Here is a 57,671-nt window from a genome sequence, read left to right as displayed (position 1 = left end):
CACACTTTTTAGTTGCGTTTGACGCCGGCAAAACAACATTTAGACATTCAAAATTTAGTGAATACAAAGGCGGAAGACAGAGTACCCCACCTGAGTTAAGCGAACAGTTCCCATACATTCGACAATTATTAGATACTTACCATATAAAGCACTATGAGTTAGAAAATTATGAGGCTGATGATATTATAGGCACATTAAGTAAAGAAGCTAACGAGCAAGGGTTTGAAACGATTATTGTTACTGGTGATCGAGATTTGACACAGTTAGCAACTGATAATGTTACAATTTATTACACTAAGAAAGGTGTAACAGATGTTGATCATTATACTCCAGAATTCATTAATGAAAAATATGATGGACTTAACCCAAGTCAAATTATAGATATGAAAGGACTTATGGGTGACACATCTGATAACATCCCTGGCGTTGCTGGTGTAGGTGAAAAGACGGCTATCAAATTATTGAAACAATTCAATACTGTTGAAGGTGTTTATGACAATATAGAATCTGTTTCAGGAAAAAAATTAAAGGAAAAACTTGAAAACAGTCGTGAAGATGTATTTATGAGTAAAGAATTAGCAACAATTAATAAAGATAGCCCAATTGAAGTTGCATTACAAGATACTAAGTTAGAAAATCAAGATGATAATAAAGATAAAATTGAATTATTCAAAAATTTAGAATTCAAACAATTATTATCTGATATAGATAGTAATAATACTGAAGAGAATCACGAGGATAAAGTCATTGAAGTGAGTAATGATTTTAACAACATAAATTTTAAAGAATTAAAAGAAGCTGTGATTCACATCGAAGTAGATGGTACCAATTACTTACAGGATACAATTTTAAAATTTGGATTTTATGATGGAGTGGACCATGTTGTAATAGCTTCCGATCAACTAAAGGAATATCCTGAATTGATTAAATGGCTAGAGAATGATACTACAGAAAAAATTGTTTATGATGCTAAAAAAACATACGTTGTTGCGCATAGATTAGATATAGATATAAAAAATATTGTATTTGATGTTATGTTAGCAAGTTATATTATTGATCCATCGAGAACGATAGATGATGTAAATTCTGTAGTAAGTAATTATAATCAAAATTTTGTTCAAGATGATATTTCAATTTATGGCAAAGGGAAAAAGCGACATGTTCCAGAAGACGCAATTTTAAATAAGCATATTGCTACAATCACAGAGGCAATTTATGCCTGCAAACCTGAAATGGTTGCTGAATTAGAATCGCACCAACAAATTGATCTATTGTTAAATTTAGAACTTCCACTTGCACGTATTTTAAGTGAAATGGAAGAAACAGGAATTTATACGGATATTAATGATTTAAAACAAATGCAGTCTGAAATTCAAGAAAAATTAGATTTACTAATAAGTAATATTCACGAAGCGGCTGGGGAAGAATTTAACATTAACTCTCCTAAACAATTAGGTGTAGTATTATTTGAAACACTAGAACTACCTGTCATTAAAAAAACAAAAACTGGATATTCTACTGCAGTTGATGTGTTGGAGCAGTTACAAGGTCAGCACCCAATCATTGACTATATACTTGAATATCGTCAATTATCAAAATTACAATCCACTTATGTAGAGGGATTACAAAAAGTCATAAGTAAAGATAACAGAATTCATACTCGCTTCAATCAAACATTAGCACAAACTGGTCGTTTATCAAGTGTAGATCCTAATTTACAAAATATACCTGTCCGTCTTGAAGAAGGACGTAAGATTAGAAAAGCTTTTAAGCCTACTTCAAATGATAGCGTGATATTATCAGCTGATTACTCTCAAATTGAATTACGTGTACTTGCTCATATTACCCAAGATGAAAGTATGAAAGAAGCATTTATCAATGAAAGAGATGTTCATACTGCTACTGCGATGAAAGTATTTGATGTAGAAGCGAATGAAGTTAACGCTTTAATGAGAAGACAAGCTAAAGCTGTTAACTTTGGAATAGTATATGGTATTAGTGATTATGGTTTGAGCCAGAGCTTAAACATTACTCGAAATAAAGCAAAATCATTTATAGGTGATTATTTGGAAAGTTTCCCAGGTGTAAAACAATACATGTCTGATATTGTTAAAGATGCGAAAGCAGATGGATTTGTTGAAACATTATTGCACCGCCGTAGATATATACCAGATATTAATAGTAGAAACTTTAATTTGAGAGGTTTTGCTGAACGTACGGCAATGAATACTCCAATACAGGGTAGTGCAGCAGATATTATTAAATTAGCAATGGTAGAATTTGATAGACAAATTAAACGAACGTCATATCATGCTCAATTATTACTACAAGTACATGATGAATTAATTTTCGAAGTACTTGCAAATGAAGTTGAAGATTTTAGTTTATTTGTTGAGGAAATTATGGAACACGCATTACAATTAGATGTGCCGTTAAAAGTAGATTCCAACTATGGATCTACATGGTATGATGCAAAATAGAAAGAGGAATTAGAAATGCCAGAATTACCAGAGGTTGAACACGTTAAAAGAGGTATAGAGCCTTATATATTGAATGCAACTATTAAAAGTGTGACATTTTCAAACAAAGTTATTGAGGGTAAACAACAAGGAAAAGAGACAATTATTAAAGGAATTAATTTGGATGGTTTCAGATTGAATAGTGAAAGTTTTAAAATAAAATCCGTTGATAGAAGAAGTAAATATATTGTTTTCACTATTGAAAAAAATAACAACCAGCGTATTATATTAAGTCATTTAGGTATGGCAGGCGGATTTTTTATTGTCGATAAATTATCAGATATTAGTACACCTAACTATCGAAAACATTGGCATGTTGTGTTTCATTTAGATAATGGTAAACAACTTGTTTATTCTGATATTAGACGATTTGGTGAATTAAGAAATCTGGCTACTTATAATGATTATCCAGCTTTTCTTGAAATTGCGCCTGAACCTTTTGATGACAATGCATTAAACTATTTTTTAGACCGGATTAAACTTAAGAAATACCAAAACAAACCTATTAAACAAATGTTGCTTGATCATAAAATGATAGCAGGTTGTGGAAATATTTATGCATGTGAAGCGTTATTTAGAGCAGGCGTTTTACCTGAGAGAAAAGTAAAAGATGTATCTAATCAAGAACGACAAATGTTATTTTATTATGTTCAAGAAGTATTAAATGAGGGTATAAATAATGGCGGTACTAGCATTTCTGATTATCGTCATGCTGATGGCAAAACAGGAGAAATGCAATTACACTTAAATGTATATAAACAAAAGACATGTAAAATATGTGGTCATGATATTGAGCAAAAAGTCATTGCATCGCGAAATAGTCATTTTTGTCCACATTGTCAGAAATAAAGGTGAGTGAATATTTATGCCAAAAGTTATTGGATTAACAGGTGGTATTGCCACTGGAAAGTCAACGGTTTCTGAGTTATTAACAGCATTTGGTTTTAAAGTTGTTGATGCTGATATAGCTGCAAGAAAAGCTGTTGCAAAAGGAACCAAAGGTTTAGAACAAGTTAGAGCAGCTTTTGGTGATAGTGCTATCACTGAGGAAGGTGAAATGGATCGCAAATATATAGGTGAAATTGTTTTTAATCACCCAGAGAAACGTTTAGAGTTAAATGATATTGTGCATCCTATAGTTAGAGAAATAATGGAAGAAGAAAAGCAATCATATCTTAATCAAGGTTATGATGTCATTATGGATATCCCGCTTCTTTTTGAAAATGAATTACAAAATACAGTTGAAGAAGTATGGTTAGTATACACGTCTGAAAGTATTCAAATTGAGAGATTGATGGAGCGAAATCAATTGTCGCTAGAGGATGCGAAAGCGCGCGTTTATAGTCAAATATCAATAGATAAAAAGAGTAGAATGGCAGACCATGTTATTGATAACCTAGGGGATAAGTTGGAACTGAAACAAAACTTAGAACAGCTATTGACTGATAAAGGTTTTATTAACAAAGATATATAAAATTTGCTTAAGCAATTATTTATGCTTCGGCTCTAGTAGATGAATGATGTAAATGTCAAATTTTTACATAGAGAAGTCTATTAGAGCTTTTTGTTAATCAAATATTGTCGATTAAAAAATTTTTTAAAATTAATAGAAAACGCTTTCAAAATCAAATTATTATGTTACACTATTTTTATAAAGTATAACATATAAACAAACGATCAAGGGGTGCTTTAAATGTCAACAAATATTGCAATTAATGGTATGGGTAGAATAGGTAGAATGGTGTTAAGAATCGCATTACATAAAGAAGATTTAAACGTTGTAGCGATTAACGCAAGCTATCCACCTGAAACAATTGCACATCTAATAAATTATGATACTACTCATGGTAGATTTGATAAAAAAGTAGAACCAATTGAGAACGGTATCCGTGTCGATGGACAAGATATTAAACTTGTTTCTGACCGTAACCCTGAAAATTTACCTTGGAAAGACTTAGACATTGATATTGTAATTGAAGCTACAGGTAAATTTAACCATGGCGATAAAGCAATAGGTCATATTAATGCAGGTGCTAAAAAAGTATTATTAACTGGTCCTTCTAAGGGTGGCCATGTACAAATGGTGGTTAAAGGGGTAAATGATAACCAATTAGATGTAGATACATATGACATTTTTAGTAATGCATCTTGTACAACTAACTGCATTGGTCCGGTAGCAAAAGTGCTTAATGATAAATTTGGCATCGTTAACGGTCTTATGACAACAGTACATGCGATTACTAACGATCAAAATAATATTGATAATCCGCATAAAGATTTACGTCGTGCACGTTCATGTAATGAAAGTATTATTCCAACTTCAACTGGCGCAGCTAAAGCTTTAAAAGAAGTACTTCCAGAATTAGAAGGTAAATTGCATGGCTTAGCTTTACGTGTGCCAACTAAAAACGTGTCACTTGTAGACTTAGTTGTAGATTTAAAAGAAGATGTTACAGCTGAACAAGTCAATGATGCATTCAGAAATGCTGGCCTAGATGGTATTCTAGATGTAGAAGACGCGCCACTAGTATCAATGGACTTCAATACAAATCCTAATTCAGCAGTTATTGACGCTCAAAACACAATTGTGATGGATGATAATAAAGTAAAAGTGATTGCATGGTATGATAATGAGTGGGGCTACTCAAATAGAGTAGTTGAAGTTGCTCAACAAATTGCTAAATTAATTGCCTCTGAAAATGTTGCAACGGTTAACTAAGAAGATATCACTATAAATTAAAACGAGACTGTTAAATCTTTTGACTAAGATTTGATAGTCTCGTATTTTATTTTTATGTGATTTTGTATTTAAACTTTCACACATTCTTGTCATTTAAGAAATATATTATGCATATAACTAGATTCTTATTAAGATACTTTTGTTTTAGTCTAATTTAAATGAGAATTAGACTTCTTTTGTCAAGAATGCTTTTATAGTATAATAAATCATAATCTATTCAAGAGGGTGAAGATATGAAATGCCCAAAATGTAGTTCAACACATTCGCGTGTAGTTGATTCTAGACATGCCGATGATGCAAATGCAATTAGAAGAAGAAGAGAATGCGAAAATTGTGGTACTCGATTTACGACGTTCGAACATATAGAAGTAAGTCCATTAATTGTAGTAAAAAAAGATGGAACTCGAGAACAATTTTTAAGAGAGAAAATTTTAAATGGTCTTGTTAGATCTTGTGAAAAGAGACCAGTACGTTATCAACAATTAGAAGATATTACTAATAAAGTTGAATGGCAGCTACGTGATAGCGGACAAACTGAAATATCTTCACGAGATATTGGTGAACATGTTATGAACCTGTTGATGCATGTCGATCAAGTTTCTTATGTGAGATTTGCTTCAGTTTATAAAGAGTTTAAAGATGTTGATCAATTGTTAGCATCAATGCAAGGTATCTTGAACGATAATAAACGGAGTGATATATAAATGAGTTTACAATCGTATGAGTATGGTTTGAGTCCACATGACGGTTTTAAAGTGTATCGTCAGTTCCAAATAAATCATAATCATTTGGAAATACTTAATAGATTGTATATGCCATTAATTGGCGCGCAAGCGATAGGTACATATCACTTTATGAACCAATTCGTGAATAGTGATGACACATTAACGCATTACACAATAATGAATGAATTGAAAATGAATTTATCAGAATTTAGACAGTATATGGATTTATTGGAAGCAATCGGTTTATTTAAAACATATGTAAAGCATGATGAACAACAATCATTTTTTATTTACGAATTGATACAGCCACCAACTGCCTATCAATTTTTTAATGATCCTATGTTATCAATTTATCTATATAACCAAGTCGATAAACAACGTTTTAAAAGCTTAAAAAATTATTTTAAAAAGCATGATTTTGATTTAAGTGGGTTTCAACAAGTAACTCGCAAGTTTACTGATGTTTTTAAAATTCCACACTCAAGCGTTACTATTGATGCTTCATCAATAAAAAAAGAAAAACCATATCATGGTATAGATTTATCCAATGTATCATTTGATTTTGAGATTTTAAAAGAAATGCTACGTCATCATTTTATTAGCGATGAAATTATAACTAAAGAAGCTAGAGATTTAATTGTTCAATTGGCTACATTGTATGGTTTAACAGAAGATGCTATGAAACGAATTATATTAAATTCTATTACAAGTAATCAACAATTATCATACGAAGAAATGAGAAAGCATGCGCGTTCGTATTATTTAATTGAACATAATCAACAATTACCTGAACTAGAGACTAAGGCTAGTAATCAAAATGAAGTGAATAGTAACAATCAATCTGTGTCTTCAAGTCAACCCACTTCAAATGATGATTGGTTTCAATTGTTAGAGGAAACAAGTCCAATAGATATGTTGGCGTCATGGTCAGAATCAGAACCAACATTTCAACAAAAGAAAATGATTGAAGAGTTAGTTGAAAGAGAAAAATTAAACTTTGGTGTAATTAATATTCTTTTACAATTTGTAATGCTAAAAAATGAGATGAAACTACCTAAAACATATATTTTAGAAATCGCATCTAATTGGAAAAAATTAAGTATTAAGACTGCAAAAGAAGCATATAACTATGCGTTAAAAGCAAATGAATCAAAATCAGAAAATAAAGGTAATGACCAACGTCAATCAAGAAAACGTTATTCAAAATCACGTGAGATTGTATCTAGAGAAAAAACACCTAAATGGTTAAAAAATAGAGGTCAAGAAAATACTGATAAAGAAACGACTAAAGAAGAACAAGAACAGTTTGAAAAGGAAAGAGCTGCGTTTCGTGAACAATTAAAACGCGATTGGGAGGAGGATTAAATGAAATCATTCAATAGTATTATCAAATCAAATGGCGATTTAGAAAAAAGAATTGCTAAAATAAAAAAACAAGTCGTCAACGATCCTGATGTTAAATCATTCTTAAATGAACATCAATCTGAATTAACCAATGAAATCATTGATAATGACTTAAATGTGTTACAAGAGTATAAAGATCAACAAAAAAATTATGATGGGCATGATTATGAAAATTGTCCAAACTTTGTTAAAGGTCATGTACCTGAATTATATATCGACAATAATAGAATTAAAATACGTTATAATATGTGCCCTTGCAAAATTAAACACGATGAAGAAAGGTTTAATTCTCACTTAATCACATCACACCATATGCAACGTGATACATTAAACGCTAAGATGAAAGATATTTATGACACTGATTTGAACCGATTAGTTATTGCTAAAAATGTAAATGATATCTGTAAAAAATTAGTTAATGGAGAAAATGTAAAAGGAATGTATATTCACGGTCCATTTGGAACTGGGAAATCATTTATTCTAGGTGCAATTGCCAATCAACTTAAAGCTAAAAGTGTTGCTTCTACGATTGTTTATTTACCTGAATATATTCGCACGCTAAAAAGTGGTTTCAGAGATGGTAGTTATGAAACAAAGTTACAACGAATACGAGAGGCAAATATATTAATGATAGATGATATAGGTGCGGAAGAAGTAACACCTTGGGTTAGAGATGAAGTAATTGGACCATTACTACACTATCGCATGGTTCAAGAACTACCAACGTTTTTCTCATCCAATTTAAATTTTGATGAGCTAGAACATCATTTATCTATCACACGTGAAGGTGCGGAAGAAACAAAAGCTGCTAGAATTATTGAAAGAATTAAATCTTTATCAACGCCATATTATTTGGATGGTAAAAATTTAAGAAACAATTGAAATTTAAAATAACTATTGTATAATTAAGATAAATCTTAATCGTTGAAATAATTGAAGATATGATAATTTAATCCATGTTATACAGCGAGCTAATAAATGATGAGAGATTAGCTAACAAATTAAATTATTACTCCTTCATCATTAGGTGTTGGTAATCAATGCCCGGCTCAAGACCGTTATCTTAAGTAGAGATATTTAGCTATTGCTAAATAACTAGGGTGGTACCACGACGAACTCGTCCCTTTTTTAGGGGCGAGTTTTTTTATTTCAACGAAATTAGAATTTATTTATGGAGGTTTTATAATGGATCAAATAAATGTTCAATTCCCAGATGGTAATTCGAAAGCGTTTGATAAAGGCGTAACAACTGAAGAAATTGCACAATCAATTAGCCCTGGATTAAGAAAAAAAGCGGTTGCTGGTAAATATAATAATCAAATGGTTGATTTAACTAGACCATTAGAAGAAGATGGTTCAATTGAAATTGTGACTCCAGGTAGTGATGAAGCGCTTGAAGTTTTACGTCATTCTACTGCCCATTTAATGGCCCAAGCTTTAAAACGTTTATATGGGGATGTTAAGTTTGGAGTTGGCCCTGTTATAGACGGTGGGTTCTATTATGATTTTGATATGGATGAAAAGGTTTCGTCAGATGACTTTGAAAAAATTGAAAAAACGATGAAACAAATTGTTGATGAAAATCATAAAATTGAACGTAAAGTTGTATCAAGAGAAGAAGCTAAATCATTCTTCAAAGATGATCCTTATAAATTGGAATTAATTGACGCTATACCTGAAGATGAAAGTGTTACTTTATATTCACAAGGTGAATTTACTGATTTATGCCGTGGTGTACACGTTCCTTCAACTTCAAAAATCAAAGAATTTAAATTACTTTCAACTGCCGGTGCATATTGGCGCGGGGATAGCAATAACAAAATGTTACAGCGTATTTATGGTACAGCATTCTTTGATAAAAAAGATTTGAAAGCACATTTAGAGATGCTTGAAGAACGTCGTGAGCGTGATCATCGTCGAATTGGTAAAGATTTAGAGCTTTTCACTAACAATCAATTAGTAGGTGCAGGTCTTCCATTATGGTTGCCTAATGGTGCTACAATCCGTAGAGAAATTGAACGTTATATAGTTGATAAAGAGGTAAGTATGGGTTATGACCACGTATATACTCCAGTGTTAGCAAATGTAGAGTTATACAAAACTTCTGGACACTGGGATCATTATAGAGATGATATGTTCCCACCAATGAAATTAGACGAAACAGAAGAAATGGTATTACGACCTATGAATTGTCCACATCATATGATGGTCTATAATAATCGTCCTCATTCTTATCGTGAACTACCTATCCGTATTGCAGAATTAGGAACTATGCACAGATATGAAGCCAGTGGTGCTGTATCAGGATTACAACGTGTACGTGGAATGACATTAAACGATTCACACATATTCGTTAGACCTGATCAAATTAAAGATGAATTTAAACGTGTTGTTAACATGATTCAAGAAGTATATAGTGACTTTGGCTTTGAAGATTACACATTCAGATTAAGTTACAGAGATCCAGAAGATAAAGAGAAGTATATGGATGATGATGAAATGTGGAACAAAGCTGAGACTATGTTAAAAGAAGCAGTCGATGAAATGGGATTACCATATGTTGAAGCAATTGGTGAAGCAGCATTCTATGGTCCAAAACTGGATGTTCAAGTTAAGACTGCTATGGGTAAAGAAGAAACTTTATCAACTGCTCAAATTGATTTCTTATTGCCAGAACGTTTTGAACTAACATACATCGGTAGCGATGGTGAAAATCATCGTCCAGTAGTTATTCATCGTGGCGTAGTTTCAACTATGGAACGATTTGTAGCGTTCTTAACTGAAGAAACTAAGGGTGCATTCCCAACTTGGTTAGCACCTAAACAAGTTGAAATAATACCTGTTAATGTTGACTTACATTATGACTATGCTAGAAATTTACAAGATGAATTAAAATCACAAGGTGTACGTGTAGAAATTGATGACCGTAATGAAAAAATGGGATACAAAATTCGTGAAGCACAAATGCAAAAAATACCTTATCAAATAGTTGTTGGTGATAAAGAAGTTGAAAACAATCAAGTCAATGTACGTAAATACGGTTCTCAAGATCAAGAAACAGTTGAAAAAGATGAATTTATTTGGAGTTTAGTAGATGAAATTCGTTTGAAAAAACATAGATAGTCTTGATAAAAATGATAGCTTAATGTATATTACTATATAGTTAATTAAAAAAGAGTTAGAGGTTGCGTCTTTAATTAGTAACACTTCAGAAGTTATTAAGGAACGTATGTTGAAAGTGTGGAAGGTAAAGATGCCGAAATGAATGATAACCTTAATTATCATTTGTTGGGACAGTTATCGAATAGAAACTGTACTGTCACAATTTGTGATGTGCTACCGACATAGATTAAGCAGATGGTTGCATATCAAAAGGTATGCAACCATTTTTTTATGCTTTAAAGAATTATAAACTATTTGGAAGTATAATTTGAATGCGTTCATAATCATCGCATAACACAACAAAACTATTTTAGTTAGCCTCTACTGTAAGAAAGGGAGCTTCTATGAAAAAAGTCGAAAATCAAGATGATGGAATCAAAAGAGGACTGAAGGACCGCCATATTTCTATGATAGCAATGGGTGGTTGTATCGGTACCGGATTATTTATGACCTCTGGGGGAGCAATACACGATGCAGGGGCACTAGGTGCTTTAATTGCATATGCGATTATTGGAGCTATGGTATTCTTCCTCATGACATCTTTAGGTGAAATGGCAACGTATTTACCAGTGTCTGGTTCATTTAGTACTTACGCAACACGTTTTGTAGATCCATCATTAGGATTTGCGTTAGGTTGGAACTATTGGTTTAACTGGGTTATTACAGTTGCAGCAGATGTAACCATTGCTGCACAAGTCATTCAATATTGGACACCTATGGCTGGTATTCCAGCATGGGTTTGGAGTTGTATATTCTTAGTTATTATATTCGCACTAAACTCTTTATCTGTTAGAGTTTATGGTGAAAGTGAATATTGGTTCGCTTTAATCAAAGTTGTAACAGTCATTATCTTTATCATTATTGGTCTTTTAACGATACTAGGTATTATGGGTGGAGAATTTGTAGGTTTCGAGACATTTACGAAAGGTGACGGACCAATACTAGGTGGTAACTTAGGTGGGAGTTTATTATCAATACTAGGCGTCTTCCTAGTTGCTGGATTCTCATTCCAAGGTACAGAATTAATTGGTATTACAGCTGGAGAATCTGAAAATCCAGAACGCGCTGTACCTAAAGCTATTAAACAAGTATTCTGGAGAATATTATTATTCTACATATTAGCAATATTTGTTATAGGTATGTTAATCCCTTACGATAGTAATGCATTGATGGGTGGCGATGATAATATTGCGACTTCTCCATTTACACTCGTGTTTAAAAATGCAGGGTTAGCTTTTGCGGCATCATTTATGAATGCAGTTATTTTAACATCAGTATTATCAGCAGGTAATTCAGGTATGTATGCCTCAACACGAATGCTTTATTCGATGAGTAAAGATAAATTAGCTTTTCGTTCGTTTGGTAAAACGAATAAATATGGTGTTCCTTATCTATCACTAGTTGGAACAGCGATTTTAGTAGTTATTATTTTCTTAGTGCAAAAACTAAGTGGTGATGCATATGAGTATATAGTTGCTGCTAGTGGTATGACTGGCTTTATCGCATGGGTAGGTATTGCAATTAGTCATTACAGATTTAGAAGAGCTTTCGAAAAACAACATCATAGTAAAAGGGAATTGAAGTATAAAGCTAAATGGTTCCCATTCGGTCCTATATTCGCAGGCTTGCTCTGTGTTATTGTCATAATTGGGCAAGATGTTGATTTTATTAAAACAGGTCATTTCGATTTAAATCGCTTCATTATCACATATATGGGAATCCCAGTTTTCTTAGTATTCTTTATTTATCATAAATTGAGATATAAAACGAAGATAATTCCATTAGATAATGTAGATTTAAGACAAGATGTTTCAATGGATGAAGTAAAACATCACTAATATTAAAATAATTGTTGACTTATATGATATACACTGATATGATTATTAACGTTGAATACGAAACGTACCAAGTAGAAACACCCGTTTCTCACCTGTAGCGACGCTTAAAGCAGTTGGCAGGTCAATCATGTCACACATAAATGTGTATGAGAGAAGAGCGGGCATAATTTGTCCGCTCTTTTTGCTTGGAAAATTTCGTAAAATTTTGGGAGGTGTCAACCATAGCAAAAGATCAAACGCAAGTTAACGAAAAGATTCGCGCTAAAGAATTACGTTTAATTGGCCAAAATGGTGACCAAATTGGTGTTAAATCAAAACGAGAAGCATTAGAAATGGCTGAACGTGTTGAATTAGATTTAGTAGTTGTAGCACCAAATGCTAAACCACCTGTTGCAAGAATTATGGATTATGGTAAGTACAAATTCGAACAGCAGAAAAAAGAAAAAGAAATGAAAAAGAAACAAAAAGTTATCAATGTTAAAGAAATACGCCTAAGTCCAACTATTGAGGAACATGATTTCCAAACTAAGTTGAAAAATGGTCGTAAATTCTTATCTAAAGGCGATAAATGTAAAGTTTCTATTCGTTTCAGAGGTCGTGCAATCACTCATAAGGAAATTGGTCAGCGCGTATTAGAAAAATTCGCTGACGAATGTAAAGATATTGCCACTGTTGAACAGAAACCTAAAATGGAAGGGCGTCAAATGTTTATCATGTTAGCGCCTATAAACGAAAAATAATTCACTATTATTAGGAGGAAATGAATCATGCCAAAAATGAAAACTCACCGCGGAGCAGCTAAACGTGTTAAAAGAACTGGTTCAGGCCAATTAAAACGTTCAAGAGCTTTCACATCACACTTATTTGCAAATAAAAATACTAAACAAAAACGTAAATTACGTAAAGCTAAATTAGTTTCTAAAAGCGATATGAAACGAGTAAAACAATTATTAGCTTATAAAAAATAATTGTAATTGATAAATGAACGATAATTAATTGTTATATCTAAGGAGGAATTTAATATGCCACGAGTTAAAGGTGGAACAGTAACAAGAGCACGTCGTAAAAAAACGATTAAATTAGCTAAAGGTTACTTCGGTGCTAAACACACACTATATAAAGTAGCAAAACAACAAGTAATGAAATCAGGTCAATACGCTTTCCGTGACCGTCGTCAACGTAAACGTGATTTCCGTAAATTATGGATTACACGTATTAACGCAGCTGCACGTCAACATGACATGAGCTATTCAAGATTAATGAATGGCTTGAAAAAAGCTGACATCAATATTAACCGTAAAATGCTTTCTGAAGTTGCTATTTCAGATGAAAAAGCTTTCGCAGAGTTAGTATCAAAAGCTAAAGAAGCTTTAAAATAATTAACTTTTCCGAGCCTGTGACATAATCTAATGTCTCAGGCTATAATTATATATTGGCAACAGTTGCTTGAATTAAATTTTCATTTGTAACAAGTTTTTAATTCTAAACAACTTTGTCGGGGGGGGGATGATGAAATGAATTTTTAAAAATATTATTTCTGTTCCACTCCTTTTTTATTTTAACCATCAGGTGAATAGGACATTATTAATTTATGCACCTTTATTTGTTGTTTAATGATTTAGTTTGATAAAATGCTAATTAAGAAACTAATGTAAGGAGAACATTATGTCTAAATATGATGAACAAATAATAGTAGTATCAAGAGATATCCTTTTTGAACAAGAGTCAAATGCTTTTAACGGCTTTTTAACTAAAAATGATCCACAAGGTAAAGCGATATTTAATACTTTTTCTAATTATGAAGTTAAAAGACGTGGAGATATGGAAGAAGATCCTTCGTATAAACAATTAATATCATATTGTCTTTTAGAAAATGAGAAAAATGAAATATTAGTATACAAAAGATTAAGTGGTGGTGGAGAGTCACGTTTACATGGTCAATCTTCTATCGGTGTAGGTGGACACATGAATGATGTGATTGGCGCAAGTTCTGTAAATGAAGTTTTAAGGGTAAATGCTCAAAGAGAGCTAGAAGAAGAAGTCGGTTTATTAGAAGCTAATTCTCAGAATTTGGAATATATAGGTTTTATAAATGATGATACAAACGATGTGGGTAAAGTACATATAGGTGTAGTCTTTAAAATTAAAGTTAACTCAAATGATATTGAAGTACGTGAAACAGATACATTAAAAATTCAATGGTTAGAAAAAGAGCGTATTGGTAATTATGATGAATTTGAAACATGGAGTGCATTAATTTTAAAAGATTTATAGGAGGGATACAACATGTCAGACATCATCCCTTTTCCAAAACTACAGCAAAAATTGTATAAAGATATTAAATCATCTCATAACAGTCAACATTACGAAACGGTATATCAATTAATTGAAGATTATGAAGCACAATTTGAACTAGATGAGACATTAGCCTTAATTAAATGTGATATGTTATATCATTTGAATTCGTTTTTGGAGTTAAGAGAAGAAGCTATTGTACTTTTAAAAAGAGGTATTCAAGCGTATGATGAGTTAATGTTATATTATATCAAGGCGTTAAATGGCTTAGGTCAGTATTATGAGTCTGTAAATGTTATCAATCAAATTATAGACGAAGTTCAAAGTCACAAAACAAGAATGGCGTTATTTCCATTAAAAGAATATGCTCAATCTCAACTCAATGAAGATAAACATATCACAAGCCAATCATTGGCTAAATTTAATACACTCAATTTGAATGAACAAATACAATTAGTTCTTAAATTAATTGATAATGGGCATTATGAATTTAAAGAAACTATAGCCTTTTTATTATCTAATGAGGTTGAGGCAGATAATTTAAAAAGTTTAATGCTAGAATTTTTAAGATTTGCTGGCTACAATATACCAATTAATATTAACAAGATGAATTATACAGTTAACGTTATTCCTAATGAGCTTAATGGTTTGGAACATACTGAACTTAAAACTCAAGTAATTCCTCGAGTAATTGATAAACTAGAAAATGGAGCACTCAATATCATTGATGAAGCAATACATACCATGAATAATCATGCTATATTACTATATCCACTCAATATATTCGATTTATACACCTGTGATGATTGGATTACTGGTTATGATGTTTACTTTAAATCAATGATTGGTATACAAACTAATAAAGGAAATGTAAAAATATTAAATTTTATTAATAGTCTTGATGGTCAACTTTGAGCAAATTATTTTATATTGTTAAATTAATTCGTTAAAGTTAGATTATTGAATTTTAAAAGTGTTTTAAGCCCTATAAAAGACTGTTTGTGTCCGTATAGGACGTGTGCTATAATAGGGAAGTTGAAAAAATAAAAATGTAATCATGGAGGTATTTATACATGACAGCAACTTGGGAAAAAAAGGAAGGTAACGAAGGATTATTAAAAGTTACAGTTCCAGCAGAAAAAGTAGACAAAGCATTAGATCAAGCATTTAAAAAAGTAGTTAAACAAATTAACGTGCCTGGTTTCCGTAAAGGTAAAGTGCCTCGTCCTATCTTTGAACAACGTTTCGGTGTAGAAGCATTATATCAAGATGCAGTAGATATTCTATTACCTGAAGCATATGGTGAAGCTATTGATGAAACTGGAATCAATCCAGTAGCTCAACCAGAAATTAATGTTACACAAATTGAAAAAGGTAAAGATTTTGAATTTGAAGCTACTGTAACTGTTGAACCTGAAGTTCAATTAGGTGATTACAAAGGTTTAGAAATAGAAAAACAAGATTCAGAATTAACTGATGAAGATTTACAAGAAGCAATTGACCACAGCCTTGGACACTTAGCTGATATGGTAGTTAAAGAAGATGGTGCTGTTGAAAATGGAGATACAGTAAACATTGACTTTGATGGCTATGTTGATGGTGAGCAATTTGAAGGTGGACAAGCAGATGGTTATGATCTTGAAATTGGCTCAGGCTCATTTATTCCTGGATTTGAAGATCAATTAGTAGGCGTTAAAACAGGTGAAGAAAAAGATGTAGTTGTAACTTTCCCTGAAGAATATCATGCTGAAGAATTAGCTGGCAAAGAAGCTACTTTCAAAACTAAAGTAAATGAAATTAAATATAAAGAAGTACCTGAATTAGATGATGAAATTGCAAATGAATTAGACTCAGATGCTAACAGTGTTGATGAGTACAAAGAAAACTTACGCAAACGTTTATCAGAACAAAAAGCTGAGGAAGCTGAAAATGTTGAAAAAGAAGAAGCAATTAATAAAGCAACTGATAATGCTACAATCGATATTCCTCAAGCAATGATTGACACTGAATTAGATCGTATGGTTCAAGAATTTGGTCAAAGAATCCAACAACAAGGATTAGATTTACAAACTTACTTCCAAATTTCAGGTCAAGATGAATCTCAATTAAGAGAACAAATGAAAGATGATGCAGAACAACGCATTAAAACAAACTTAACACTTTCAGCTATTGCCGATAAAGAAAATATTGAAGCAAATGATGAAGATATCGAAAAAGAATTAGAAAAAATGAGTAAACAATTTAATATCTCAGTTGAAGATATTAAAAATACTTTAGGTAATACTGACATTATTAAAAATGATGTACGTATCCAAAAAGTAATTGACTTACTTAGAGACAATGCTAAATACGTTGAATCTACTAAAGAAGATAAATAATAATTCATTGTTAAATTAATAATTAAAATTTAAAGTAGCAGGTGCATCAATATATGTAACCTGCTACTCTATATTTTAAGCATTTTAGTTGTTAACCATGAATTTGCATTGTAGAATGCTATCTAGTATAGTCGTTTAAGAATAGAGGTGTAAATGAATGTTTAAATTCAATGAAGATGAAGAAAATTTAAAATGTTCTTTCTGTGGTAAAGACCAAGACCAAGTTAAGAAATTAGTCGCAGGAAGTGGCGTATATATCTGTAATGAGTGTATCGAACTATGTTCAGAAATTGTAGAAGAAGAATTAGCTCAAACGACTTCTGAAGAGTTTACTGAACTGCCTACACCGAAAGAAATTATGGATCATTTAAATGAATATGTTATTGGTCAAGAAAAAGCTAAAAAATCTTTAGCAGTTGCCGTATATAATCACTATAAACGTATCCAACAATTAGGACCTAATGAAGATGAAGTTGAATTACAAAAAAGTAATATTGCTTTAATAGGACCAACTGGTAGCGGTAAAACATTATTAGCACAAACATTAGCTAAAACTTTAAACGTTCCATTTGCTATTGCAGATGCTACAAGTTTAACTGAAGCAGGTTACGTTGGTGACGATGTAGAAAATATTTTACTACGATTAATTCAAGCAGCTGACTTCGATATTGATAAAGCTGAAAAAGGGATTATCTATGTTGATGAAATTGATAAGATTGCCAGAAAATCTGAAAACACATCAATTACGCGTGATGTATCTGGTGAAGGTGTTCAACAAGCCTTACTTAAAATTTTAGAGGGTACGACTGCAAGTGTGCCCCCACAAGGTGGACGTAAACATCCCAACCAAGAATTAATACAAATTGATACAACAAATATCTTATTCATTCTAGGTGGTGCTTTTGATGGCATCGATGAAGTAATTAAACGTCGCTTAGGAGAAAAAGTGATTGGATTTGCAAGTAATGAAGCGGATAAATACGATGAGGAAGCATTGTTAGAACAAATTCGCCCAGAAGATTTACAATCATATGGTTTAATTCCTGAGTTTATTGGTCGTGTGCCAATAGTTGCTAACTTAGAAACATTAGATGTAGAAGCGCTTAAAAACATTTTAACGCAACCTAAGAACGCTTTAGTAAAACAATATACTAAAATGTTAGAACTTGATAATGTTGAGTTAGAATTTACCGAAGAAGCATTAGCTGCGGTAAGTGAGAAAGCTATTGAGCGTAAAACAGGAGCACGTGGATTACGTTCTATTATTGAAGAAGCATTAATCGATATTATGTATGATGTTCCTTCATCAGAAGACGTAACTAAAGTTGTTATTACTGATAAAACAATTAATGATGAAGTTGACCCAGAATTATACGATTCTGAAGGTAACTTATTGAATGATAGTAAAACATCAGCATAATATAAGTTATTTAAGTTTGAGTACGCTCTGTAAAGATTGCGCCGAACAAGTGAAATGTTTTTTAGATCCTATAAACAATTAAAGTTGGAGTGGAACATCGAATTCTATTTGAATTCTGTTCTGCTCCTTTTTTAATTAAAAAATTGCTTATTTAGATATAATGAAATATATATTATAATGAAACAGTTAAATTTAATTACAAAAGAGAGGATAATTTATGAATATTAATCCTAATAACATTGATTTGATTATAAGTGCTGTACAAGAGGCTCAATATCCTGATACAGGTTTATCTGAAGTGGCATTAAGTGGACGTTCAAACGTTGGTAAATCTTCTTTCATTAATAGTATGATTGGCAGAAAAAATATGGCTCGCACGTCGCAACAACCAGGTAAAACACAAACATTAAATTTCTTTAATATTGATGATCAATTAATATTTGTCGACGTCCCTGGATATGGCTATGCAAAAGTGAGTAAATCACAACGCGAGAAATTTGGTAAAATGATTGAAGAATATTTGACTAAGAGAGAGAGTTTAAAGCTAGTCATTCAACTAGTTGACTTACGACACAATCCAACTGAAGATGATGTTTTAATGTATAATTACTTAAAACATTTTGATATACCTACACTAGTTATTTGTACTAAAGAGGACAAGATTGCAAAGGGTAAGATTCAAAAGCATATTAAAAATATTAAAGAGAAATTAGATTTAGATCCAGATGATACGATTATTAGTTACTCATCAATTCAAAATACAAAGCAGCAACAAATATGGGATTTAATTGCTGATTATTTATAATTATTTTAATCTAAGCAGGGGTCAAACTTCTGTTTAGATTTTTTAATGGGATAAGTGTCAAAATTTTGACTTCAAATTAGAATCTTTCTAATTTGTTTGAGCAATCAACTTAAAATCATTAAATAATGTGTTATAATATCAGTATTGTTAGTATTTGGAGGGCGTTATAAATGCATTTTATTGCTATAAGTATAAATCATCGCACTGCTGATGTAGCACTTAGAGAGCAAGTAGCTTTTAGAGATGATGCCTTGCGATTAGCCCATGAAGATTTGTTCGAAACTAAATCTATTTTAGAGAACGTCATTTTATCTACATGTAATCGTACTGAAGTATATGCTATTGTTGATCAAATTCACACAGGTCGTTACTATATTCAAAGATTTTTAGCGCGTTCATTTGGATTTGATGTAGATGATATAAAAAATATGTCAGAAGTTAAAGTGGGGGACGAAGCAGTTGAACATTTACTGCGAGTCACTTCTGGCTTAGATTCAATTGTATTAGGTGAAACTCAAATTCTTGGACAAATGAGAGATGCATTCTTTTTAGCTCAAGACATTCAAACAACTGGTACAATTTTTAATCATTTATTTAAACAGGCTATTACTTTCGCTAAAAAAGCTCATAATGAGACTGACATAGCAGATAATGCTGTGAGTGTTTCATATGCAGCAGTTGAATTAGCTAAAAAGGTATTTGGTAAACTAAAAGGTAAACGAGCTATTATTATAGGTGCAGGGGAAATGAGTGAATTATCACTCTTAAATTTATTAGGTTGTGGCATTGATGATATTACTGTCGTTAATAGAACTGAAACTAATGCGTATAAATTAGCAACGAAGCACGACGTAAATTATAATAAACTTGAGTCATTACCAACTCTTTTGACTAATGCTGATATTGTTATCAGTTCAACAAGTTCGCCAGATTTTATTGTTACAAAATCTATGATTGAGTCGGTCAATCTTAATAGAAAAGCTTCTTCATTATTGTTAATAGACATTGCGGTTCCTAGAGATATCGAACCAAATGTTAATATCAGCGAAAATATTTTCAGCTATGACGTGGATGATCTTAAAGGTTTAGTTGATGCTAACTTGCGAGAACGTCAGATGGCAGCTGACTTTATAGCAAGTCAGATTCCTGATGAAGTCCAGGCTCATAATGATTGGGTAAATATGTTAGGTGTTGTACCTGTAATTAGAGCATTGCGTGAAAAAGCAATGACAATCCAGTCAGAAACAATGGATAGTATTGATAGAAAGCTACCTGATCTTAGTGATAGAGAACGTACAATCATTTCGAAACATACTAAAAGTATTATTAATCAAATGTTGAAAGATCCAATAAAACAGGCCAAAGAATTGAGTAATGATAAGAGAAGTAATGAAAAATTAGAGCTATTTCAAAACATATTTGATATTGATGCTGCAGACCCTTACGAGGATATTAAAGCTCGTAAAGCACAAAAAGAAGTTTCTATCCGTCACATCTTTAGTTTTGAATAAGCATATTAATATGGTGATAATATGCAAGAGACCCTGTTTATTAGATTTCATGAAATAATATTAATTATATATTTAATTAGTATTCTCTGTTATTTTATAGATTTCGTTAAAAAGAGTCATAAAATTAGAGAATTAGGAATTTATACATTAGGGATTGTTTGGATATTGCAAACAATCTCTTTGTCTGTTTATATCACTTCGCATAATCAAATTCCGGTGAGTTCATTATTTGATGTATTTTTCTTTTTATCATGGATAATTATATGTATAGCACTGGTTTTAAATGTAGTTAAAGTATTAAGTTTTTCAGTATTCTTTCTCAATGTTATTGGATTTATATTATTGATGATGAATACTTTTCAACCTGAACATTACTCAACAAATGTGCAACGTATTACAGTTATAAATGAATTGTTATTAGTGCATATAGGCTTAGCGGTATTAAGTTATGCTCTTTTTGCATTAGCTTTTGTAAATTCATTACTTTATATTATTCAATACCGCAATTTAAGGGAAAAGAATTTTGATCAAAAATACTTTAGAATTGGTAGCGTAGCCACACTTGAAACGGTTGTGTTTTATTCATCTTTAAGTGGTTTCATTATTTTAATTTTGAGTATTATTTTAGGCGCACAGTGGGGTGTCTATGCAATTGGACATAGTATTTTTGCTGACCCTAAAGTAGTACTATCTTCTATTATTACAATTTTTTACGCTATTTATCTACTAAGTCGTATTAATCGATGGTTTAAAACAATTTATTTAATTTACTTTAATATTATGTTATTTTGCTTATGCATGATTAATCTATTTTTCACAACACATTTCACTTAAAATTTCAAATGTCATTAGGAGGCAACAATTATGCGCAAATTGGTTGTAGGCTCACGTAGAAGTAAGCTTGCCTTAACTCAGAGTCAACAATTTATAGATAAGTTAAAAGCGGTGGATCCAACCCTTGAAATAGAAATTAAGGAGATTGTCACTAAAGGTGACCGCATCGTAAATAAACAATTATCTAAAGTGGGCGGTAAAGGACTATTTGTTAAAGAAATCCAACAAGAACTTTTTGACAAAGAAATTGACATGGCAATACACTCACTTAAAGATGTACCAAGTATCATTCCTGAAGGTTTAACAATAGGTTGCATACCTGATAGAGAAGTTCCATTTGATGCTTATATTTCTAATAATCATATACCTTTAAATGAATTACCGGATGGTAGTATTATTGGTACGAGTTCATTAAGACGTGGTGCTCAAATTTTATCTAAATATCCAAACTTAGAAATTAAATGGATAAGAGGAAATATTGACACTCGACTTAAAAAATTAGAAACAGAAGATTATGATGCAATTATTTTAGCTGCTGCAGGACTTAGACGTATGGGTTGGTCAGATGATATTGTAACGACATATCTGGACAAAGATATTTTATTACCAGCTATTGGACAAGGTGCATTAGGTATAGAGTGTCGTAGTGATGATGTCGAACTATTGGAATTATTAAGTAAAGTTCATAATCAAGCAGTAGCGAATTGTGTTATAGCTGAAAGAACATTCCTTTCAGCTATGGATGGTAGTTGTCAAGTACCTATTGGAGGGTATGCAACTAATAAGGAGAATGGTGAAATTGAATTTACTGGGTTAATTATGACTCCAGACGGTACAAAGAGATATGAGCACACAGAAGTTGGTAAAAATCCTGTTGATTTAGGTGAAACAGTCAGCCGTGTTTTAAAAGAGCAGGGTGCCTATGAAATAATCAAAAAACTAAATGAAGAACAAGCGCATTAAACCATATTGTTGAGGTGTAATGAAATATGAAACCAGTTGTAGCTATGACGCAATCGAGTGAATTTAATAGTGATTTAGTGGAAATAATGCATAAGCCATTTATAGAAATTCAATCACTTGAATTTGATACTCAAGTTTTGCATCATAAATATGACTGGATTATTTTTTCTTCTAAAAATGCGGTTCGCATATTTTATAAATATTTAAATCAATTAGATGTTAAATATGTAGCTGTCATTGGAAAGAAAACTGCCGAACTTTGTGAAGCGCTTAAAATTAATGTTGATTTTATACCTAATGACTACTCTCAAGAAGGATTTTTGAATCAGTTTAAAAAGAATCAACAAAGCATTCTCATACCAAGTAGTGCTGAAGCGCGTCCAAAACTCCAACATACATTAGCACAAAATAATATAGTGACTAAAATCGATTTATATAAACCTAATCCTAATGATAGGAATATTAGAGAAGTCATTCAATTGATAGAACATCATAAAGTTCATGCGGTAACATTTTCAAGTTCTTCTGCAGTAAAAGCGTATATAAGGCATGACGTTCCTTGTGGTTTTGATAAGTATGTTGCTATTGGGGCCCAAACTGCAAACACATTACGAAAGAACGGTCTCAACCCATTAATAGCTAATAAACAAACTTCGGAATCACTTATAAATAAAATTATTGAAAGTTGGTATAATAATGAAATTTGATAGACATAGACGATTACGCTCATCAGAGTCAATGCGTAATTTAGTTAGAGAAAACCATGTTAGAAAAGAAGATTTAATTTATCCAATATTCGTAGTTGAAAAAGATAATGTAAAAAGTGAGATTAAATCACTTCCAGGCGTTTACCAAATTAGCTTGAATTTATTAGATGATGAAATAAATGAGGCTTATGAACTAGGAATTAGAGCAATCATGTTCTTTGGTGTACCAAATTCTAAAGATGACGTAGGTTCTGGTGCATATGATCATAATGGTATTATCCAAGAAGCAACAAGAAAGGCTAAAGAATTGCATAAAGATTTATTAATTGTAGCAGACACATGTTTATGTGAATATACAGATCATGGACATTGTGGTGTTATTGATGATCATACTCATGATGTAGATAATGATAAATCATTACCTTTACTTGTGAAAACAGCTATCTCACAAGTTGAAGCGGGTGCAGACATTATAGCACCAAGTAATATGATGGACGGTTTTGTTACTGAAATTCGTAAAGGTCTAGATGATGCCGGTTATTACAATATTCCAATTATGAGTTATGGTATCAAATATGCATCAAGTTTCTTTGGTCCATTTAGAGATGCGGCTGATTCTGCACCTTCTTTTGGTGACAGAAAGACTTACCAAATGGACCCAGCGAATCGTTTGGAAGCATTTCGCGAACTTGAAAGTGACTTAAAAGAGGGCGCAGATATGATGATAGTAAAACCTGCGCTAAGTTATTTAGATATTGTAAGAGATGTTAAAAACAATACAAATATTCCTGTTATTGTTTATAACGTAAGTGGTGAGTATGCAATGACAAAAGCAGCAGCACAAAATGGTTGGATAGATGAAGAACGTGTTGTTATGGAACAAATGGTTTCAATGAAACGTGCAGGTGCAGATATGATTATTACTTACTTTGCGAAAGATATTTGTCATTACTTAGATAAATAATTAATTTTAGGAGGATTTTGATATGGGTTACGAGAAATCGATTGAAGCGATGAAAATAGCTGAAAATTTAATGCCAGGTGGCGTTAATAGTCCTGTAAGAGCATTTAAATCTGTTGATACACCAGCAATTTTTATGGATCAAGCAAAAGGATCAAGAATTTATGATATCGATGGTAACGAGTATATTGACTATGTATTAAGCTGGGGACCTTTAATTCTAGGACATAAAAACGAACAAGTTATAAAAAAACTACATGAGGCTGTTGATAGAGGAACAAGCTTCGGAGCATCTACATTAGAAGAAAACAAACTTGCAGAATTAGTAATCGAACGCGTACCATCAATTGAAAAAGTGCGTATGGTTTCATCAGGAACTGAGGCAACGTTAGCAGCGTTAAGATTGGCTCGTGGTTATACTGGAAGAAATAAGATTATAAAATTTGAAGGCTGTTATCACGGTCATAGTGATTCCTTATTAATTAAAGCGGGTTCTGGTGTTGCAACACTAGGATTACCAGACTCACCTGGTGTCCCAGAAGGTACTGCTAAGAATACGATTACAGTTCCGTATAATGATTTAGAAGCAATTAAAATTGCTTTTGAAAATTATGGAGATGATATCGCTGGAATTATCGTAGAACCAGTTGCTGGTAATATGGGCGTTGTACCTCCTAAAGATGGCTTCCTACAAGGGTTACGTGAGATTACAAATGACTATGGTGCGCTATTAATATTCGATGAGGTAATGACAGGTTTCCGAGTAGGGTACAATTGTGCGCAAGGTTACTTTGGTGTTACACCAGATCTTACATGTTTAGGTAAAGTTATTGGTGGTGGATTACCAGTAGGTGCGTTTGGTGGTAGAAAAGAGATTATGGACAAAGTTGCTCCAGTTGGAAATATTTATCAAGCTGGAACATTATCCGGGAATCCATTAGCAATGACGAGTGGTTACGAAACTCTAAGTCAATTAACGCCTGAATCTTATGAGTATTTCCAAGAATTAGGTGATATCTTAGAAGAAGGACTTAAAAAAGTATTTAGCAAACATAATGTCCCAATTACTATTAATCGAGCTGGATCTATGATTGGATACTTCTTAAATGAAGGACCAGTAACTAACTTTGAAGAAGCAAATAAAAGTAATTTAGAATTGTTCAGTCAAATGTATCGTGAAATGGCTAAAGAAGGCGTATTCCTACCACCTTCTCAATTTGAAGGAACATTCTTATCTACAGCACATAGTAAAGAAGACATTGAAAAAACAATCCAAGCATTTGATACTGCTTTAAGTCGTATTGTATAATGTTATGAAATAGAATGAGGTTAGGACTTTCAACTCGATGACGTCTTAACCTCATTTTTAATGAAAGAAGTGGCCGCATAATGAAAAATGTATGGATCAATAACTTTATTCTATTAGTGACTGCTGTTGTTATTAGTTTGTTATTACATGTTGCGCATGTTTTTTTACCATTTATGTTTGGTCCTATTATTGCATCGATAATTGTCATTAAAGTATTTAAATTAGAGGTCAAATGGCCATTCTGGCTTAGTCAAATTGGATTGATTCTCTTAGGGGTACAAATTGGATCAACATTTACGTCTGAAGTGTTGCATGATATTAAAAATGATTGGTTGATAATTGTTGTTATTACACTATTGCTATTAGTTTTATCTCTATTGATCGCCTTCTTTTTCAAAAAAATAGCAAGAGTAAACACTGAGACAGCAATATTAAGTGTCATTCCAGGTGCTTTAAGTCAAATGCTAATTATGGCAGAGGAAAATAAAAAGGCAAATATTCTCGTAGTGAGTTTAACTCAAACGTCTCGCGTTTTATTTGTCGTGATATTAGTACCCTTAATTTCTTATTTCTTTAGTAGTGATAGTGGAAATGAAACAACTTCTATTAAATCACCTCCATTAACGGAAGTACTAAACTTATCGCAAGTAATACTATTAATTTGTTGTATTGCAATCATTTATAGTCTTATGGCTAAAATCAATTTTCCTACCAAGCAATTATTGGCTCCTATTGTCGTGTTAGTAATATGGAATTTAACTACACATCACATATTTACATTAGATAATTATATTCTTGCTTCTGCACAAGTGATTTATATGATTAGAATTGGATTGCAGATTGCCAATTTACTTTCCGATTTAAAAGGTCGAATTGCCGTTGCAATCATTTATCAAAATATCTTTCTAATCATTGGATCATTTATCATGGTATATATTGTGCACATATTTACAAATAATAATATTAATGAGTTGTTTTTGGGCGGAGCGCCAGGAGGTATGAGTCAAATTGTTTTAGTTGCTATGGCAACGGGGGCGGATGTAGCAATGATTTCTAGTTTCCACATATTTAGAATCTTTTTTATTTTATTTGTAGTAGCCCCTATCATTGGCTTTTTCTTACGTGGCGGTATTTTAAAATTTCATCAAAAAAGATAGATTGTGTCATGCAAAGTTTAAGCGTTAGTAATTTTAATATTAAAGAGGGTTGATAAAACCTTTACCTACAATTACTTTTCGACTTATTTCTTAAATTGCACTCTATGGTACAACCTATATAAATTATTATGAAGGTTTAGATGGACATCCTTTCAAATGGGCATCATATAAACCTGCCGCTTCTAAAAATGAAAAAACAGTTACTGGTCCTAAAAATTTAAAACCATATTTTTTTAAGTCTTTAGATAATTGTTTAGCACGATCATCAACAGTAATTCTTTCTGAGGCAGTTGTATAGTTCAAATCTATAGGTTGATGATTAACATATGACCAAAGGAAATTACTAAAACTACCAAAATCCTTTTCTATTTCAAAATAACCTTGTGCTTGTGATACAATCGCTTCTAACTTTTTACGATTATGAACAATGTTAGGAAATTCCATTAAATTATCTATATCTTTCGTAGATAGCTGAGCAATTTTGCTTGGCTCAAAGTTGTAAAATGCTTGTTCATAAGATTGTTTCTTTTTTAAAATGGTTAGCCAAGATAACCCAGCATGTTGAGATTCTAAAGCCATTAGCTTAAATAAGGCTTTGCTATCATATATGGGTTGTCCCCATACATTGTCATGATAATCTAAGTAAGTCGGGTCTTTTGTACTAAATGCACATTCATTCATAAATATACCTCCAAGAGATTGACTTATCACGATTTCCATTATACTATAATTAAGTAATGAAATATATTATTGGGAAGAGTAAGTTTGAATGATAGCACAGAGAGCATATGGTTGGTGTAAATATGTATAACATTCAATCTGAAGGTAGCCCACTTGAACTTTTATTGAATCATTTATTAGTAGATAAAAGCGTGTTTGAGCGTTAATCAAATTAAGTGCAGGTATATTAATTTATACTTGAATTTAGGTGGTACCACGGAACATCCGTCCTATATTATTTAGGAGGATGTTTTTTTAATTATTAGGAGGTTTTAATCGATGAACATGGAGCCTAAGTATAATCCACGCGAAGTTGAGGCTGGACGTTATGAAGAATGGGTAAAGAATGATTATTTCAAACCCTCAGAAGACAAATCAAAAGAGTCATATACAATTGTAATTCCACCACCCAATGTGACAGGAAAATTACACCTTGGACATGCGTGGGATACAACTTTACAAGATATTATTACGCGTATGAAACGTATGCAAGGGTATGACACACTATATCTACCTGGTATGGACCATGCAGGTATTGCTACTCAAGCAAAAGTAGATGCTAAATTAAAAGAACAAGGCATTTCTCGTCATGATATCGGACGTGAGAAGTTCCTAGAACACGCTTGGTCATGGAAAGAAGAATATGCGTCATTTATACGCCAACAATGGGCTAAATTAGGTTTGGGTCTAGATTATAGTAGAGAGCGTTTTACTTTAGATGATGGGTTAAGTAAAGCAGTAAGAAAAGTCTTCGTTGACTTATACAATAAAGGCATTATTTATCGTGGTGAACGTATTATTAACTGGGATCCTGAAGCTAGAACGGCTTTATCAGATATTGAAGTAATTCACGAGGATGTGCAAGGTCATTTCTATCATTTTAAGTATCCTTACACTGATGGTAATGGCTATATTGAAATTGCGACAACAAGACCTGAGACAATGTTAGGAGACACTGCCATAGTTGTTAATCCTAATGATGACCGCTATAAAGATGTAATTGGTAAGAAAGTTATATTACCAATTGTTGGTCGAGAGTTACCGATATTAGCTGATGAATATGTTGATATTGATTTTGGTAGTGGCGCTATGAAAGTAACGCCAGCACACGATCCAAATGATTTTGAGATTGGTCAACGACATAGTTTAGAGAACATTATTGTCATGGATGAAAATGGTAAAATGAACGATAAAGCTGATAAATATGCTGGATTAGATCGATTTGAATGTCGTAAACAATTGGTTGAAGATTTAAAAGCGCAAGATCTAGTCATTAAGATTGAAGAGCATGTTCATTCAGTTGGTCATTCTGAACGCTCAGGTGCTGTTGTTGAACCTTACTTATCAACGCAATGGTTTGTAAAAATGAAACCGTTAGCGCAACGTTCACTGGATAATCAAAAAACAGATGATCGAATCGATTTTTATCCACCACGTTTTGAGAACACTTTCAATCGTTGGATGGAAGAAATTAGAGACTGGACAATTTCTAGACAATTATGGTGGGGTCATCAAATACCTGCTTGGTACCATAAAGAAACTGGTGAAATTTATGTTGGTGAAGAAGCGCCTAAAGATATTGATAATTGGGTGCAAGATGAAGATGTTCTAGATACTTGGTTCTCTAGTGCATTGTGGCCATTTTCAACTTTAGGTTGGCCGAATATTGATGCAGATGATTTTAAACGTTACTATCCAACTAATGCACTTGTAACTGGATATGACATTATTTTCTTTTGGGTTGCAAGAATGATATTCCAAGGTCTTGAATTCACTGACAGAAGACCATTCAACGATGTTTTACTTCATGGTTTAGTTCGAGCTGAAGACGGTCGGAAAATGAGTAAATCATTAGGTAATGGTGTAGATCCTATGGATGTAATAGAAGAATATGGAGCAGATAGCTTAAGATATTTCTTGGCAACAGGATCATCACCTGGTCATGACTTACGTTATTCTACTGAGAAAGTAGAGTCTGTTTGGAATTTCATTAATAAAATATGGAACGGTGCGCGTTTTAGCTTAATGAATATAGGTGATGAATTTAAATTTGAGGATATCGATTTAACTGGAAACCTTTCATTAGCGGATAAATGGATCTTAACTCGTTTAAATGAGACGATTGAAACCGTTACTAATTTAAGTGAAAAGTATGAGTTTGGAGAAGTTGGTCGTGCGTTATATAATTTCATTTGGGACGAGTTCTGTGATTGGTATATTGAAATGAGTAAAATACCAATGAATGGTGAAGATGAAGCACAAAAACAAACGACACGTTCTGTTTTAAGTTATACACTAGATCAAATTATGAGAATGTTACATCCGTTTATGCCTTTTGTTACTGAGAAGATATGGCAAAGTCTTCCACATGAAGGCGATACGATTGTGAAAGCATCATGGCCAAAGGTTAGGGAAGAGCTTGTATTTGAAGAAAGTAAGCAAACGATGCAACAATTAGTTGAAATTATCAAATCTGTAAGACAATCTCGTGTTGAAGTAAATACGCCACTTTCTAAAGCAATACCTATTTACATTCAAGCCAAAGATGAAAATATTAAAGCAACACTAATTGAAAATGAAGATTATATTCATAAATTCTGTAATCCTAGTGAATTAACGATTGATACACATATTGATATTCCTGAAAAAGCAATGACTGCAGTGGTAATCGCTGGTAAAGTTATATTACCTTTAGAAGGTCTAATTGATATGGATAAAGAAATTGCACGCTTAGAAAAAGAATTAGATAAATTACAAAAAGAACTTGATCGTGTTGATAAAAAATTATCTAATGAAAATTTTGTTAATAAAGCGCCTGAAAAAGTTATCAACGAAGAAAAAGAAAAACAACTACGTTATCAAGAAAAATATGATGGTGTGAAAAACAGAATTGAACAATTAAAAGCATAGGAGAATCGCCAATGAATTACCTAGAGAGTTTGTATTGGATACATGAGAGAACTAAATTTGGTGTCAAACCTGGTGTAAAACGTATGGAGTGGATGCTAGATCGTTTGAATAACCCTCAATTAAATATTAGAGGCATACATGTTGGTGGTACAAATGGTAAAGGCTCAACTGTAGCTTACATTAGAGCCGCTTTAGTGGAAAATGGTTATGAGGTAGGAACTTTTACTTCTCCATTTATTGAAAATTTTAATGAAAGAATTAGTCTAAATGGACTTCCAATTACAAATGACGAGATTGTTGAATTAGTCGAAATAGTTAAACCAATTAGTGAAGCTTTAGAGCAGGAAACAGAACTAGGTGGTGCTACTGAGTTTGAAATCATTACAACAATGATGTTTGTATACTTTGGACAAATTCACCCTGTTGATTTTGTTGTAGTTGAAGCAGGGTTAGGTATAAAAAATGACTCCACTAATGTGTTTAACCCAATTCTCTCAGTACTTACAAGTATTGGATTAGATCATACTGATATTTTAGGTAACACTTATTTAGATATTGCAAAAGACAAGGGTGCTATTATTAAACCTAATATACCTGTGATTTATGCTGTTAAAAATGAAGAAGCATTAAAATATATTAGAGACCTAGCTGAAAGTAATGAGGCGAAACCAATTGAATTAGACCGTGAAATTGTGGTTGTTTCACAAGAAGATGAATTCACTTATCGTTATAAGGGCTATGAGCTAGAAACAATTATTTTAAACATGCTTGGTGAACATCAAAAAGAAAATGCAGCTCTTGCAATTACTGCATTGATTGAGCTATATGAACAAGAAATTATTACGCTAGATTTTAATAAAATGATTGATGCTATTGAGAGTGTTAGTTGGACTGGTCGTATTGAACAAGTAAAAGAGAATCCATTAATCATTATAGATGGAGCCCACAATAACGAAAGTATTGAAGCTTTAATTGATACGATCAAGAATTATTATGATAACGAAAAAATGGACGTTCTTTTCTCGGCAATAAAAGGTAAACCAGTGCATGGCATGCTTAATAAACTTGAAGAGATCTCAAATCACCTATATTTCACTGAATTCGATTTCCCTAAAGCATTGACTAAAGATGAGTTGTCAGAACAAGTAAATTTAGAGCATATTGAATTTATTGATGATTATGTTTCTTTTATAAAAAAATATGATGGCAATGGGTTATTAATTACTGGTAGTTTATATTTTATAAGTGAAGTAAAAAGTAAAACTGAATTTTAAACTTGAATTAGTATATCCCCAAGTCATTTAGGATAACATTGTACCTAAATGACTCGGGGATATTTGATTATCACTAAATTTTAGTTATTGATAATGAAATTAATATTTTTCTTAAATACTATTATTTATTTATAAAATAAATAACATAACTCATTTACTTTCAAGGTGAAATAGTTATAATTAGTTTAGGTGATGCTAGTGTTATTAATATCTTATGTTTGTAGTGTTTTGTTTAGTTTTTTATACCATCTCACCAATACGAACAGTTTGAATTTGAATTATCTTGTTAGGCGTTCCAAGTGTGATTATTGCGGTCGTAAATTATGTTGGTTCGAATTAATACCCATATTTAGCTTTTTTATTTTAAAAGGAAAATCTAATTGTTGTAATCAAAAGTTAAAACGTCATTATATTTTTGGGGAATGCTTAGCTTTCTTAATTATACCTTTAATAATTAATTTTGATACTAATGTACACTTCTCTCTATTTATTACTACTTATTTATTCCTTCTTACAATGGCATTGTATGACCTTCAAACGTTAACAATTAATATAGTCATAATAATTCTATATACTATTGTATGACCTTCAAACGTTAACAATTAATATAGTCATAATAATTCTATATACTATTGTATGTGCAAAAATCACGATGATTTATTTTTCAACCTTTATATTCTTCACTTTAATATTTCATCTATATTATTTTCTTTTTCCAAGACAAATAGGATATGGTGATATATTACTTTTAAGTATCTTATCTTGTTTTTTCCCATATCACTTTTATTTGATATTTCTTCTTTATACGCTAATAATCGCTATTATAGTTTCTTCAATTTTATTAATAATGAAACAGCAAACTTATATTCCTTTTGTACCATTCATGTTTATTGGTTTTATGATGACAAATTATTTATACCAGAGCACGCTATTATACATTTAGAAAGGTTGATCTAGTTTGAGAATTAAAAGTATGGCAAAGTCTGAATTACCTAGAGAGCGTCTTATTCACAATGGAGCAAAAAGTTTATCTAATAGTGAGTTATTAGCAATTCTTATAAATACAGGAAGACAAGGATTTTCAAGTTTAGATATTGCTAATGAATTAATGATTAGCTTTAATGGTTTGAAAGAACTAAAACATTTATCAATTAATGATTTAACAACAATTAAAGGAATTGGACTATATAAAGCAGTCATCCTTAAAGCTGCTTTTGAATTAGGTGAAAGAATGTATGCTAGAGATTTTAATGAAAAAATTAAGATAACATCACCAAGTGATGTATCTAATATTATGATGTCAAAAATGAAAGATTTGACTCAAGAACATTTTGTAGTACTTTTATTAAACTCTAAAAATATTGTGATAAAAGAAGAAACAATCTATAAAGGGACATTAAATTCTTCAGTAATACATCCACGTGAAGTTTTCAAAGCAGCTATTAGAGCATCTAGTAATGCGATTATAGTTTTACATAATCATCCTTCTGGCGATGTCACACCTTCTAAAGAAGATATTGAAACAACAATTAGATTAAAGGAATGTGGTGAATTACTAGGAATTCAAGTCCTTGATCATATAATTATTGGTGATCAAAAATATGCTAGTTTAGTAGAAGAAGGTTACTTTGACTTGAGTAATTAATGGTATCATTTGTTTAAAATATTAGTAATCCTGTATAATTGTGGTTGAAAAATTTTATAGAGGTGCATTATGACATTATTTTTAATAATAGGAATTTTGATACCAGTAGTTTATGTTCTTAGACAGACAATCAAAGAACATACGATTGGACTTAAGGAAATGTTCACGACAATTGTTTTATCTATGATAGGGATTGTCTTATTTTCTGTAATAGGTGTACTGATTAGCGGTCAAAATACTAATATAGCATCATTAATTTTTGCCTCGTTAATTACAGGGGTAATATGGGGACTATTATTATCAGGTGTATATAAATTATTTAACTATCTGACACATACATTTAAAAAATAAAACTAGCCATTGCAATATCAATCCTACAAGAATTGAGACATGGCTAGTTTAATAATTTATTGAATATAGGCTGATAGTACTTGGAAATTTTCCATAATCCAAAGTATGCCTTGATATCCTAAATATAATCCTAATAATATTAAGGCTGCAGATATTATAAATCTAAGAATTGCAAACCCAACTCTAAATAACAATATCACAAGTAATGCAATTAAAATGATACTCACAATACTCATTATCAACACTCCTCATGAATATCCATAAACGATAATATAACCTTATTATAAAGCATCTAGGATTAATTTGGAATCATACTTTAGTACATACCATTATCATGCTAAAGACTGATGTTGATATAGTATTATTCTATTATAATAAAGATTACTATTGGAGGGTATTTAATGCGTTTTTTTCTTAGTATTATAAAAAATATTATTGCAGTTATAGCTATTATTTGTATTATATATTTTGCATTAAAATACGCACCATTTCTAAGGGATCAAGATTGGAATCCGATAAATCATTCTATAAACAACGAGCAGTTGAATAACTCACCAAACAATTTAAATCGTCCTCATAACATATCAACAAAAGGTAAGCGTTATGTGCTTGAGGATAATGATATTTTACAAAATATCCCGGCAAGTCAAACAAAAAATGTATTTAAATACATAGATAAGAAAGAGTTTATGGCGGTATCATGCTTAGGAAGAATGGGATATAATGACAATTACATTGCTGGACAACGTAATGACGAATTCATTATTTATAAATTTGGTAGTGATCAGATAAAAGTATATCGAACTGAAATAGAAATGGAACAAGATTTGAATGCACTTGGTCAATATATTGAATTAAAGCCTTTTGATGCATATTAATTAAGTTTTCATAATTGAACTAGTTTATTTTCTACGTTATGGTTAAGTTATAAACTATATTTTAAAGGTTGGTGTGATACATGTCTGAACAATCTAAAGAAAAACAAGCAAATGAACAAGCTAAAGCACAAAATCTTTTCGCTAAATGGAGAAAAGATGAAAAACTTTATAGTGATGATGATAAAAAGGATAAAGATAAATAACTAAATTGAGTTCATACTGAGTTTATTAAGATTAGGTACCACTAACTATTTGACGCATTGCGTAATAGTCGTGATATCTAATCTCTTTTTTAATTAAAGATGTTGATATAGAATGAACTTAGTGCTTTATTTCAAACAACGAGTAATATAAAATAATAAAGGATGATTTAAATAAGAATTTGTAGAGGTGTTATAAGTGCAAAAGTTTTTTAAAAATAACAAATTAATTGTTGTTTTTTGTGCGGTTATAATTTTTATTGCACTGATTGGTTTGTCATTAAGGTCACATACACAATCACCTCCTGAACAATATGTGGGGGATTCTGTTTCTCTTGGGCAAAGAGTCGTGAGCTATCCTGTCAATTTTGTTACTGGAGCGATAAATAATCTTTTTAGCTCAAATAAAACAACTGACAACAAGAAAGTAAAACAACTAGAGGCTAAAAATGAAAAGTTAGAAGCGGAAAATAAAGATTTAAAAAAAGAATTAGATATGACTGATATTTCTAAATATGATCCAATTTCTGGTGCTGTAATCGCTAGAAATGCTGACCAATGGATGAATACAGTAATCATTGATAAAGGAAATAAAGACGGTGTTAAATCAAATATGGCTGTTATGACAGCTGAAGGTTTAGTTGGAAGAGTAACGAAAGTTAACCAATTTTCAGCACAAGTAGACTTATTATCTACTAACACTAGAACAGGTAAATTGTCTGTTAACATTCAACACGATTCTAAAAATGTATTTGGCTTAATCGACCAGTATGATAAAAAGAATCAAGAACTAGTCATTGGCAATATCAATAATAAAGATAAGATTTCAAAAGGCGATAAGGTCATAACTAGTGGGTTGGCCGATCAATTACCAAGTGATTTATACATAGGTGAAGTGACCAAAGTTGAAAATGATGAGTATGGATTAGCAAAAGAAGTTAGAGTTAAAACAGGCGCTAATTTATCCGATATTAGCCACATATATATCGCCAAAAAAGATCCTGACAACGCTGCCGATGAAAGCAGGGACAATTGATGAGAGTATTTTTGTACTTAATCGTTGGTGTAGTACTGTTTTACATTGACAGTATCATTGGACTTCTAATCCCAATGCATCTTGGTCATTTCGAGTTTAATTTTATTCCTCACTTAATTTTGTTGTATATTTTGTTGATAACGATTTATCGTGGCTTTGGAATCGGATTAATATTCGCAATTCTGTTTGGAATCGTAACTGATATATATGTCGGCAGTGTCTATGGATTATATATGTTTGGTTACTTAGCACTTGTCGTTATATTTGATAAATTTCTTAAAGTTTTTTATCGAGATTATACAATGATTTGTATTTTGAGTATTATTAGTATTATTGTTTTCGAAATTTACGTAGCAATTATTTATGGTGTGATTGGATTTGCTAATATTGATATAATCAATTTCATCTTATTAAGAATGATTCCAACTATTATATTAAATGTCATTTTACTTATTATACTTTTCCCAGTTTTTATAAAATTTATGAAAAAAACTCATATACAAGATTGACACCGGTATTTAGTAATGGTAAGATGCAATAGTTGAGTAGTTTTATAGCTACATACAACCGCTCAAATATAGGTTTAAGAACATTTTTAATGTCACCTATATATGGCGTGACTTATTAATATAGGAGGTGCAAAGTATGTTTGCTATTATCGAAACAGGCGGTAAACAAATTAAAGTAGAAGAAGGTCAAGAAATCTTCGTTGAAAAATTAGATGTTAATGAAGGTGACTCATTCACATTTGATAAAGTATTATTTGTAGGTGGCGATTCAGTTAAAGTTGGTGCCCCAACTGTTGAAGGTGCTACTGTTACTGCTACAGTTAACAAACAAGGTCGCGGTAAAAAAATCACTGTATTTACGTATAAACGTCGTAAAGACTCTAAACGTAAAAAAGGCCATCGTCAACCATATACTAAATTAACTATTGATAAAATCAACGCTTAATTTATGATTACAGTTGACATCACTATTAATGATAGTGGAAAAGTAACAGACGTTATTATGGATGGTCATGCTAATCATGGTGAATATGGACATGACATTGTTTGTGCAGGTGCCTCAGCGGTTTTATTTGGAAGCGTTAATGCAATTCTAGGTTTAACTTCTGAGAAACCAGACATTGACTATGAGGATGATGGAGGTCATTTTCATATAAGAAGTGTAGATACAAACAATGAACAAGCGCAATTAATTCTTCAAGCAATGTTAGTTTCTTTACAAACGATTGAAGATGAATATAATGAAAATATCAGATTAAATTACAAGTGAGGTGTATCCCGATGTTAAAATTAAACTTACAGTTCTTCGCATCTAAAAAAGGGGTAAGTTCTACTAAAAACGGTCGTGACTCAGAATCAAAACGTTTAGGTGCTAAACGTGCTGATGGTCAATACGTTACAGGCGGTTCTATTTTATACCGTCAACGTGGTACTAAAATTTATCCTGGTGAAAATGTAGGTCGTGGTGGCGATGATACATTATTCGCTAAAATCGACGGCGTTGTTCGTTTCGAACGTAAAGGTCGCGACAAAAAACAAGTTTCTGTATACGCAGTAGCTGAATAATTTTGTCTAGTTAACACCAGAAGTGAATACTTCTGGTGTTTTATTTTGTTTTAATACAAAAGTAGTAACTTTATAGTGTTAATTTTTCATGCTTTAATGGATAATGTTATAATGTTGTCATTAAAGAACAAATCGTAAAAGAGGTGAGATATATGTTTGTCGATCAAGTTACAATATCTCTTAAAGCTGGTGATGGTGGTAATGGTATCACTGCCTATAGAAGAGAGAAATATGTTCCGTTTGGAGGACCAGCTGGTGGCGACGGTGGTAAGGGCGCATCAGTTGTTTTTGAAGTAGATGAGGGATTAAGAACATTATTAGATTTTAGATACCAACGTCATTTTAAAGCTAAAAAGGGCGAGAATGGGCAAAGTAGTAATATGCATGGTAGAGGTGCAGATGATTTAGTGTTAAAAGTACCTCCTGGTACAATAATCAAAAGTGTGGAAACTGATGAAGTATTAGCTGACCTTGTTGAAGATGGCCAACGTGCTGTTGTAGCTCGTGGTGGACGAGGTGGACGAGGTAACTCTCGTTTTGCTACACCTAGAAACCCAGCACCAGACTTTAGTGAAAATGGTGAGCCAGGTGAAGAATTAGATGTAATAATAGAGCTTAAATTATTAGCAGATGTTGGATTAGTTGGATTCCCTAGTGTTGGTAAATCAACATTATTGTCAATAGTTTCAAAAGCAAAACCAAAGATTGGTGCGTATCATTTTACTACAATTAAGCCAAATTTAGGTGTCGTTTCAACACCTGACAATAGAAGTTTTGTTATGGCCGATTTACCAGGTTTAATTGAAGGTGCTTCAGATGGTGTTGGATTAGGACATCAGTTTTTAAGACATGTTGAACGTACAAAAGTGATTGTTCATATGATAGATATGAGTGGATCAGAAGGTAGAGATCCATTTGATGATTACCAAATTATAAATAAAGAATTAATAAATTATAAACAACGATTAGAGGATAGACCTCAAATTGTGGTCGCTAATAAAATGGATATGCCCGATGCACAAGATAATTTAACTTTATTTAAAGAACAAGTAGATGATAGCATTACGATAATTCCTGTTTCTACAATTACAAGAGATAATATTGAACAGTTATTATACGCTATAGCAGATAAATTAGATGAAGTTAAAGATATTGACTTTAGCGTTGATAACGATGAAGAAATAGGTGTTAACCGTGTACTTTATAAACATACGCCTTCTCAAGATAAATTCACTATCACTAGAGACGACGATGGTGCGTATGTAGTAAGTGGTAATGCAATTGAGAGAATGTTCAAAATGACAGACTTTAATAGTGACCCAGCAGTAAGAAGGTTTGCTAGACAAATGCGTTCAATGGGTATTGATGATGCACTGAGAGAACGTGGCTGTAGTAATGGAGACATCGTTAGAATTTTAGGTGGAGAATTTGAATTTGTAGAATAGGAGTGCTAACAGTGGACAACAAAGATTATAAAAAGTTTTACTTGATACGTGAAGATGTCTTACCTGAATCAGTGGTAAAAACATTAAAAATTAAAGATGCTTTAAAAAATAATCCGGAATTGTCCATTTATGAAGCTGTTAAATTATTTGATCTTTCACGTAGTGCATTTTATAAATATAGAGAAACAATCTTCCCTGTAGATGAAAAAATGTTAAATCATCGTGAATTTACGCTTATTCTTTATGTTAATGATATTGTTGGGATGTTAGCGCAAGTACTTAATAAGGTTTCTAAATTGCAATTATCTGTTCTTACTATACATCAAAGTGTACCAATGGAAGAGAAAGCTACGATAACATTATCACTTAGCGCAAAAGATACCACCATTTCAATTGATGAAATTATAAAGGCATTAAGAAATATTGAACATGTTTCTAAAGTTGAATTAATAAGTATGAGTATGTAAGGAAGGTAACGAATGTACGCTTATATTAGAGGTAAATTGACGCAATTATTTCCAACGCATGTAGTTGTTGAATCAACTAATGGGGTTGGATATGAAATTCAGACTCCAAATTCCTATCGATTTCAAAAATATTTGGAGAAAGAATTAGTAATTTATACATCTTTAATTGTTAGAGAAGATGCTCAGTTACTTTATGGATTTATTAATGAAGAAGAAAAAGATATGTTCTTAAGTTTAATCAAAGTTACAGGTATAGGTCCAAAGTCTGCATTAGCAATTTTAGCTACTAGTACACCAAATGAAGTTAAAATAGCAATTGAAAATGAGAATGATGTTTATTTGACTAAGTTTCCAGGTATTGGTAAGAAAACTGCACGTCAAATTGTGCTGGATCTAAAAGGCAAAGTTCAAATTACAAATGAAACAACTGAGACACTTTTAAGCATCAATGAAGAAAGTTCAAATAACGAAAAACTAGTTAAAGAAGCATTACTCGCCCTAGAAGCTTTAGGTTACTCAAAACGAGAAATTTCTAAAGTTGAAAAAGTACTCAACAAATCAACATTTGATTCTGTTGATAAAGCAGTAAAACTAGGACTAAAAACACTTGTGTCTTAAATTATAAAAATCATATTATTTACAACTACTAATGTAACTGGGGGGGAGAAACTATGGATGACAGAATGGTTGATCAATCTTTGCATAGTGAAGAAACTTCTTTCGAATTATCACTTAGACCAACAATGTTAAAACAATATATTGGGCAATCATCAATAAAGAACAACTTAGAAGTATTCATTAAAGCTGCTAAACTACGTGAAGAGCCATTAGATCATGTACTTCTATTCGGACCACCAGGATTAGGTAAAACAACACTATCCAATATTATCGCAAATGAAATGAACGTTAATATAAGAACTGTCTCAGGTCCTTCATTAGATAGACCAGGTGACTTAGCAGCAATACTATCTGGTTTGCAACCTGGGGATGTACTATTTATTGACGAAATTCATCGTTTAAGCAGCACCGTTGAAGAAGTTTTATATTCAGCGATGGAGGATTTCTTCATTGATATTATCATTGGAAAAGGTGATGAAGCTCGTAGTATTAGAATAGATTTGCCTCCATTTACGCTAGTAGGTGCGACTACACGGGCTGGAAGCTTAACTGGTCCACTAAGAGATAGATTTGGCGTTCATCTGAGATTAGAATATTATAATGAAAATGATTTAAAGGAAATTATAATTCGAACAGCAGAAGTGTTAAATACAAAAATTGATGATGAAAGTGCAACTGAGTTAGCTAAACGTTCACGAGGAACGCCTCGAGTCGCAAATCGTTTATTGAAACGAGTTAGAGATTTTCAACAAGTCAATGAAGATGAACAGATTTATATTGAGACAACTAAACAAGCTTTACAATTGCTTCAAGTAGATGCAGAAGGTTTAGACTACATTGATCATAAAATGATGAGATGCATCATTAATCAATATGATGGTGGTCCTGTGGGTCTTGATACTATAGCTGTTTCAATCGGTGAGGAGCGTATAACAATTGAAGATGTCTATGAGCCTTTTTTAATTCAAAAAGGATTTATAGAGCGTACACCAAGAGGTAGAAAAGCTACTGCATTTGCATACGAACATTTCAAAAATTTTAATAAATGAGGGATATAAAAAATGAATGTTGAGGAATTTGATTATGACCTGCCTGAATCATTAATTGCTCAGACCCCTTTAAAAGATAGAGACCAAAGTAGATTGTTAGTGTTAGGTAGACACAGTGGTAACATTGAACACAAACATTTTAAAGATGTCATTGATTACTTGGAAACTGGTGATACACTTGTCTTAAATGATACACGTGTTATGCCTGCACGATTATTTGGTTTAAAAGAAGAGACTGGTGCAAAAGTTGAAATGCTTATGCTTACTCGAATTGAGAATAATGATTGGGAAGTTTTACTTAAACCAGCAAAGCGAATTAAAGTTGGGAATAAGTTGTCTTTCGGAGAGGGTAAGATTATAGCTGAATGTATAGAGGAATTGGATCAAGGTGGACGTATCATGCGTTTGCATTATGAAGGAATTCTTGAGGAAAGATTAAATGAACTCGGTGAAATGCCTTTACCGCCATATATAAAAGAACGGTTAGATGATCCTGACCGCTATCAAACTGTCTACGCTAAAGAAAGTGGTTCTGCAGCAGCACCAACAGCAGGGTTGCATTTTACAGATGAACTTTTACATGAAATTAGAGCAAAAGGTATAAATATTGCATTTATAACATTGCATGTTGGATTAGGAACATTTAGACCTGTAAGTGTTGAAGATATTAATGACCATGAAATGCATAGTGAATATTATCAAATGAGCCAAGAAACAGCTGACTTATTAAATCAAACAAAAAAAGAAGGTCATAGAATCATTTCTGTAGGTACAACCTCAACAAGGACTCTAGAGACTATTCGTCGTGATTACAATGAATTTGTAGCTGTTAGTGGATGGACTGATATTTTTATATATCCAGGATTTACATATAAAGCTATAGATGGTTTAATTACTAATTTCCATTTACCTAAATCAACTTTAGTCATGCTTGTATCAGCATTTAGTAGTCGAGAAAACATTTTAAACGCATATAAAGAAGCTGTTAAACTAGAATATAGATTTTTCAGTTTTGGAGATGCGATGTTAATTATTTAATGAATGAGAGGTATTAAATATGCCAGCAGTAACTTATGAACATATAAAGACTTGTAAACAATCAGGTGCACGTTTAGGTATCGTTCATACACCGCACGGTTCTTTTGAAACGCCTATGTTTATGCCGGTAGGAACAAAAGCAACTGTTAAAACAATGAGTCCTGAAGAATTAAGACAAATAGAAGCGAAAATAATATTAGGAAATACGTATCATTTGTGGTTACAACCTGGAAATGATATTATCAAACAAGCTGGGGGTCTGCATAAGTTTATGAATTGGGATGGCCCTATTCTTACTGATTCAGGTGGTTTCCAAGTATTTAGTTTAAGTAATCTCCGTAAGATAACTGAAGAAGGTGTTGAGTTTAGACACCATACAAATGGATCAAAGTTATTTTTAAGTCCAGAGAAATCAATGGAAATACAAAATGACTTAGGTTCAGATATAATGATGGCTTTCGATGAATGCCCACCTATGCCTTCTGAATATAAGTATGTTAAGGATTCAATTGAACGCACTACGAGATGGGCTGAGCGTTGTTTAAACGCACATAAGCGCCCAGAGGACCAAGCACTCTTTGGTATTATTCAAGGTGGCGAATATAAAGATTTAAGAGAACAAAGCGCTAAGGAATTAGTTGCTTTAGATTTCCCTGGATATGCTATTGGTGGATTGTCGGTAGGCGAACCTAAACCAGTTATGTATGAAATGGTTGAACATACAGTGCAATATATGCCAGATGATAAACCTCGTTATTTAATGGGCGTAGGTTCTCCTGATGCATTAATTGAATGTAGCATACGTGGCATGGATATGTTTGATTGTGTATTACCAACGCGTATTGCTAGAAATGGTACATGTATGACTTCAAATGGAAGATTAGTAATTAAGAATGCTAAATATGCAAACGATTTTAAACCACTAGATGAAAATTGTGATTGCTACACATGTAAGAATTATTCACGTGCTTATATCAGACATCTGATTAAAGCTGAAGAAACTTTTGGTATCCGTCTTACTACTATTCATAATTTACATTTTCTGCTAAAATTGATGGAAGATATTAGACAAGCTATTCGAGAAGATCGTCTTTTAGATTTTAAAGATGAATTCTTTGAACAATATGGGCTTAATGTAGAAAACCCTAAAAATTTCTAATAAGGAGACAACATAATGAACGTTTCAGCACTTATTTTACCTATAATTTTAATTATAGTATTTTATTTCTTTTTAATTCGACCTCAACAAAAACGTGCTAAAGAACATCGTGAAATGATTAGCCGAATCGAATCTGGTCAACGTATTACTACTATTGGTGGTTTGAAAGGAACTGTTAAAGCTGTTGATGAAACTACAGTTGTTATCACAGTTAATGGTCATGGAACAGAAATGACTTTTGAAAAACCAGCAATTAAACAAGTAGACCCTTCTTAAAGTTAAGGGGAAATGAAATTTATTTATTTATTTAAAACTGTCGACAAAGTTCATACTATGTTGACAGTTTTTTATATTATATGTATATGCGTAATAATCTTAATTTAACTAAAAGATGTAGTATGTTAATATATATAGGTCATGTAATAACTATGTAATTTTTAATTAACTTGCACATGGTTTATTAAAAGATTATTCTTAGTACATAAGTAAACAATGAGGTGTTCATGTGAAGAAATTTAGTAGGATAATTGCATTCATACTAATTGTAGCCGTTTTGTTCGTTGGAATGGGGCTTACATATAAGAATGTAGTTAAAAACGTAAATCTTGGATTAGATTTACAAGGTGGATTTGAAGTTCTTTATCAAGTTAAACCATTAGATGGTGATAAAAAAATTGATGAGAAAGCCTTACAATCGACTGCTAGAACTTTGGAAAATCGTGTCAATGTTCTCGGTGTATCTGAACCTCATATTCAAGTTGAGGATCCAGACAGAATTAGAGTTCAATTAGCAGGTGTTAAAGATCCAGATGAAGCTCGTAAAATATTGTCTTCCCAAGCCAATTTAACTATTCGTGATGCCAATGATAAAGTTAAATTAACTGGTAAAGATATTGTACAAGGTTCAGCTAAACAAGAATTTAAGCAAGGTACTAATGAACCAGCTGTTACATTTAAATTAAAAGATCGTGCTAAATTTAAAAAAGTAACAGAAGAAATTTCGAAAAAACAAGAAAATATGATGGTAGTATGGCTTGATTATAAAAAAGGTGATAGCTACCATAAAGAGTTAGAAAAAACTGAAGATAAACGTAAATACATTTCAGCTGCTTCAGTAGATCAACCTATTAATTCAGATAGTGTTGAAATTTCAGGTGGATTCCATGGTCAACAAGGTGTAGAAAGAGCTAAACAAATTGCAGAATTACTAAATGCTGGTTCACTACCTGTTGATTTAAAAGAAATTTATTCTAATTCAGTAGGTGCACAGTTTGGTCAAGATGCACTTGATAAAACAATGTTTGCATCAGCGATAGGCGTAGCAATTATATATCTATTTATGGTCGGTTTCTATAGGCTACCTGGTTTAGTTGCTATCATCTCATTGACTGTTTATATTTATCTTACATTAATAGCATTTAATTTCATTTCTGGTGTTCTTACATTACCAGGATTAGCAGCTCTCGTACTCGGTGTAGGTATGGCTGTAGATGCGAACATAATTATGTATGAACGGATAAAAGATGAATTGCGAATTGGTAGGACGTTAAAACAAGCCTACTCTAAAGCAAACAAGAGTTCATTCTTAACGATATTTGACTCGAACTTAACTACAGTTATTGCTGCGGGTGTATTATTCTTCTTCGGTGAAAGTTCAGTAAAAGGTTTTGCGACAATGTTACTTTTAGGTATTCTTATGATATTTGTAACAGCTGTATTTTTATCAAGAGGTTTATTATCATTACTTGTATCATCTAATTACTTTAAGAAGAAATTCTGGCTATTTGGAGTTAGTAAGAAAAATAGACATGATATTAATGAAGGTGTAAATGTTCATGATCTTAAAACTTCATATGAAAAGTGGAATTTTGTTAAATTAGCCAAACCATTAATCGGATTCAGTATTCTGATTTTGATTGTTGGTATTGTGATTTTAAGTATATTCAAATTAAACTTAGGCATTGATTTCTCTGCAGGTACGCGTGTTGATATCGACTCTGATACAAAATTGTCTCAACCTAAAGTTGAACGTACGATGAAAGACATGGGATTAACTCCAGATCAAGTTCAAATAAATGGTAGTGAGAATAAACAAGCAACTGTGCAATTTAAGAAAGATTTATCTAAAAATGAAGTTGTAGAACTTAACAAAAAAGTGAACAATGAATACGGTCATAAACCAACTGTAAATACAGTATCACCAATGATTGGACAAGAATTAGCTAAAAACGCTATGAAGGCTCTTATCTATGCGGCAATAGGTATTATTATCTATGTTTCACTAAGATTCGAATGGAGAATGGGTCTATCATCAGTATTAGCATTACTGCATGATGTCTTTATGATTGTTGCATTATTCAGCTTACTTCGTTTGGAAGTTGATATTACATTTATTGCAGCAGTACTAACTATCGTAGGTTATTCAATTAATGATACGATTGTAACATTTGACCGTGTAAGAGAAAATCTGCATAAAATTAAAGTCATTACCAAACCAGAGCAAATCGATGACATCGTTAATCGCTCTATTCGTCAAACAATGACTCGCTCCGTTAATACTGTTTTAACAGTAATTGTTGTCGTAGTTGCGATTTTAATATTTGGGGCATCAAGCTTATTCAATTTCGCATTAGCATTATTAATTGGATTAGTATCTGGTGTATTCTCTTCAGTATTTATCGCTGTACCTTTATGGGGTATAATGAAGAAACGACAACTTAAAAAAGCAGATAACGGTAAATTAACGGTATACAAAGAGAAAAAATCAAATGATGAAAAGATTTTAGTATAAATTAGTAGGGAGTAGGACATTGCATTCAATGTTCTACTCTTTTTCTAGTATCATTAATAGTTTTATCAACTTAACGTTGTTTACTTTTTATTTAGTTGAATTTTCGGTATAATGGCTTTTGGAAAAAGGGAGGATAATTACATGATTAAATCTAAATATAACTGGCTCTATGAACCTCCAACAGAATACATAAATGAAACTTTAATAAAAAAATATCAATTAACACCGATTATAAAAAAACTTCTTGAAAGTAAATCGATAACTGATGATGAGTCAATTAAAGCTATATTAGATGAAACTATCATTAACCACGATCCATGGCTATTAAGTGATATGGAAAAAGCGGTGACTCGAATCAATGAAGCAATTGATAAAAATGAGCGTATATTGGTATATGGTGATTATGATGCCGATGGTGTCACTTCTACAACTATATTAGTTAATACATTGCAGACATTAGGTGCTGAAGTGGGTTGGTATATTCCTAATCGATTTTCAGAAGGTTATGGTCCTAATGAACTTGCATTTAGAAATGCCTATGATGAAGACGTGTCTCTCATCATAACTGTCGATAATGGCATACAAGGTCATAAAGAGATTGAAATGGTACAAAAGCTAGGAGTTGATGTCATAGTAACTGATCATCATGAAATTGGACGTACTTTGCCTGAAGCGTATGCCATCGTTCATCCAATGCATCCAGAATATGAATACCCATTTCACTTTTTATGCGGTGCTGGTGTAGCTTACAAATTATCTCAAGTTTTATTAGACAATCCTCCTAATTATTTTGTAAGTTTAGCTGCGATTGGTACTATAGCAGATTTAGTGTCAATGACAGATGAAAACCGTTCTATAGTAAAACAAGGTTTATCATTTTTAAATCAAAGCTGTCCAATTCAAATTAAAGCATTACTTAATCAAGCTGGTTATAATAACACGATTAACGAAGAAACTGTAGGTTTTATTATAGGGCCTCGACTTAATGCTGTTGGTAGATTAGAGGATGCATCGTTAGCTGCGGAGTTATTAATGACCGAGGATGAAGAAGAAGCTGAATTTCTAGCTGAACAAGTAGAACATTTTAATGTTGAACGTAAAGAAATAGTAGCTCAGATAACTGATGAGGCACTAGCCATTGCTGAAGAAAAAGTGAATAATGGCAATCAATTTTTACTATTAGCTAAAGAAAATTGGCATGAAGGTGTCTTAGGTATAGTAGCATCTAAAATTGTTGAGACATATGCATTACCTACCTTAATTCTGAATATTGATTTAGAACAAAATCATGCTAAAGGATCAGCTCGTAGTATAGAACAAGTTTCAATGTTTGAAATTTTGAGTGCACATCAAGATTTAATTTCTAAGTTTGGTGGTCATCATATGGCTGCGGGTATGACTATGGAAATAGATTATATTGAAGCTTTAGAGCAAGGATTGAATGACTGGATGTTTAAATTATCAGAACATACGTCACTAGAGCCGACAAAACATGTATCAGTTAAATTAGAAGAGAATGATATTTCTATAAATAACATTCGTGATATTCAAAGACTAAGTCCATTTGGCACAGACTTTGAAAAACCATTATTGGAAATTGATGATAATGAAGTCGTTGATGTTAGAGCAATTGGAAAAGATAAAAACCATTTGAAATTAGTAACCGGTCAGTTACAATTACAAAGCCTATTTTGGAAAAATGGTCAGTTAGCAACTCAAATTGAACCTGGTCAACCAATCAATCTACTAGGAAATTTACAAATCAATGAATGGAACGGAAATCAATCACCACAGTTTATTATTCAAGATATAGCAACGAATAAAGAACAAATATTAGATTACCGAAGTAAACATAAACAATTAAATATAGACCCAAACGATACTAGAGTTGCTTTTTTAATACACCCTAAAAAAGAAAAATTGAATCATAATTACTATTATTATGGTGATAAAATCGATCAAGAACATGAAGTAGTAATTTTAAGAGACTTGCCAAACGATTTAGACAGTCTTAAAGATAGTCTCAAAAACTTAAATTATTCACAACTCTATTTAGTTTTGCAACATCAGCAGAGTATATATTTTGATGGTATGCCCTCGTCAAATCAATTTAAAAGCTGTTTCAAAGCGCTAATGACCAAAAAAGAAACCAATCTTGAACAAGAGGGTATGTTACTATGTCAACATTTGAATGTTAAACCTAATATTTTAAAATTTATGCTTAAAGTATTTTATGAGTTAGGTTTTGTAACTGACGAAAATGGTATAATTAAAATTGTAGATAATGCTAACAAACAAAATATTGAAACAAGTCGTGTTTATCAATTAAGACAATCCAGAATGGAAGTTGAGAAACTTTTACTTTATGATGATTTTACGCAATTAAAAACTTGGATCAAATCACAGAAGGGTTAGTAAATAGGAGGAAATAGATATATGGATTTAAAGCAATATGTTTCGGAAGTGCAAGATTGGCCTAAACCGGGAGTCAGTTTTAAAGATATAACAACAATTATGGATAACGGGGAAGCTTATGGTTATGCTACCGATCAAATTGTAAAATATGCTAAGGAGAGAGACGTTGATATAGTTGTAGGTCCTGAGGCAAGAGGATTTATAATTGGGTGCCCTGTAGCTTATTCAATGGGTATTGGTTTTGCGCCCGTGAGAAAAGAGGGTAAATTACCTCGTAAAGTTATCCGATATGAATATGACTTAGAATATGGTACAAATGTTCTTACAATGCACAATGATGCAATTAAACCAGGTCAACGTGTTCTTATAACTGATGACTTATTAGCTACTGGAGGTACTATAGAGGCGGCAATTAAACTAGTTGAAAAACTAGGAGGAATCGTCGTAGGTATTGCATTTATAATTGAACTTAAATATTTAAACGGTATTGAAAAAATTAAAGATTATGATGTGATGAGTTTAATTTCATATGATGAATAGGTGACTATAATTAAAAGACATAGTACATGCTTTTAATGTCTAACAATTTTTGGGAATGAGATAATGAATTCGTAATGGGATTCTATCTCATTCCCTTTTTTTCGTTAAATTGTTTACTTGATTTGATTTCAGCGTAACACCATTTATTTATTTAAAAACTTGTAGTATCATAGAACTATTATTTATAAAAATGTTAAGGCTTTTGTAGTTCTTTTAACATTTGATAAAATTAAAGTAATACTCGCATTTCTATATCTAAATAGATGATATACTCGGATTAATGAAGGACAATGTATGTTTTCTTAATTTTCAAAAATTCGAATATGAGTTGAGTATTTGAAATACAAATGAGTTGGGGTGTCATATATTGAATAACGAGTATCCATATAGCGCTGATGAGGTGCTAAATAAAGCTAAATCATATTTGTCAACTGATGATTATCAATATGTCCTAAAAAGTTACCATATAGCTTATGAAGCCCATCAAGGACAGTTCCGCAAAAATGGTCTTCCGTATATCATGCATCCTATTCAAGTAGCGGGCATATTAACAGAAATGCGTTTAGATGGTCCAACGATAGTGGCAGGCTTTCTGCATGATGTCATTGAAGATACGCCATATACATTTGACGATGTTAAAGATATGTTTAATGAAGAAATAGCGCGAATTGTCGATGGTGTTACTAAACTTAAAAAGGTAAAATACCGTTCTAAAGAAGAACAACAAGCAGAAAATCATCGTAAACTATTTATTGCAATTGCAAAAGATGTTCGAGTGATACTTGTCAAATTAGCCGATAGATTACATAACATGAGAACATTAAAAGCTATGGCTAGAGAAAAACAAGTGCGTATCTCTAAAGAGACACTAGAAATTTATGCACCATTGGCACATAGATTAGGTATTAATACGATTAAATGGGAATTAGAAGATACTGCACTTAGATATATAGACAGTGTTCAGTATTTCCGTATTGTCAATTTAATGAAGAAAAAGCGTAGTGAACGGGAAGCTTATATCGCTAATGCAATAGATAAAATTCAAACAGAAATGATTAAAATGGACATCACTGGAGAAATTAGCGGTAGACCTAAACATATTTATAGCATATACCGAAAAATGATGAAGCAGAAAAAGCAGTTTGATCAAATATTCGATTTATTAGCTATTCGTGTAATTGTAAATTCTATTAATGATTGTTATGCAATTTTAGGGTTAGTCCATACATTATGGAAACCAATGCCTGGAAGATTTAAAGATTATATTGCCATGCCTAAACAGAATATGTATCAATCTCTACATACAACTGTCGTTGGTCCTAATGGTGACCCTTTAGAAATACAAATTAGAACATATGAAATGCATGAAATAGCTGAACATGGTGTTGCAGCTCATTGGGCATATAAAGAAGGAAAAACAGTTAATGAGAAGAATCAAGATTTTCAAAATAAATTAAATTGGTTAAAAGAATTAGCTGAAGCTGATCATACATCATCTGACGCACAAGAATTTATGGAATCACTGAAATATGATTTACAAAGTGATAAAGTGTACGCTTTCACACCTGCAAGTGATGTTATTGAATTGCCTTATGGTGCGGTTCCAATAGATTTTGCTTATGCTATTCATAGCGAAGTCGGAAATAAGATGATTGGTGCAAAAGTTAATGGTAAAATTGTTCCTATTGATTATGTTCTTCAAACCGGAGATATTATTGAAATTCGTACAAGTAAACACTCTTATGGACCTAGTAGAGATTGGCTAAAGATAGTTAAATCATCAAGTGCTAAAAGTAAAATTAAGGGTTTCTTTAAAAAACAAGACCGTTCATCTAACATTGAAAAAGGTAAGTTTATGGTCGAAGCAGAAATTAAAGAACAGGGCTTTAGAGTAGATGATATTTTAACTGATAAAAATATAGAAGTTGTTAATGAGAAATACAATTTTGCTAATGATGATGACCTATTTGCAGCAGTTGGATTTGGTGGTGTAACAGCTTTACAGGTTGTTAATAAATTGACCGAAAGACAACGTATACAAGATAAACAAAAAGCGCTAAACGAGGCGCAGGAAGTTATTAAATCACTTCCAATTAAAGATGATATCATCACTGATAGTGGTGTCTATGTCGAAGGTATAGAGAATGTATTGATAAAGCTTTCAAAATGTTGTAATCCAATCCCTGGAGATGATATTGTAGGATATATCACTAAAGGACATGGTATAAAAGTGCACCGTACAGATTGTCCAAATGTTAAAAATGAAACAGAACGATTAATAGCAGTTGAGTGGGTTAAATCTAAAGATTCTACTCAACGATACCAAGTAGATTTAGAAGTTAGTGCATATGATCGTAATGGTTTATTAAATGAAGTAATACAAGCCGTTAACTCTACAGTCGGAAGTATTATTAAAATCAATGGACGGTCTGATACTGATAAGAATGCAATTATCACTATTAGTGTTATGGTGCGTAATGTTAATGATGTATTCCGTGTAGTTGAAAAACTAAAACAATTAAGTGATGTATATACAGTGTCAAGAGTTTGGAATTAATGAGGTGCTATTAATATGAAAGTAGTTGTACAAAGAGTAAAAAGAGCAGCAGTTACAAATAACAGCATTCACAATGAAATCGACAAGGGTTTCTGTCTTTTAGTCGGAATAGGTAAGGATACAACAGAAGCAGATATAGATGCAGTTGCTAAAAGGATTATTAACGCTCGTTTGTTTGAAGATGAAAATGGCAAACTTAATTTAAATATCCAACAAGTTGAAGGTCAAATTTTATCTATCTCTCAATTTACTTTATATGCTGATGTACGTAAAGGGAATAGACCAGGATTTTCAAATTCAAAAAATCCTGAAGAAGCCAATGTGTTATACGAAAAATTTAACACTGCTTTAAAAGCTTATGACGTTAAAGTGAAAACAGGTGAATTTGGTACTGATATGGAAGTTGAAATTATCAATGATGGTCCAGTTACTATTATTTATGAAAGTCAGGATGGCAAAATAATATGAACAAAATAGATGCATGGTTATCTAAACATGACCTTAAAAATCTGACAACATTGATTGTTGTAGGTGCTTTTATATTATTTTTAATATTATTATTTATGCTAATGAATCATAGTGATCAAGGGAGTAATAGAATTACAGTTTCAGAGAATGCTGAATTACGAACTGGTCCAAATGCTGCTTATCCTGTGATTTACCAAGTCGAAAAAGGTGATACGTTTACTAGATTGAGTAAATCAGGTAAATGGATAGAAGTTGAAAGCAGAGATGGTTCTGAAAAAGGTTGGATAGCTGGATGGCACACAAGCTTAAATATTGAAGCAGATGCGAATAAAAAAGTAAACCCTTTGAAAAATAAGGTCATTGTCTTAGATCCTGGCCATGGAGGCAATGACCAGGGTGCATCTAGTAATACTTCAAAAAAGAGTTTGGAGAAGAACTATACTTTAAAAACAGCTAAAGAATTGAGACGTGCTCTTGAAAAAGAGGGGGCAACAGTTAAATTAACACGTTCTAATGATACATATGTTAGCTTAGATGATAGAAAACTTAATGGTGACGCATACATTAGTATACATAATGATTCTCTTGATAGTCCTAATGCTAATGGTGCAACTGTTTATTGGTATAAAAATAATCAAGAAGCTTTAGCTGAAACGTTAAATACAAACATACAAAAGAAAGCCATGTTGTCTAATAGAGGAACTCGACAAGAGAACTTCCAAGTACTCAGACAGACCAATAAGCCAGCCGTGTTATTAGAATTAGGATATATAAGTAATCCAACAGATGAGGTAATGATACGAGATCAAATTCATCGACAAGTTGTAGAAGAAGCTGTAGTGGATGGTTTAAAACAATATTTTGCCTCTTAAAGCTTGCAAACTAAGCATAAACTCGTTATTATAATTAGTGAACTTTATATATAATACCGTTATGATTCTTGAAAGTGTAAATGAAAGAGGTAGCAATAATTGATATTGTGAAGAGATATAATCCATGGCTGTAAGATTATACTGAGTAATTTATTACTTTGAACACAAGAACAGGTGCTTTAATAGATTAAGCCGTTTTACGTACGTTACACGTTTTGAGTGGTAATTAAGTTTTACTAACGAATTTAATTACAATTAGGGTGGCAACACGGCGATTCGTCCCTTGTATAGCAGAAATGCTATATAAGGGACTTTTTTTATTAAAGGGAGTTTGTAAAAATACAAAGAAGGAGTGATTGTGTGATTAGAATTCCTAGAGGTACACAAGATATCTTACCTGAAGATTCTAGTAAATGGCGTTACATTGAAAATCAACTTGATAAATTAATGAAATTATATAATTATAAAGAAATTCGCACGCCTATATTTGAAAGTACAGATTTGTTTGCACGTGGCGTGGGTGACTCTACAGATGTCGTACAAAAAGAAATGTACACTTTTAAAGATAAAGGTGACAGAAGCATAACTTTAAGACCAGAAGGAACAGCAGCTGTTGTACGTTCATACATTGAGAATAAAATGCAAGGTATTCCAAATCAGCCTGTTAAATTATATTATAATGGGCCAATGTTCAGATATGAACGTAAACAAAAAGGGCGATACCGTCAATTCACTCAATTCGGTGTTGAAGCGATTGGCGCTGAAAATCCGAGCATGGATGCTGAAGTTCTAGCTATGGTGATGCATATCTATGAATCATTCGGCCTTAAACATTTAAAATTAGTTATCAATAGTATTGGTGATGCTGATTCACGTAAAGAATATAATGAGGCACTAATACGTCATTTTGAGCCAGTGATAGATACATTTTGTGATGATTGTAAATCAAGATTACACACAAATCCAATGAGAATACTAGATTGCAAAATTGATAGAGATAAAGAAGCGGTTAAAAATGCGCCAAGAATTACTGATTACTTAAATGACGATTCAAAAGCTTACTTTAATGAAGTGAAGACTCACTTAGATGATTTAGGTATTTCATATGTTGAAGATCCTAACCTTGTACGTGGTCTTGATTATTACACACACACTGCTTTTGAATTAATGATGGATAATCCTAATTATGATGGTGCAATAACTACTTTATGTGGTGGTGGTCGATATAATGGACTGCTTGAATTATTAGATGGACCAAATCAAACGGGTATTGGTTTCGCTTTAAGTATTGAAAGATTGTTATTGGCGCTTGAAGAAGAAGGAATTGATTTGGACGTCGAGGATACGTTTGATCTTTTCATCGTTACTATGGGTGAAGAAGCTGAACGATATAGCGTTAAGCTTTTAAATCAACTCAGAAAATCGGGTATAAAAGCCGACAAAGATTATTTACAACGTAAAGTTAAAGGACAAATGAAACAAGCTGATCGCTTGAATGCTCAATATACAGTTGTTATCGGTGATCAAGAACTTGAAAATGAAGTGATTGATGTCAAAGACATGTCAACAGGTGAAACAGAAACTATTAACTTAAATAACTTAGTAAATTATTTTAAAGAAAAAAATAAATAATAAAAAGGAGAATATAAATGAGTAAAAGAACAACGTATTGTGGTTTAGTTACAGAAGAACTTTTAAACCAAAAAGTTACTTTAAAAGGTTGGGTTCATAATCGTCGTGACTTAGGTGGTTTAATCTTTGTCGATTTACGTGACAGAGAAGGTATCGTGCAAATCGTCTTTAACCCTGATTTTTCTGAAGAAGCTTTAAGTGTAGCTGAATCAGTAAGATCAGAATATGTAGTTGAAGTTGAGGGAACAGTAACAAAGAGAGATCCAGATACTGTGAATCCTAAAATTAAAACTGGTCAAGTAGAAGTACAAGTTTCTAATATAACAATTATCAATAAATCAGAAACACCACCATTTTCTATTAATGAAGAAAATCAAAATGTTGATGAAAACATCCGTTTAAAATACCGTTATTTAGATTTAAGACGACCAGAGTTGGCACAAACTTTCAAAATGAGACATCAAACAACACGCTCTATTCGTGAATATTTAGATAACAATGGTTTCTTCGATATTGAAACTCCTGTTTTAACTAAATCTACGCCAGAAGGTGCCAGAGATTATTTAGTACCTTCTCGAGTTCATGAAGGAGAATTTTATGCATTACCACAATCACCTCAATTATTTAAACAATTATTAATGATTAGTGGTTTTGACAAATATTATCAAATTGTTAAATGTTTCCGTGATGAAGATTTACGTGCAGATCGTCAACCTGAATTCACTCAGGTCGATATTGAAATGAGTTTCGTTGATCAAGAAGATGTGATTGAAATGGGTGAAGAAATGTTACGAAAAGTTGTTAAAGATGTTAAAGGCATTGACGTATCAGGTCCTTTCCCTAGAATGACTTATGAAGAAGCGATGAGACGATATGGTTCAGATAAACCTGATACTCGTTTTGATATGGAACTTAAAGATGTATCGCAGTTAGGTCGTGAAATGGACTTTAAAGTATTTAAAGATACTGTTGAAAATAATGGCGAAGTAAAAGCCATTGTAGCTAAAAGTGCAGCCGACAATTATACTCGTAAAGACATGGACGCATTAACAGAATTCGTAAATATTTATGGTGCTAAAGGTTTAGCATGGGTAAAAGTTGTTGATGATGGATTGAGTGGTCCAATCGCTCGTTTCTTTGAAGATTCAAATGTTGCGACTTTAAAAGAACTTACACAGGCTGAATCAGGAGACTTAGTAATGTTTGTCGCTGACAAACCAAATGTAGTAGCTCAAAGTTTAGGTGCTTTACGTATTAAAATTGCCAAAGAATTAGGTTTAATCGATGAAAATAAACTTAATTTCTTATGGGTAACAGATTGGCCGTTATTAGAATATGATGAAGATGCTAAACGTTATGTAGCTGCACACCATCCATTTACTTCACCTAAACAAGAAGATATTAGTAAATTAGATTCAGAACCTCAAAATGCACAAGCGAATGCTTATGACATCGTTTTAAACGGTTATGAATTAGGTGGGGGATCAATCAGAATTGCAGACGGTGAATTACAAGAAAAAATGTTTGAAGTATTAGGATTCACTAAAGAACAAGCTAGAGAACAATTTGGATTCTTATTAGATGCATTTAAATATGGTACACCACCACATGGCGGTATTGCACTAGGCTTAGACCGTTTAGTAATGCTATTAACTAATCGTACAAACTTACGTGATACAATTGCATTCCCTAAAACAGCTTCTGCGACTTGCTTGCTTACAGATGCACCAGGTGAAGTCTCAGACAAACAATTAGAAGAGCTTTCTTTACGTATTCGTCATTAGATTTAACATATAAAATGATATAAATACATTAGTCATCAAAATCACAATTGATTTTGGTGACTTTTATTTAGTGTTTTTTTGTTTTGTTGCAGAATTATATTTAGCCAATAAACACTATAATAATATTATGTAAATTTAATATAATTAAAATTTTGAATCACAAAATATACATTTCTATCTAGTTCATAAGGATTTCTTTATTTAAACCTCTGTGGTAATATATAAACATAAGGTAGTCATCTGTATTGTTCGTATGTTTGCTTTTTATTTGGGCCTAACACTTTTTGATCAGGGAGCCCAATAGGTTTTCTTGCAGCGCACACGCCTCAATTGGAGGACTTGCAAAACAAGAAACAGGGCACCCACCTGTATATAGCAGGCCGAATGATCAAGCTTTTTATAACTACGGCAATCACGGACTCTACCGGTACGCAAGACTTTATGTCTTGCGTATTTTTATTTGTCTTTTTCTGTTAACATATAGTTATCGTATTGTTTTTTATAAAGGAGTTTAAAATGAAACATCAATTTTCAAGAAACGAATTAGCATTTGGACAAGAGGGTTTAGATCTATTAAAAGAAAAAACAGTTGCAGTTCTTGGGGTAGGTGGTGTTGGTTCATTTGCTGCCGAAGCATTAGTTAGAACCAATATTGGTCATATTATTTTAATCGATAAAGATGACGTAGATATTACAAATGTCAATCGTCAAATACATGCACTCACTACAACTATTGGACAAAGTAAGGTCACTTTGATGGAAGAACGTATTAAACTTATTAACCCTGATTGTAAAGTAACACCACTTCACATGTTTTATACTGAGGAGACATATGAGGATTTATTTAATAATTATGATATTGATTACTTTATCGATGCAAGTGATACTATAATATATAAAGTTCATCTGATGAAAGAGTGTTTAGAACGAGGAATTAAGATGATTTCAAGCATGGGGGCAGCTAATAAAACTGATCCTACACGATTTAAAATAGCAGATATTTCTAAAACTTATATGGACCCTATGGCTAAAATTATCCGTAATAAACTAAAGCGTCAAGGTATAAAAAAGGGTGTACCTGTCGTGTTTTCTGATGAAAGTCCTATTGTAATTCGTGAAGATGTAAAAGCAACCGTTGGAGATGCAAACGCCATTAATCGTAAAGGGCAAATGCCTCCATCATCAAATGCATTTGTACCAAGTACAGTAGGATTAATCTGTGCGAGTTACGTAGTAAACGACATTTTAAAAAATATACCTGTACGCCGTATTAAGGATAAAGGAAATATTTAAATAATAGACTATGAATCAAATTTAAAAGTCTCTACGTCAAATCGGACTGATGAGTCCCAATATTGAGATTAGGCAACCTTAGGTTGTTTAATCTCTTTTTTTGTTGTTGAGGCAAATAGTCGCGAAGTTATAATAATTCGATTACGCAAATTATCATAATTTCTATAACCAAAAAATACCATTTTAATGAGTTTGATTTTATTATTAATTCCTTCTAACGGACCGTT

Annotated in this window: 54 protein-coding genes, 1 other RNA gene, 1 pseudogene, 1 riboswitch and 3 other annotated features (2 of these 60 running past the window's edge); of the genes and pseudogenes, 53 read left to right on the top strand and 3 right to left on the bottom strand. The window is 32.1% G+C overall.

Annotated elements, in window-relative coordinates; all coding sequences use genetic code 11:
• From polA to BB045_RS08140, 24 genes are all read left to right on the top strand, one after another.
• Positions 1–2,480: the 3' portion of a DNA polymerase I gene (polA, locus tag BB045_RS08255; protein WP_075140665.1), read on the top strand. Its footprint begins 151 nt before the window's first position; 2,480 of the gene's 2,631 nt are visible here — the last part of the coding sequence; its start codon lies beyond the left edge, outside the window; the stop codon is at positions 2,478–2,480.
• A 15-nt stretch (positions 2,481–2,495) separates the two neighbouring features.
• Positions 2,496–3,368, top strand: coding sequence for a bifunctional DNA-formamidopyrimidine glycosylase/DNA-(apurinic or apyrimidinic site) lyase (gene mutM / locus BB045_RS08250; RefSeq protein WP_070441151.1), 873 nt, complete (start codon positions 2,496–2,498; stop codon positions 3,366–3,368).
• A gap of 16 nt (positions 3,369–3,384) precedes the next feature.
• Entirely contained in the window at positions 3,385–3,993 is a 609-nt protein-coding gene (gene coaE / locus BB045_RS08245; RefSeq protein WP_070441148.1) for a dephospho-CoA kinase, read from the top strand.
• A 219-nt stretch (positions 3,994–4,212) separates the two neighbouring features.
• On the top strand, positions 4,213–5,238 hold the full coding sequence (gene gap / locus BB045_RS08240; protein WP_070580866.1) for a type I glyceraldehyde-3-phosphate dehydrogenase: 1,026 nt from the start codon (positions 4,213–4,215) through the stop codon (positions 5,236–5,238).
• A 254-nt stretch (positions 5,239–5,492) separates the two neighbouring features.
• Positions 5,493–5,963, top strand: a complete 471-nt coding sequence (gene nrdR / locus BB045_RS08235) for a transcriptional regulator NrdR (protein WP_037551021.1) — start codon at positions 5,493–5,495, stop codon at positions 5,961–5,963.
• The gene (gene dnaB, locus BB045_RS08230) at positions 5,964–7,349 is read left to right on the top strand and encodes a replicative helicase loading/DNA remodeling protein DnaB (protein ID WP_075140664.1); all 1,386 of its coding nucleotides are present in this window, start codon (positions 5,964–5,966) and stop codon (positions 7,347–7,349) included. It begins immediately after the preceding gene.
• Entirely contained in the window at positions 7,350–8,270 is a 921-nt protein-coding gene (dnaI, locus tag BB045_RS08225) for a primosomal protein DnaI (RefSeq protein WP_053024752.1), read from the top strand. It begins immediately after the preceding gene.
• A 303-nt stretch (positions 8,271–8,573) separates the two neighbouring features.
• Positions 8,574–10,511, top strand: a complete 1,938-nt coding sequence (thrS, locus tag BB045_RS08220; RefSeq protein ID WP_070441139.1) for a threonine--tRNA ligase — start codon at positions 8,574–8,576, stop codon at positions 10,509–10,511.
• Between the two features lie 48 nt (positions 10,512–10,559).
• Positions 10,560–10,735, top strand: a riboswitch (Lysine riboswitch).
• A gap of 159 nt (positions 10,736–10,894) precedes the next feature.
• The gene (locus tag BB045_RS08215) at positions 10,895–12,388 is read left to right on the top strand and encodes an amino acid permease (protein WP_070441136.1); all 1,494 of its coding nucleotides are present in this window, start codon (positions 10,895–10,897) and stop codon (positions 12,386–12,388) included.
• A gap of 63 nt (positions 12,389–12,451) precedes the next feature.
• Positions 12,452–12,578, top strand: a sequence feature (ribosomal protein L20 leader region).
• Positions 12,579–12,600: 22 nt separating this feature from the next.
• Positions 12,601–13,128: a translation initiation factor IF-3 gene (gene infC, locus BB045_RS08210; RefSeq protein ID WP_029376631.1), complete on the top strand. Its 528-nt coding sequence runs from the start codon at positions 12,601–12,603 to the stop codon at positions 13,126–13,128.
• A gap of 27 nt (positions 13,129–13,155) precedes the next feature.
• A complete protein-coding gene (gene rpmI / locus BB045_RS08205) occupies positions 13,156–13,356 on the top strand; it encodes a 50S ribosomal protein L35 (RefSeq protein WP_002448990.1) in 201 nt (66 codons plus the stop codon).
• 54 nt (positions 13,357–13,410) lie between these two features.
• On the top strand, positions 13,411–13,767 hold the full coding sequence (rplT, locus tag BB045_RS08200; RefSeq protein WP_011275545.1) for a 50S ribosomal protein L20: 357 nt from the start codon (positions 13,411–13,413) through the stop codon (positions 13,765–13,767).
• A gap of 286 nt (positions 13,768–14,053) precedes the next feature.
• The gene (locus BB045_RS08195) at positions 14,054–14,662 is read left to right on the top strand and encodes an NUDIX domain-containing protein (RefSeq protein ID WP_070441133.1); all 609 of its coding nucleotides are present in this window, start codon (positions 14,054–14,056) and stop codon (positions 14,660–14,662) included.
• Between the two features lie 12 nt (positions 14,663–14,674).
• Complete coding sequence (locus tag BB045_RS08190; protein WP_070485020.1) at positions 14,675–15,598, top strand: hypothetical protein; 924 nt, start codon at positions 14,675–14,677, stop codon at positions 15,596–15,598.
• A 158-nt stretch (positions 15,599–15,756) separates the two neighbouring features.
• Complete coding sequence (gene tig, locus BB045_RS08185; RefSeq protein ID WP_070860968.1) at positions 15,757–17,061, top strand: trigger factor; 1,305 nt, start codon at positions 15,757–15,759, stop codon at positions 17,059–17,061.
• A gap of 157 nt (positions 17,062–17,218) precedes the next feature.
• Entirely contained in the window at positions 17,219–18,481 is a 1,263-nt protein-coding gene (gene clpX / locus BB045_RS08180) for an ATP-dependent Clp protease ATP-binding subunit ClpX (RefSeq protein ID WP_033080133.1), read from the top strand.
• Positions 18,482–18,698: 217 nt separating this feature from the next.
• Complete coding sequence (gene yihA / locus BB045_RS08175; protein WP_070580861.1) at positions 18,699–19,286, top strand: ribosome biogenesis GTP-binding protein YihA/YsxC; 588 nt, start codon at positions 18,699–18,701, stop codon at positions 19,284–19,286.
• A gap of 170 nt (positions 19,287–19,456) precedes the next feature.
• On the top strand, positions 19,457–20,797 hold the full coding sequence (hemA, locus tag BB045_RS08170) for a glutamyl-tRNA reductase (RefSeq protein ID WP_075140663.1): 1,341 nt from the start codon (positions 19,457–19,459) through the stop codon (positions 20,795–20,797).
• A gap of 21 nt (positions 20,798–20,818) precedes the next feature.
• Positions 20,819–21,631 carry a cytochrome c biogenesis protein gene (gene ccsA / locus BB045_RS08165; protein WP_070441118.1) on the top strand — a complete coding sequence of 271 codons (813 nt, stop codon included), beginning with the start codon at positions 20,819–20,821 and terminating at the stop codon, positions 21,629–21,631.
• Positions 21,632–21,661: 30 nt separating this feature from the next.
• A complete protein-coding gene (gene hemC / locus BB045_RS08160; RefSeq protein ID WP_070441115.1) occupies positions 21,662–22,594 on the top strand; it encodes a hydroxymethylbilane synthase in 933 nt (310 codons plus the stop codon).
• A 26-nt stretch (positions 22,595–22,620) separates the two neighbouring features.
• Positions 22,621–23,301 carry a uroporphyrinogen-III synthase gene (locus BB045_RS08155; RefSeq protein ID WP_075140662.1) on the top strand — a complete coding sequence of 227 codons (681 nt, stop codon included), beginning with the start codon at positions 22,621–22,623 and terminating at the stop codon, positions 23,299–23,301.
• Entirely contained in the window at positions 23,291–24,265 is a 975-nt protein-coding gene (gene hemB / locus BB045_RS08150; protein WP_070580859.1) for a porphobilinogen synthase, read from the top strand. Before BB045_RS08155 ends, hemB begins: the two co-directional genes overlap by 11 nt.
• Positions 24,266–24,287: 22 nt before the next feature.
• Positions 24,288–25,571 carry a glutamate-1-semialdehyde 2,1-aminomutase gene (gene hemL / locus BB045_RS08145; protein WP_070580857.1) on the top strand — a complete coding sequence of 428 codons (1,284 nt, stop codon included), beginning with the start codon at positions 24,288–24,290 and terminating at the stop codon, positions 25,569–25,571.
• Positions 25,572–25,651: 80 nt separating this feature from the next.
• Positions 25,652–26,728, top strand: a complete 1,077-nt coding sequence (locus BB045_RS08140) for an AbrB family transcriptional regulator (RefSeq protein ID WP_070678455.1) — start codon at positions 25,652–25,654, stop codon at positions 26,726–26,728.
• A 126-nt stretch (positions 26,729–26,854) separates the two neighbouring features.
• Here BB045_RS08140 and BB045_RS08135 read toward each other — a convergent pair whose 3' ends face one another.
• Entirely contained in the window at positions 26,855–27,409 is a 555-nt protein-coding gene (locus tag BB045_RS08135) for a DNA-3-methyladenine glycosylase I (RefSeq protein ID WP_053024744.1), read from the bottom strand.
• 56 nt (positions 27,410–27,465) lie between these two features.
• Positions 27,466–27,684, top strand: a binding site (T-box leader).
• A gap of 43 nt (positions 27,685–27,727) precedes the next feature.
• On the opposite strand from BB045_RS08135, the gene BB045_RS08130 reads away from it, so the two are divergent.
• The 5 genes from BB045_RS08130 to BB045_RS08110 all read left to right on the top strand — a co-directional run bounded on the left by BB045_RS08130 (position 27,728) and on the right by BB045_RS08110 (position 33,628).
• The gene (locus BB045_RS08130; protein ID WP_070678457.1) at positions 27,728–30,358 is read left to right on the top strand and encodes a valine--tRNA ligase; all 2,631 of its coding nucleotides are present in this window, start codon (positions 27,728–27,730) and stop codon (positions 30,356–30,358) included.
• An 11-nt stretch (positions 30,359–30,369) separates the two neighbouring features.
• Positions 30,370–31,632 carry a bifunctional folylpolyglutamate synthase/dihydrofolate synthase gene (locus BB045_RS08125; protein ID WP_070580851.1) on the top strand — a complete coding sequence of 421 codons (1,263 nt, stop codon included), beginning with the start codon at positions 30,370–30,372 and terminating at the stop codon, positions 31,630–31,632.
• A gap of 192 nt (positions 31,633–31,824) precedes the next feature.
• Positions 31,825–32,217, top strand: a complete 393-nt coding sequence (locus tag BB045_RS12560) for a prepilin peptidase (RefSeq protein ID WP_083605833.1) — start codon at positions 31,825–31,827, stop codon at positions 32,215–32,217.
• A gap of 373 nt (positions 32,218–32,590) precedes the next feature.
• The gene (gene radC / locus BB045_RS08115; RefSeq protein ID WP_037550985.1) at positions 32,591–33,277 is read left to right on the top strand and encodes a RadC family protein; all 687 of its coding nucleotides are present in this window, start codon (positions 32,591–32,593) and stop codon (positions 33,275–33,277) included.
• A gap of 69 nt (positions 33,278–33,346) precedes the next feature.
• Positions 33,347–33,628, top strand: a complete 282-nt coding sequence (locus tag BB045_RS08110) for a hypothetical protein (RefSeq protein WP_075140661.1) — start codon at positions 33,347–33,349, stop codon at positions 33,626–33,628.
• Positions 33,629–33,684: 56 nt separating this feature from the next.
• Here BB045_RS08110 and BB045_RS08105 read toward each other — a convergent pair whose 3' ends face one another.
• The gene (locus BB045_RS08105; RefSeq protein WP_011275566.1) at positions 33,685–33,864 is read right to left on the bottom strand and encodes a hypothetical protein; all 180 of its coding nucleotides are present in this window, start codon (positions 33,862–33,864) and stop codon (positions 33,685–33,687) included.
• A 165-nt stretch (positions 33,865–34,029) separates the two neighbouring features.
• Between BB045_RS08105 and BB045_RS08100 the strand changes: the two genes are divergently transcribed.
• The 24 genes from BB045_RS08100 (at position 34,030) to BB045_RS07990 (ending at position 57,444) form a co-directional block, all read left to right on the top strand.
• Positions 34,030–34,506: a DUF4930 family protein gene (locus tag BB045_RS08100; RefSeq protein WP_075140660.1), complete on the top strand. Its 477-nt coding sequence runs from the start codon at positions 34,030–34,032 to the stop codon at positions 34,504–34,506.
• Between the two features lie 80 nt (positions 34,507–34,586).
• Positions 34,587–34,709: a hypothetical protein gene (locus BB045_RS12440; RefSeq protein ID WP_011275568.1), complete on the top strand. Its 123-nt coding sequence runs from the start codon at positions 34,587–34,589 to the stop codon at positions 34,707–34,709.
• 196 nt (positions 34,710–34,905) lie between these two features.
• Positions 34,906–35,742 (top strand): rod shape-determining protein MreC, encoded by an 837-nt coding sequence (gene mreC, locus BB045_RS08095; protein ID WP_070580845.1) that lies wholly within the window; start codon positions 34,906–34,908, stop codon positions 35,740–35,742.
• Positions 35,742–36,251, top strand: a complete 510-nt coding sequence (gene mreD, locus BB045_RS08090; RefSeq protein ID WP_070580843.1) for a rod shape-determining protein MreD — start codon at positions 35,742–35,744, stop codon at positions 36,249–36,251. The genes mreC and mreD overlap by 1 nt, the downstream gene beginning before the upstream one ends.
• A 46-nt stretch (positions 36,252–36,297) precedes the next feature.
• Positions 36,298–36,374, top strand: a sequence feature (ribosomal protein L21 leader region).
• A 13-nt stretch (positions 36,375–36,387) separates the two neighbouring features.
• Positions 36,388–36,696 (top strand): 50S ribosomal protein L21, encoded by a 309-nt coding sequence (gene rplU, locus BB045_RS08085; RefSeq protein WP_002448968.1) that lies wholly within the window; start codon positions 36,388–36,390, stop codon positions 36,694–36,696.
• A gap of 3 nt (positions 36,697–36,699) precedes the next feature.
• Positions 36,700–37,020, top strand: a complete 321-nt coding sequence (locus BB045_RS08080; protein WP_037536746.1) for a ribosomal-processing cysteine protease Prp — start codon at positions 36,700–36,702, stop codon at positions 37,018–37,020.
• An 11-nt stretch (positions 37,021–37,031) separates the two neighbouring features.
• Positions 37,032–37,316, top strand: a complete 285-nt coding sequence (gene rpmA / locus BB045_RS08075) for a 50S ribosomal protein L27 (protein WP_011275573.1) — start codon at positions 37,032–37,034, stop codon at positions 37,314–37,316.
• Between the two features lie 152 nt (positions 37,317–37,468).
• Positions 37,469–38,761, top strand: a complete 1,293-nt coding sequence (gene obgE, locus BB045_RS08070; RefSeq protein WP_075140659.1) for a GTPase ObgE — start codon at positions 37,469–37,471, stop codon at positions 38,759–38,761.
• An 11-nt stretch (positions 38,762–38,772) separates the two neighbouring features.
• Entirely contained in the window at positions 38,773–39,228 is a 456-nt protein-coding gene (locus tag BB045_RS08065) for an ACT domain-containing protein (RefSeq protein ID WP_070580841.1), read from the top strand.
• Between the two features lie 12 nt (positions 39,229–39,240).
• Entirely contained in the window at positions 39,241–39,846 is a 606-nt protein-coding gene (gene ruvA, locus BB045_RS08060; protein WP_075140658.1) for a Holliday junction branch migration protein RuvA, read from the top strand.
• A 53-nt stretch (positions 39,847–39,899) separates the two neighbouring features.
• Positions 39,900–40,895: a Holliday junction branch migration DNA helicase RuvB gene (ruvB, locus tag BB045_RS08055; RefSeq protein ID WP_037536735.1), complete on the top strand. Its 996-nt coding sequence runs from the start codon at positions 39,900–39,902 to the stop codon at positions 40,893–40,895.
• Between the two features lie 12 nt (positions 40,896–40,907).
• Positions 40,908–41,933, top strand: coding sequence for a tRNA preQ1(34) S-adenosylmethionine ribosyltransferase-isomerase QueA (gene queA / locus BB045_RS08050; RefSeq protein WP_070580836.1), 1,026 nt, complete (start codon positions 40,908–40,910; stop codon positions 41,931–41,933).
• A 19-nt stretch (positions 41,934–41,952) separates the two neighbouring features.
• The gene (tgt, locus tag BB045_RS08045) at positions 41,953–43,092 is read left to right on the top strand and encodes a tRNA guanosine(34) transglycosylase Tgt (RefSeq protein ID WP_037536731.1); all 1,140 of its coding nucleotides are present in this window, start codon (positions 41,953–41,955) and stop codon (positions 43,090–43,092) included.
• A gap of 15 nt (positions 43,093–43,107) precedes the next feature.
• A complete protein-coding gene (yajC, locus tag BB045_RS08040; RefSeq protein ID WP_011275581.1) occupies positions 43,108–43,368 on the top strand; it encodes a preprotein translocase subunit YajC in 261 nt (86 codons plus the stop codon).
• Positions 43,369–43,597: 229 nt separating this feature from the next.
• A complete protein-coding gene (gene secDF, locus BB045_RS08035; RefSeq protein ID WP_070580833.1) occupies positions 43,598–45,883 on the top strand; it encodes a protein translocase subunit SecDF in 2,286 nt (761 codons plus the stop codon).
• A 141-nt stretch (positions 45,884–46,024) separates the two neighbouring features.
• Complete coding sequence (gene recJ / locus BB045_RS08030) at positions 46,025–48,298, top strand: single-stranded-DNA-specific exonuclease RecJ (RefSeq protein ID WP_070580829.1); 2,274 nt, start codon at positions 46,025–46,027, stop codon at positions 48,296–48,298.
• A 21-nt stretch (positions 48,299–48,319) separates the two neighbouring features.
• On the top strand, positions 48,320–48,838 hold the full coding sequence (locus BB045_RS08025) for an adenine phosphoribosyltransferase (RefSeq protein WP_070580827.1): 519 nt from the start codon (positions 48,320–48,322) through the stop codon (positions 48,836–48,838).
• Positions 48,839–49,205: 367 nt separating this feature from the next.
• Positions 49,206–51,395, top strand: coding sequence for a RelA/SpoT family protein (locus BB045_RS08020; RefSeq protein ID WP_011275585.1), 2,190 nt, complete (start codon positions 49,206–49,208; stop codon positions 51,393–51,395).
• 15 nt (positions 51,396–51,410) lie between these two features.
• Positions 51,411–51,863, top strand: a complete 453-nt coding sequence (dtd, locus tag BB045_RS08015; protein ID WP_075140657.1) for a D-aminoacyl-tRNA deacylase — start codon at positions 51,411–51,413, stop codon at positions 51,861–51,863.
• Positions 51,860–52,735: an N-acetylmuramoyl-L-alanine amidase family protein gene (locus BB045_RS08010; RefSeq protein WP_070839179.1), complete on the top strand. Its 876-nt coding sequence runs from the start codon at positions 51,860–51,862 to the stop codon at positions 52,733–52,735. Before dtd ends, BB045_RS08010 begins: the two co-directional genes overlap by 4 nt.
• Before the next feature lie 360 nt (positions 52,736–53,095).
• Positions 53,096–54,367, top strand: a complete 1,272-nt coding sequence (gene hisS / locus BB045_RS08005) for a histidine--tRNA ligase (protein ID WP_070580821.1) — start codon at positions 53,096–53,098, stop codon at positions 54,365–54,367.
• Positions 54,368–54,384: 17 nt separating this feature from the next.
• Positions 54,385–56,151 carry an aspartate--tRNA ligase gene (gene aspS, locus BB045_RS08000; RefSeq protein WP_070580819.1) on the top strand — a complete coding sequence of 589 codons (1,767 nt, stop codon included), beginning with the start codon at positions 54,385–54,387 and terminating at the stop codon, positions 56,149–56,151.
• A 234-nt stretch (positions 56,152–56,385) separates the two neighbouring features.
• Positions 56,386–56,576: non-coding RNA, 6S RNA (gene ssrS / locus BB045_RS07995), on the top strand.
• A 91-nt stretch (positions 56,577–56,667) separates the two neighbouring features.
• Positions 56,668–57,444 carry a tRNA threonylcarbamoyladenosine dehydratase gene (locus BB045_RS07990; RefSeq protein ID WP_075140656.1) on the top strand — a complete coding sequence of 259 codons (777 nt, stop codon included), beginning with the start codon at positions 56,668–56,670 and terminating at the stop codon, positions 57,442–57,444.
• Between the two features lie 68 nt (positions 57,445–57,512).
• Here BB045_RS07990 and BB045_RS07985 read toward each other — a convergent pair.
• Positions 57,513–57,671, bottom strand: a pseudogene (locus BB045_RS07985) (ISL3 family transposase) (it continues 1,157 nt past the right edge of the window).

The organism is Staphylococcus sp. MB377, assembly GCF_001922505.1.
GTDB classification, from domain to species: Bacteria; Bacillota; Bacilli; order Staphylococcales; family Staphylococcaceae; genus Staphylococcus; species Staphylococcus haemolyticus.
This window is presented reverse-complemented; position numbering and strand designations above follow the sequence as displayed.

Excerpts from the sequence above, each read along its gene's own strand:
- BB045_RS08010 (WP_070839179.1), top strand. The coding sequence starts at position 51,860 with ATGAACAAAATAGATGCATGGTTATCTAAACATGACCTTAAAAATCTG.
- hemA (WP_075140663.1), top strand. The coding sequence starts at position 19,457 with ATGCATTTTATTGCTATAAGTATAAATCATCGCACTGCTGATGTAGCA.
- BB045_RS12560 (WP_083605833.1), top strand. The coding sequence starts at position 31,825 with ATGCTAGTGTTATTAATATCTTATGTTTGTAGTGTTTTGTTTAGTTTT.
- BB045_RS08110 (WP_075140661.1), top strand. The coding sequence starts at position 33,347 with ATGACATTATTTTTAATAATAGGAATTTTGATACCAGTAGTTTATGTT.
- yajC (WP_011275581.1), top strand. The coding sequence starts at position 43,108 with ATGAACGTTTCAGCACTTATTTTACCTATAATTTTAATTATAGTATTT.
- nrdR (WP_037551021.1), top strand. The coding sequence starts at position 5,493 with ATGAAATGCCCAAAATGTAGTTCAACACATTCGCGTGTAGTTGATTCT.
- BB045_RS08215 (WP_070441136.1), top strand. The coding sequence starts at position 10,895 with ATGAAAAAAGTCGAAAATCAAGATGATGGAATCAAAAGAGGACTGAAG.
- BB045_RS12440 (WP_011275568.1), top strand. The coding sequence starts at position 34,587 with ATGTCTGAACAATCTAAAGAAAAACAAGCAAATGAACAAGCTAAAGCA.
- queA (WP_070580836.1), top strand. The coding sequence starts at position 40,908 with ATGAATGTTGAGGAATTTGATTATGACCTGCCTGAATCATTAATTGCT.
- mreD (WP_070580843.1), top strand. The coding sequence starts at position 35,742 with ATGAGAGTATTTTTGTACTTAATCGTTGGTGTAGTACTGTTTTACATT.
- BB045_RS08195 (WP_070441133.1), top strand. The coding sequence starts at position 14,054 with ATGTCTAAATATGATGAACAAATAATAGTAGTATCAAGAGATATCCTT.
- BB045_RS08080 (WP_037536746.1), top strand. The coding sequence starts at position 36,700 with ATGATTACAGTTGACATCACTATTAATGATAGTGGAAAAGTAACAGAC.
- dnaI (WP_053024752.1), top strand. The coding sequence starts at position 7,350 with ATGAAATCATTCAATAGTATTATCAAATCAAATGGCGATTTAGAAAAA.
- rplT (WP_011275545.1), top strand. The coding sequence starts at position 13,411 with ATGCCACGAGTTAAAGGTGGAACAGTAACAAGAGCACGTCGTAAAAAA.
- hemC (WP_070441115.1), top strand. The coding sequence starts at position 21,662 with ATGCGCAAATTGGTTGTAGGCTCACGTAGAAGTAAGCTTGCCTTAACT.
- hemB (WP_070580859.1), top strand. The coding sequence starts at position 23,291 with ATGAAATTTGATAGACATAGACGATTACGCTCATCAGAGTCAATGCGT.
- dtd (WP_075140657.1), top strand. The coding sequence starts at position 51,411 with ATGAAAGTAGTTGTACAAAGAGTAAAAAGAGCAGCAGTTACAAATAAC.
- ccsA (WP_070441118.1), top strand. The coding sequence starts at position 20,819 with ATGCAAGAGACCCTGTTTATTAGATTTCATGAAATAATATTAATTATA.
- BB045_RS08100 (WP_075140660.1), top strand. The coding sequence starts at position 34,030 with ATGCGTTTTTTTCTTAGTATTATAAAAAATATTATTGCAGTTATAGCT.
- BB045_RS08130 (WP_070678457.1), top strand. The coding sequence starts at position 27,728 with ATGAACATGGAGCCTAAGTATAATCCACGCGAAGTTGAGGCTGGACGT.
- rplU (WP_002448968.1), top strand. The coding sequence starts at position 36,388 with ATGTTTGCTATTATCGAAACAGGCGGTAAACAAATTAAAGTAGAAGAA.
- mutM (WP_070441151.1), top strand. The coding sequence starts at position 2,496 with ATGCCAGAATTACCAGAGGTTGAACACGTTAAAAGAGGTATAGAGCCT.
- hemL (WP_070580857.1), top strand. The coding sequence starts at position 24,288 with ATGGGTTACGAGAAATCGATTGAAGCGATGAAAATAGCTGAAAATTTA.
- tig (WP_070860968.1), top strand. The coding sequence starts at position 15,757 with ATGACAGCAACTTGGGAAAAAAAGGAAGGTAACGAAGGATTATTAAAA.
- rpmI (WP_002448990.1), top strand. The coding sequence starts at position 13,156 with ATGCCAAAAATGAAAACTCACCGCGGAGCAGCTAAACGTGTTAAAAGA.
- BB045_RS07990 (WP_075140656.1), top strand. The coding sequence starts at position 56,668 with ATGAAACATCAATTTTCAAGAAACGAATTAGCATTTGGACAAGAGGGT.
- aspS (WP_070580819.1), top strand. The coding sequence starts at position 54,385 with ATGAGTAAAAGAACAACGTATTGTGGTTTAGTTACAGAAGAACTTTTA.
- gap (WP_070580866.1), top strand. The coding sequence starts at position 4,213 with ATGTCAACAAATATTGCAATTAATGGTATGGGTAGAATAGGTAGAATG.
- ruvB (WP_037536735.1), top strand. The coding sequence starts at position 39,900 with ATGGATGACAGAATGGTTGATCAATCTTTGCATAGTGAAGAAACTTCT.
- yihA (WP_070580861.1), top strand. The coding sequence starts at position 18,699 with ATGAATATTAATCCTAATAACATTGATTTGATTATAAGTGCTGTACAA.
- obgE (WP_075140659.1), top strand. The coding sequence starts at position 37,469 with ATGTTTGTCGATCAAGTTACAATATCTCTTAAAGCTGGTGATGGTGGT.
- BB045_RS08105 (WP_011275566.1), bottom strand. The coding sequence starts at position 33,864 with ATGAGTATTGTGAGTATCATTTTAATTGCATTACTTGTGATATTGTTA.
- coaE (WP_070441148.1), top strand. The coding sequence starts at position 3,385 with ATGCCAAAAGTTATTGGATTAACAGGTGGTATTGCCACTGGAAAGTCA.
- BB045_RS08135 (WP_053024744.1), bottom strand. The coding sequence starts at position 27,409 with ATGAATGAATGTGCATTTAGTACAAAAGACCCGACTTACTTAGATTAT.
- BB045_RS08155 (WP_075140662.1), top strand. The coding sequence starts at position 22,621 with ATGAAACCAGTTGTAGCTATGACGCAATCGAGTGAATTTAATAGTGAT.
- ruvA (WP_075140658.1), top strand. The coding sequence starts at position 39,241 with ATGTACGCTTATATTAGAGGTAAATTGACGCAATTATTTCCAACGCAT.
- BB045_RS08125 (WP_070580851.1), top strand. The coding sequence starts at position 30,370 with ATGAATTACCTAGAGAGTTTGTATTGGATACATGAGAGAACTAAATTT.
- tgt (WP_037536731.1), top strand. The coding sequence starts at position 41,953 with ATGCCAGCAGTAACTTATGAACATATAAAGACTTGTAAACAATCAGGT.
- BB045_RS08140 (WP_070678455.1), top strand. The coding sequence starts at position 25,652 with ATGAAAAATGTATGGATCAATAACTTTATTCTATTAGTGACTGCTGTT.
- BB045_RS08190 (WP_070485020.1), top strand. The coding sequence starts at position 14,675 with ATGTCAGACATCATCCCTTTTCCAAAACTACAGCAAAAATTGTATAAA.
- BB045_RS08025 (WP_070580827.1), top strand. The coding sequence starts at position 48,320 with ATGGATTTAAAGCAATATGTTTCGGAAGTGCAAGATTGGCCTAAACCG.
- clpX (WP_033080133.1), top strand. The coding sequence starts at position 17,219 with ATGTTTAAATTCAATGAAGATGAAGAAAATTTAAAATGTTCTTTCTGT.
- recJ (WP_070580829.1), top strand. The coding sequence starts at position 46,025 with ATGATTAAATCTAAATATAACTGGCTCTATGAACCTCCAACAGAATAC.
- dnaB (WP_075140664.1), top strand. The coding sequence starts at position 5,964 with ATGAGTTTACAATCGTATGAGTATGGTTTGAGTCCACATGACGGTTTT.
- thrS (WP_070441139.1), top strand. The coding sequence starts at position 8,574 with ATGGATCAAATAAATGTTCAATTCCCAGATGGTAATTCGAAAGCGTTT.
- rpmA (WP_011275573.1), top strand. The coding sequence starts at position 37,032 with ATGTTAAAATTAAACTTACAGTTCTTCGCATCTAAAAAAGGGGTAAGT.